The organism is Streptomyces sp. AC602_WCS936, from assembly GCF_019049125.1.
Classification (GTDB): Bacteria; Actinomycetota; Actinomycetes; order Streptomycetales; family Streptomycetaceae; genus Streptomyces.
This window is the reverse complement of record NZ_JAGMUF010000127.1, coordinates 1,725-58,892: the sequence shown is the minus strand read 5'-3', so window position 1 is coordinate 58,892 and position 57,168 is coordinate 1,725. Positions and strand designations below refer to the sequence as shown.

Here is a 57,168-nt window from a genome sequence, read left to right as displayed (position 1 = left end):
CGTCCACCGCGCGCCCCTGCACCGCCCGGACCGCGAGGAGCTGCTCGCCCGGCTCCGGGAGGTCGGCGCGGTCGTCGTCCTGGACGACGTCGAGTTCGGCGGCGCCGCCCTCGACGAGCTGCTGGACGCCACCCCCGAGTGCGCCTGGCTCATCGGCGCCACCCCGGACGTGGCCGCCCCCTCCGCCGACTCGGCCGTCGAGGAGGTCTTCCTCACCGGCCTGGACCGCTCGGACGGCGTGGAGCTGCTGGAGCGCGCCGCCGGCCGCACCCTCACCGACGAGGAGGCCAACTGGGCCGGCGATCTCTGGTTCGAGTCCGAGGGCCTGCCGCTGCGCTTCGTCCAGGCCGGTGCCCTGCTGCGCCGGCGCGACCGGCAGCGGGCCGGTGCCGACGCCGTCGACGAGTTCGGCGTCTTCGCCGACGCCCGCCCCGCCGACGCCGACCCCGCCGACGACACCCCCCGCGACGCCGCCGAGAGCGACGACGTACCCCTGCCGTCCCTCGGCGAGGCCGCCGCGCCCGCGCCGCTGCTCGCCTCCCGGCTCAGCGCCTCGGCCCGCACCACCCTGGAGTTCGCCGTCGCGCTCGGCGGCGAGGTGCCGCACCAGGCGCATCTGCCCGCACTGGTCGGCGACACCCACGCGGACGCCGCCCTCGGCGAGCTGGCCGACTGCGGACTGGTCTCGCCGGTCGGCTCCCGCTACCGGCTCGCCGCCGGGGTGCTCACCCAGCTGGACAGCGCCGGGTACGCCGACGGCGCACCGGAGCGCGCACTGGCCGCCGCCCAGCACTACGCCTGGTGGGCCGGACACCCCTCGGTGACCCCCGAGCGGGTGTGCGACGAGGCCGACGCCGTACTGGCCGCCCTCGCCGTGCTGGTGCCGGCGACGACCCGGCCCTCGGACGGCGAGGAGAGCCCCGCCGTCCAGCTGGCCCGCACCGCGGCGCCCGCGTTCGCCGCCGGGCTGCACTGGAGCGCCTGGCAGCGTTCGCTGCGCTCCGGCACCGAGGCCTCCCGGCTCGCCGGTGACGTCGCCGAGCAGGCCTACTTCCACCACGAACTCGGCGTCCTCGCGCTGTGCGAGGGGCAGCTCGACCGGGCCCGCGCCGAGCTGGAGGCCTCCATCGGGCTGCGCGGCGCCCTGTCCGACAAGCGCGGCGCCGTCGCCGGCCGCCGTGCCCTGGCCCTGGTCACCGACCGCTCCGGGGACACCCCCGGACCGGGTGTCGGCGCGGGGGCGTACGGCGGCTCCCAAGCCGCTGCCGGACTCGGCGTCGTCGGCGTGGGCCTCGGCCTCGGCCCGACCGCGGGGGAGGAGGTGCCCGACGCCCGCAACGAGGAGTCGGTGTCGCCGTCCGCGGGCGTCCCCGCGCCCTTCCCGCCACTCCAGCCGTCCCCGCAGTCCCCGACCCTGGTCACCAGCCGGGAGCCCGCCACGGAGCGGTCCCGGACGGTCGGCGGCGGCATCAAGGGCTTCGCGCGGCGCAACCTCGTGGCCGCCGGAGCCGGTGCGCTGCTGGTCGCCGTGCTCGGCACCGTGGTGACCCTCGGCGCCACCTCGGAGAACGACGCCGGCACTCCCTCCAACGAGGTCGGCGTCAACCCGTCGGCCAGCCAGGGCGTCGACGACGGCAGCCTGGGCGCGGACCGGCCCTCGGACGACGATGCGGGCCCGGGGGACGGCGGCCGGCCCACCGACCCGGGCCCGGACGGCACCGTCGGCACGTCGGACGACCCGACGCCGAGCGAGTCGGCCCGGCCGTCGGACGGCTCCAGTCCCTCGGACGAGCCCGACGACCCGAGCTCGTCGGACCCGGGCGACTCGGAGGAGCCGGGCGGCTCGTCCTCGTCCTCGTCGTCGTCCAAGCCGTCGACGTCCAGCGAGCCGCCGCCGGACCCGAGTACGCCGGCCCCCAGCGACTCCGAGACCGATCCCGGCACCGAAGAGCCCACGGACCCGGGTCCGTCCCCGAGCGAGTCGGGTTCGTCGTCGACCGATCCGTCCACCTCCACCAGCGCCAGCGGCCCGACCGAGACCACCACCACCGCCAGCTCACCCGCCGGCAGCCCCTCCACCGCCACGCAGAGCAGCACCGCGAGCACCGGCACGGGGACGCCGAGCGGCACGGGCTCGGTGGAGGGCCTGATCATCTGAGGGCACGCGGAAGGGCCGGGTCCGCTCCACGGACCCGGCCCTTCCGCACGTCGTAGGACGGTGGGTGACGCCGCTCAGAACAGCCGCAGCTTGTCGTCCTCGATGCCCCGCATGGCGTCGTAGTCCAGCACCTGGCAGCCGATCCCGCGGTCCGTGGCGAGCACTCGGGCCTGCGGCTTGATCTCCTGGGCGGCGAACACGCCGCGCACCGGGGCGAGATGCGGATCGCGGTTCAACAGCTCCAGGTAGCGCGTGAGTTGCTCCACACCGTCGATCTCGCCGCGCCGCTTGATCTCCACCGCCACGGTCCCGCCCTCGGCGTCCCGGCACAGGATGTCGACGGGACCGATGGCGGTCATGTACTCGCGGCGGATGAGGGTGTAGCCCTCGCCCAGCGTCTCGATGCGGTCGGCGAGCAGCTCCTGGAGGTGCGCTTCCACGCCGTCCTTGATCAGGCCCGGGTCGACGCCCAGCTCGTGCGAGGAGTCGTGGAGGATCTCCTCCATCGTGATGATGAGCTTCTCGCCCGCCTTGTTGACGACGGTCCAGACGCCCTCCTCGTCGCCCGTGCCCTCCTTGAGGGTGCAGGGCGGCGACATCCAGTTGAGGGGCTTGTAGGCCCGGTCGTCGGCGTGGATCGAGACGCTGCCGTCCGCCTTGACCAGGATCAGGCGGGGAGCCGAGGGGAGATGGGCGGTGAGCCGCCCGGCGTAGTCGACCGAGCAGCGGGCAATGACGAGACGCATGGTCGGCAACGCTACTCGACGCGCCCGGTCCGACGCGATTCGCCCGTGCCGGGGTGCCCGCGCGGCCCGTCCCACTTCTCCCATTGGCCCCGTCTTGCGCACTGGCCGATTGTGCGCCTACCGGTTGGTGCCCATCTAGGCATTCTCCTGGTGCGGTCACGATCGGTTGCTTACGGTATTGAACGGGAGGTCGCGATGTGTGTACGCAGCGTGTTCGAAATCGCGTACTCCCCTAACTGTCCGGCAACCCCTGCCAGTCGGGGGTGCGAGAGGAGAACCCATGTCGCTCGACGTCTCACCGGCCCTACTCGAACAGGCCGAGCGAGGCGAGGTCGACGAAGCAGCCTTCGTCGACTGCGTCCGGACTTCCCTGCCTTACGCATGGGAGATGGTCAGCTCCCTGGTGGCACAGCTGAAGGTCGACGGCGGTGCGTTCGCCGACAACCAGACGCCCCCGCCGGACGAGCAGGCGCGCGGCCAGCTGCTGCGTGCGCTGGCGAGTGACGCCATACGCGGTGCACTGCAGCGGCACTTCGGTGTGCGGCTGGCCTTCCAGAACTGCCACCGGGTGGCGGTGTTCCCGTTGGACTCCTCTGTCGACGAGAAGCTGACCCGCTTCACCTCGGTGCGCAGCCAGGTGTTGAACCAGTCGCCCGAATTCCGCGACTGCTGACGACGACCGTCCGCTTGCCGCTCCGTACGCGGGAGGTGCAGTTCGTACCGGAGCGGCAGGCTCGCCGCCGGCTCCCTCAGCCGAGCTGGGGGAGCACCTCGGCCCCGAGCCGCCGTACGTTCTCCTCGGTCGCCGCGAGGTCTCCGGATCCCTCGACGAGCAGGGCGAAGCGGTTGATCCCGGTCCGTTCACCGGTCGCGGCGAGCCGGTCGGCGCACAGGCGGGGCGTGCCCACCGGGTGCAGCCCGCAGAGCAGTTCGGTGTAGGCGTACGGGTCGCGCATGCGCCGGGCGCGGCCGTCGACCGTGACGTGGGCGCCCAGTCCCTGGCGCAGCCAGCCCGGCATGGCCTTGAGTAGGGTCTCGGCCGCGTCCGTGCGCCGGTCGGCGATCTGGCAGACGCCGGCCGACACGTGGGCCGCGCCGTGGATCTCCGCCGACGGCCGCCCGGCGGCGCGGGCGTGCCGCCGCCACAGGGCGACCATCTCGGCCTTCTCCTCGTCCCCGACGTGCATCCCGAGCAGCATCGGCAGTCCCCGCTCCGCCGCCAGGCGCACGCTCGCCGGGGAGGTGCAGGCGACGACGACCTCCGGGCCCGGCTCCTCCGACAGGGACTCCGAGGGCCGCGGGACGACGGGCACCTCGCGGAACCGGAAGCGGTCGCCCGAGGCGCCGACGGCCGGCTCGCGCAGCCAGCGCATCAGCAGATCGAGTGACTCCGGGAACCGCTTCTCGTACGCCTCCAGCCCCGCGCCGAACACCTCCAGGTCCACCCACGGTCCGCCCCGGCCCACGCCCAGTGAGAACCGGCCGCCGCTCGTGACGTGCAGCAGCGCGGCCTGCTCGCCGAGCGCCACGGGGTGGACGGTGGGCAGTACGCTGACCGCGGTGCCGACCCGGATGCGACGGGTGCGGCCCAGCAGCAGCGCGGCCAGGGTCACGGCCGACGGACACGTGCCGTACGGGACGAAGTGGTGTTCGGCCAGCCAGACGGCGTCGAGCCCGGCCTCCTCGGCGACCTCGGCCGAGCGGACCGCGCGGTGCAGCGCCTCCCCGTGACCCTGGCCCGGGAACTGGGCGCCCAACACGAAACTTCCAACGCGCATTGCTCTTCCTGCTTCCTCGGCTCCGACACGGAGCTCCCCCACAGGGCATAACCGTCTGACACGTGCCGAGGACACGGCCGGGCGGAGGGATTTGCGGATTGTCTGCAGAATCGGCCGCCGGGGAGGGGCGGAAAGCCCCGGTGGGGGTCCGTGCGGGGCGAGTTGTGGGGGGTTGGTGCCGTACGTGTACCCCGGCCCGTCCCGCGTAGGCTGGATGCGGCCCGTACTCCCTGTATAGCTCCGTGAGGTGTCCTGTGTCCCCGCGTCGCAACCGACCCAAGGGAGCCGGTTCGTCCGGCCGCAGCGCCGAGGACGACGGCTCCGGCCGTTACGGCGGCTGGCAGTCGTCGGAGAGCTGGCAGGGCGAGGACTGGAGCGTACGGCACGTGGCGGGCGCGAGCGCGCAGGGGAAGTCGTACCGCTGCCCGGGGTGCGACCAGCTGATCCCGGACGGCGTCCCGCACGTGGTGGCCTGGCCGGCGCACTCGGGCGTGGACGAGCGCCGGCACTGGCACAAGTCCTGTTGGAACGCGAAGGACCGCCGCACCACGCGGGTGCAGCGGTCCCGTAACGCGCCGAGGTTCTGAACCCCGGCTACACGTCCCGCTTCTGCAGCAGGGCGAAGGCGCCGGCGAACGCGACCGCCGTCACGCCGAGCATGATCCACAGCGGGTCCCAGCCGGACGGGCCGGAATCGCTGAGCGAGTTGGCGTAGAAGATGCTCATCTGGTTCGGGATCGAGTACTCGAACAGCGCCTGCTGCACGTCCTTGAGGGACTCCGAGAACATGAACAGCGCGATCACCAGCGGGGCGAGCAGAGCCCCGATCATGATGGTGATGGCGCCCGCCGAGTGGCGGATGATCGAGCCGATGGCCAGGGACAGCATGCCGAACAGCGCCACGTAGAGCGAGACGCCGACGGTGCCTTTCAGCCACTCGCCGCCGGTGGGGTCACCGGCCCCGTTGCCCTCCAGCATGGTCACGTGCAGCAGGCCGACGAGCGTGGCGGAGACCAGCGTCACCACGAACGCCACCAGGAAGAACACGATCGCCTTGGCCGCGAGGACCCGGCCGCGGCTCGGGCACGCCGTCATCGTGGTGCGCACCATGCCGGTGCCGTACTCCGAGGCCGTGGTCAGTACGCCGAGGGTGATCAGGCAGATGCTGCCGAGCAGCAGGCCGAAGAAGCCGAGGGCGAGCGGGCTCTCGCCGTCCACGTCGGTGTCCGAGGCGGCCACCACCAGGCCGGTGAGCAGGCCCAGGCCGACGACCAGCAGGACGAAGACGCCCAGCGTCCACATCGTCGAGCGCACCGACTTGATCTTCGTCCACTCGGAGGCGACCGCGTGCCCGAGGTGTGTGCGCACCACCGGGATCGGCGACGTGTACGTGGGGTAGGGCGAACCGGGCGCCGCCTGCCAGTCGGGTGCGGCCTGCGGCATCGGGGGCTGGGGCGTGCTCATCGGGCGTCCTCGGGCTTGGTCGGGTCGGTGACGGGCGCGGAGGCGGGCGCGGGGGCGGCAGCGGGCGGCGCGGTGGCCGGAGCGGGCGCCTGCGGGCCCTGGGCGGGCTGCTGTGCCTGCGGGGCCTGCTGCGCGTACGGATTGGCGGGCTGACCGCCGCCCGGCACCGCGCCCGGCGCGGCCGGGGCACCGTACGGTCCCGCCGGTGCCTGGCCCGGCGCGCCCTGTGGCGCCGCGAAGGGCTGACCGCCCTGCTGGGGCGGCGGCGGGGCGTACCAGCCGGGCTGACCCTGCCCGGGCACCGGCATCGGGGGCTGCGCGCCGGGCGGCAGCGGCTGCTGGAGCGCCGCCTTCTGGTCGGCGGTCGAGCGGTAGTCGACGGCGCCCTGCGTCATCCGCATGTACGCCTCCTCCAGCGAGGCCTGGTGCGGCGACAGCTCCCACAGCCGTACGTCGGTGTCGTGCGCGATGTCGCTGATCCGGGGGAGCGCCAGCCCGGTCACCCGCAGCGCCCCGTCCTGCTCGGGCAGCACGTGCCCGCCCGCCTCGGTCAGCGCCGACGTCAGCTTCTCGCGCAGCTGCGGCTCGCTGTCGGGCGTGCGCACGCGCGCGAAGTCGGCGGAGTTGGCCGAGATGAAGTCCGTCACGCTCATGTCGGCCATCAGCTGGCCGCGCCCGATGACGATCAGGTGGTCGGCGGTCAGCGCCATCTCGCTCATCAGGTGCGAGGAGACGAAGACCGTACGGCCCTCCGCCGCGAGCGCCTTCATCAGGTTGCGCACCCAGTGGATGCCCTCGGGGTCGAGACCGTTGACCGGCTCGTCGAAGAGCAGCACCTGGGGGTCGCCGAGCAGGGCCGCGGCGATGCCGAGCCGCTGGCCCATGCCGAGCGAGAAGCCCTTGGAGCGCCGCTTGGCCACGTCCTGGAGGCCCACCACGCCGAGCACCTCGTCCACCCGCCGGGCCGGGATGCCCGAGAGCTGGGCCAGGCTCAGCAGGTGGTTGCGGGCGGACCGGCCGCCGTGCACCGCCTTGGCGTCGAGCAGCGCGCCCACCTGGCGGGGGGCGTTCGGCAGCCTGCGGTACGGGTGACCGCCGATGGTGACGTGTCCCGCGGTGGGGTTGTCCAGGCCGAGGATCATGCGCATCGTCGTCGACTTCCCCGAGCCGTTCGGCCCGAGGAAGCCGGTGACGGCACCTGGCCGCACCTGGAAGGACAGATTGTGCACTGCGGTCTTGTCGCCGTAGCGCTTGGTCAGGCCGACAGCCTCGATCATGCTCCGCACCCATCGGAAGGTTCAGGACAGCAGGGCGCACGCCCCCGTAAGGGTTAGGAGGATATCGAGGCGCTGACGGTTCCGTTCAAGCCCGGGTAAAATCCGGTCCTTCGCGAAACCGTGCCGGACGGCGACTATGCGTCCCGTTTCTTCAGCACCACGTACCCGCCGACGAGGGCCGCGATCACCCACAATGCCATGATGCCGAGGCCGCCCCACGGTCCGTAGGGCACGTCGTCGTCGAGCGGCGCGACCACCTGCATGATCTTGCTGCCGGCCTGGTCGGGCAGGAACCGGCCGACCTTCTCCGTCGCGGGGACGTTGCCCAGGATGTTGGAGATCAGGAAGAAGAACGGCATCAGGATGCCCAGGGACAGCATCGGCGAGCGCAGCATCGCGGCGACGCCCATCGAGAACATCGCGATCAGCGTCATGTAGAGCCCGCCGCCGATGACCGCGCGCAGTACGCCCGGGTCACCGATCGACGCCTTCAGGTCACCGAGCATCGCCTGCCCCAGGAAGAACGTGGCGAAGCTGGTGATCATGCTGACGACCAGCGCGAGGGCGGTGGCCACCGCGATCTTGCTGAACAGGAAGGTGCCGCGCTTCGGCACGGCGGCCAGCGAGGTGCGGATCATGCCGGTGCTGTACTCGTTCGCCACCACCAGCACGCCGAACACGATCATCGCCAGCTGGCCGAGGCTCGTCCCGGCGAAGCTGATGAAGGTCGGGTCGAAGGTGAGCTGGTCCTCCCGGCCCATGTTGTCGAACTCGCTCTTCGACAGCGCCGAGATCAGCATGCCGAGGGCGATGGTGACGACCACGGCGAGGCCCAGCGTCCACACCGTGGACGCGACCGAACGGATCTTGGTCCACTCGGACCGGACGATTTGTGTCGCCGCCATGCTCATCCCTTCCTCCACTCGCTGCCCCACTGCTGCTGTTGCCGCTGCTGCTCCGGCGGCACCGGACCGGCCGGCTGTCCGTCGTGCGCGTGGTACTCCACCGACTCCGCCGTCAGCTGCATGAACGCCTCCTCCAGCGAGGCCCGCTGCGGGCTCAGCTCGTGCAGCACGATCTGGTGCCGCGCCGCCAGCTCGCCGACGGCCTCCGCCTTGTCGCCGTCCACCTCCAGCACGTCGCCGGTCTCGACGACCGTGACGCCCTCGCCGTGCAGCACGTCGAGCAGCCGCTCGCGCTGCGGGGTGCGGACGCGGACGTAGCTGCGCGAGTTCTCCGCGATGAAGTCGGCCATCGAGGTGTCCGCCAGCAGCCTGCCCTGCCCGATGACGACCAGGTGGTCCGCCGTCAGTGCCATCTCGCTCATCAGGTGGGAGGAGACGAAGACCGTACGGCCCTGGGAGGCCAATGTCTTCATCAGGTTGCGAATCCAGTGGATGCCCTCGGGGTCGAGCCCGTTGACCGGCTCGTCGAACATCAGGATCCGCGGGTCGCCCAGCAGCGCCGCGGCGATGCCCAGCCGCTGACCCATGCCGAGGGAGAACCCCTTGGTCTTCTTCTTGGCGACCGCCGTGAGCCCGACCGTGTCCAGCACCTCGCGGACCCGCCTGCTCGGGATGCCGTTGCTCTGGGCGAGACACAGCAGGTGGTTGTAGGCGCTGCGCCCGCCGTGCCAGGCCTTCGCCTCCAGGAGCGCGCCGATGTACGTCAGCGGGTCCTTGAGCTGGTCGTAGTGCTTGCCGTCGATCCGGACGTCCCCGGCCGTCGGCCGGTCCAGGCCCAGCACCATCCGCATGGTGGTCGACTTGCCCGCACCGTTGGGGCCGAGGAAGCCCGTGATGATGCCCGGTCTGACGGTGAAGGAGAGATTGTTGACCGCCACCTTCTCGCCGTACCGCTTGGTCAGCCCCTCGAGCTCGATCATGGCGACCACGCTAGAACGGGACGAAGCCCTCTGCCACCCCGGTGACAGAAGGCTCCGCCCTTGTTCCGCGCTTGTTCGTGTTCCGCGCTCGTTCGGCCGGTGTACGCCCCGCGTCAGCGGGACTGCTGGGCCGGCACCCCGCGGGAGACCGGCTCCTCGTCGGCCGGCGTGCCGGCGGCGGCCACCGCGGCGCCCGTGAGGGTCGCCAGCATCTCGCGCACGTTGGTCAGCTGCGCGTTGATGGAGTCGCGGCGGTTGGTGAGGGCGGCGAGCTCGCGCTCCGATTCCGAACGGATCCGGTCGGCCTTGGCGTTGGCGTCGGCCACGATGTCCTCGGCCTGGCGCTGCGCCGTCTCGACGGTCTGGCGGGCGCGGCGCTCGGCGTCCGTGCGCAGCTTCTCCGCCTCCAGGCGCAGCTGCTCCGCGCGGTGCTCGATCTCCGCGAGCCGCTTCTCGGCCTTGGCCTGACGGGAGGCCAGGTCCCGCTCGGACTGCTCGCGGCGCTTGGCGAGGTTCGTCTCGAAGTCGGCGGCGGCCTGCGCGGCCTTCGCGCGGGTCTCCTCGAAGAGCGCGTCGGCCTCCTCACGCTTGGACTGCGCGTCCTTCTGCGCCTCGGAACGCAGCTGCGCGGCGTCGCCCTTGGCCTGCTCGACGATGCGGACGCCCTCGTCCTCGGCCTTGGCCTTGCGCTCCGCGGCGTACGACTCCGCGTCGTTGCGCACCTGCTGGGCCGCCGACTCGGCGAGCTCGCGGTGCTGCTCGGCCGCGCGCCGGGCCTCCTCGCGCAGGTCCTTCGCCTCTTCCTCGGCGAGACGCAGGATCTTCTCGACCCGGGCACCGAGACCGGCGTACGACGGCTCGGCGTCGTTCACCTGTGCCTGGGCGTTCTGGGTCTCGAGGTGGAGCTCCTCGATGCGCTTTTCCAGAGCGGTGATGCGGGCGAGAGCGCTGTCACGGTCGGAGACGAGCTTGGAGATCCGTTCGTCCACCTGAGCGCGGTCGTACCCACGCCGCACAAGCTCGAAGCCGTAGGGGGAAGTGTCGCTCATGGGGTTCCTGTCGAAAGAGACCGGGTGAGGTGATAGAGGGAATCCTAGGCGCCGATGCGGTGTGTCATCGAGCGGATGCACGTTTGATACGGAGAATGACACCTCTTTCGGGTGGCTGACACGCGGACGGCTTGCCAAAGTCTTGGTCAAGGGTTTGTCCGGTCGTATGCCAAAGATGTCCAGCAGACACCGAAAACGCCCCCGACGCTAGCCGTCTGACGACTTGCCACCCGAACGTGGGGCACCCACCGTGGCCCCGGCCTTGACCCCGTTCTCCTTGCCGCCGCCCGTGGGCGCCTCGAAGGACTCCAGCGCCTCCAGCACGTCCTGCACCCGGGAGATCTCGGCGTTGATGTCCTCGCGCCGCCGCACCAGGATCTCCAGCTCGCGCTTGCCCTCCTCGACCGTCTCCCGCGCCTCGCGGACGGCCTCGGCCTTCAGTTCCTCGGCCTCCCGGACCAGCGTCGCCTTCTTCTGCTCGGCCTCCTTGAGCAGCCCCTCGGCCTTCTTGACGGCGGCGATGCGCACCTTGCCGGCCTCGGAGTTGGCCTCCGACACCAGCTCCTTGGCCTTCGCCTCCGCCTTGGCGAGCTGCTCCTCGGCGGCCTTGACGAGCGCGTCGCAGCGGTCGCCGGCCGACTTCATCGTCTCCGCGGCCTCGCGGCGGGCGCGCTCGTGCAGCTCCTCGATCTCGGAGGTGAGGCGCTCGCGCAGCTCCTCCGCGCGCTCCCTTATGGCGGTCGCGTCCCGGCGGGCGCCGACCAGCAGCTCGTCCGCGTCCGTACGGGCCTTCTCCACCCGGGTGTTGCCCTCGACCGTCGCCTCCTGGACGATCCGGTCGGCCTCCGCGCGGGCCGCGCCGACCATCGTGTCGGCCTGCGACTCGGCGTCCGCGGTGGCCTTCTGGGCCTGCTGCTGGGCCTCGGTGAGCAGCTTGTCGGCCTCGGCGGTGGTCTCGGTGATGAGCGTGTCGACCTGCTCGGCCGCCTCCGAACGCCGCTTGTTGGCGTCCTTGCGGGCCTCGTCGAGGGTGCGCTCGGCCTCCTCGCGGGCGGCCGCGGTCATCCGCTCGGCCTCCGCCGCGGCCTCCGCCTGCACCCGCTCCGCCTCGGTGCGGACGCGCTCGGCGTGCTGCCGCGCGGAGCCGACCGTCTCCGCGGCCTCGGCGCGCAGCCGCTCGGCCTCGCCGGTGGCGTCCGACAGCAGCTGCTCGGCCCGGGCACCGGCCTCGGTCCGGACCCGGTCGGCCTCGGCGACCGACTCGGTCCGCAGCCGCTCGGCCTCCTCGGCCGCCGCCGACTGAACGCGCTCGGCCTCGTTCGCCGCCTCGGTGCGGACGCGCTCCGCCTCCGCGACGGTCTCCGTCCGGAGCCGGTCGGTATCGGTCACCGTCTCCGTGGTCAGCCGCTCCGCCTCGGAACGCGCCTCGGTGATCAGGGTGTCCGCCTGCGTCGCCGCGTCGGACCGGATGCGGTTGGCATCCTCGCGGGCGTCCGCCCGGGTGCGGGACGCGGACTGCTCGGCCTCGGCGATGGCGTCGGAGGCCTCGGTGCGCACCCGCTGGGCGTGCTCGGCGACGTCCGAGCGGATGCGCTCGGCCTCCGTGATGGCCTCGGACACGGTCCGCTCGGCCAGCGCCTTGGCGGCCTCCGTCTCCTCCTGCGCCTCGTGCCTCAGGCGCCCGGCGTCCTCGCTCGCCCGCTCCCGCTCCGCGTAGGCGTCGGCGCGGACCCGGTCCGCCTCCTCCTCGGCCTCGCGCCGGGCGCGCTCCGCCGCGTGCTCGGCGGCGCTGCGCAGCCCGGTGATCTCCTCCTGGGCCTGCTCGTGCAGCCCGGCGACCGACTCCCGTACCTGCGTCGCGTGCTGCTCGGCCGCCGACACCATCTCGGTGGCACGCCGGTCGGCCTCCTCGACCAGCCGGGTCGCCTCGGCCTGCGCCTCGTCCACGCGCTTGCGCGCCGAGGCCAGCAGCTCCTCGCTCTGCTCGCGGGCCCGCTCGCGCTCCTGGTCGGCCTCCTGCCGGGCATCGCCCAGCAGCTCCTCCGCCTCGCGGCGGCGCCGCGCCGCCTCATCCTGGGCGGCGGCCAGCGTCTCGGACGCCTCGGCGGCGATCCGCTCGGCGGCGCTCTGCGCCTCCGCCCGCACCCGGTCCGCGCTCTCCTGCGCCTCCGACTTCAGCCGCTCCGCCTCGCTGGAGGCCTCCGACCGCAGCCGTACGGCGACGGCCTCGCCCTCCGCGCGGGAGGCGGAGGCGTCGGCGGCGGCCTCGGTGCGCAGCCGCTCGGCCTCCGTCTCGGCCTGCTGCTGGAGCGTACGGATGCGCTCCGCGGCCTCGTTCCGCAGCCGCTCGCTCTCCTCCGCGGCCTCGCGGCGGATCCGCTCGCCCTCCTCGCGGGCCTCGGTCAGCGCCTGCTCGGCGGCCGTGCGCCGCTCCTCGGCCTCCGTCTGGAGCCGCGTCAGCTCCTCGGCGGCCTCCTCGCGGCGGGCCTCGACGGCTCGCTCGGTCTCCTCGCGCAGCTCGCGGGCGGCCCGCTCGGCCTCCGCCTGGAGCTCCTCGGCCCGTTCCTCGGCCTCCGCGCGGTGCCGCTCGGCCTCCGCGCGGGTGCGCTCCAGGGTCTCCTCGGCCTGCCGGCGCAGGGTCGTCGCCCGCTCGATGGCCTCGGCGCGGACCTTCTCGCCGTCCGCCGTCGCGGTCTGCCGCAGCTCGTCGGCGTCCGCCTTGGCCTTGGCGAGCAGCTCCTCGGCGGTCTTCGCCGCCTCCTCGATCTGCGCCACGGCCTCCTTGCGGGCCTCGGCGCGGATCTTCTCGCCCTCTTCGACCGCGTCGGCGCGCAGCTGCTCGGCCTCGCCGCGCAGTCGGCGCGCCTCCTCCTGCAGCTCGACCGTCTTGGCGCGGTACTCCTTGGTGTCGTCCTTCGCCGCGCCCTTGAGCTGCTCGGCGATGTCGTGCGCCTCGCCGCGCAGCCGGTCCGCCTCGGCCTCGGCCTCGGAGCGGATCCGCTCGGCCTCCTCGGCGGCGGCCTTCGTGGTGCGCTTGGCGTCCTCCGACGCCTTGTTCAGCACGTCCTCGGCGGTCTTGGCCGCCTTGGACAGCTGGGTCGCCGACTCCTCGGCGGTGATCGTGCGGGCCTTCTCGGCGGCCTCGGCGACGATCTTCTCGGCCTCGGCGCGGGCGTCCGCGACCAGCTGCTCGGCCTCGGACTTCGTCGACTCGGCGTCCTTGGTGGCCTCGCCGACCAGCCGGGCGACCTGCTCCTTGGCGGTGCGGGTGCGCTGCTCGTTGGTCTGCTCGGCGCTCGCGAGGGCCTTGGCGGCGGCCTCCTTCGCCTCGGCGACCACCTTCTCGGCCTCGGTCTGCGCCTTGCGCAGCGCCTCCTCGGCCTCGGTCATCCGCTCCTCGGCGGTCCGGCTCAGCTCCTGCGCCCGGCGCCGCGCGTCCTCGGACTCGGTCGCCGTGGAGCTGCGCAGCTGCTCGGCGTGGTCGGTGGCCTCCTGGGCCTGCGTGGAGGCGGCGTTCAGCAGCCGCTCGGCGTCCGCGCGGGCCCGGCGCAGGATCTGCTCGGCCTCCGCGCGGGCGCTCTCGGCGTCGCCGCGCAGCCGCTCCCGGGCCTCGGAGGTCAGCCGCTCGGCCTCCGCGCGGGCCGCGGTCAGGGACTGCTCGGCCTCCGCGCGGGACTCGTCGAGCAGCCGGCGGGCCTGCTGCTCGGTGCGGGCGCGCAGCTGCTCCGCCCACGCCACGTTCTCGTTGACGTGCGACTCGACGGTCTGCCGGCGCTCGGCCAGCTCCTGGTCGAGCTGCTGGCGCCGGGTCACCGCCTCCTGGTGCAGCTCGGCCTGGAGCCGGGCGGCCTGCTCGGCGTGCTCCTGGAGGATGCGCTGCGTCTGCGCCCGGGCCTGGCTCAGCTCGCGCTCGGCGTCCGAGCGCAGCTGGTCGGCCTGCGTCTGCGCGTTGCGCAGCAACTGCTCGGCCTGGTACCCGATGTCGCCGCCGTCGAAGGCGGGCCGGGACATGATGGTGCGCCGCGCCTCGTGCAGCTTGGCGCGCAGCACCTCGACCTGGTAGCCGAGGTCCTCGGCGTGCTGGATCGCCTTTTCCCGCTCGGTCTTCAGCCGCTTCATCTCGGCCTCGAACCGAGAGAGGTGGTCGACGTCAGCCGCCGGCTCTCGCTCCTGGCTCTCGTAGCCCCGCACTGCGCGGTCCCATCCGTCCCCTGGTCGCAAAAACTTCCGAACGAGCTCCGTCCGTCCACCGGACGGGGCCCCCGGGGAATGGTGTCAGATCAACGGCGGAGCACGTGCTTCTGCCCCGGCGTTCGCCCCCCGAAACACGGACCCCGGCAGTCCCGCCAGCACAGACGGCAGGACCGGGTCACCCCGGACTGGGCGGCGACCGCACCCAACCCTACCGGCCCATATGTACGAGGGTCAGTGCTCAGGTGACTCAACGGCCGCCGAAGTGACGAGTTCTGTCAGTACGCCATGGCAGTCCTTGGGGTGCAGGAAGGTGATCCGCGACCCCATCGAACCGCGCCGGGGCTCGTCGTACAGGACGCGTACGCCCTTGTCCCGGATGTCGGCGGCGTCGGCGTCCACGTCCGCCGTACCGAAGGCGATGTGGTGGACGCCCTCGCCGTTCTTGGCGAGCCACTTGCCGACCGCCGAGTCCTCGCGGGTCGGCTCCAGGAGCTGGAGGTAGGAGGCACCGCCGTCCGACGTATCGTTGATCTTGAGCATGGCCTCGCGGACGCCCTGCTCCTCGTTGACCTCGGTGTGGAACACCTCGAAGCCGTAGGTGGCACGGTAGAACTCGACGGTCGTGTCGAGGTCGCGGCAGGCGATTCCGATGTGGTCGATTCGCGTCAGCATGGATTCAGTGCAGCGCTCCGGAGGTGGTTACGCAACGTGCGCGCGATCACACCGACCGCCGGGTGACGGGCGGCATACCGCTCAGTACATTCGAGTAAACCCTCGTTCACTCCTCGGCCTGTGCGGGCCGGAAAAGGGGATCGCAGCTTATGTCTTCTGGAAACTCCGAAAGCTCTGGAAAGAACGGCACGACCTCCGTCATCGTCGCGGGTGCCCGCACCCCGATGGGGCGGCTGCTCGGCTCGCTGAAGTCCTTCTCCGGCGCCGACCTCGGCGGCTTCGCCATCAAGGCCGCCCTCGACCGCGCCGGGATCGGCGGCGACCAGGTCCAGTACGTGATCATGGGGCAGGTGCTCCAGGCCGGCGCCGGGCAGATCCCGGCCCGCCAGGCAGCCGTCAAGGCCGGCATCCCCATGAACGTCCCGGCGCTCACGATCAACAAGGTCTGCCTGTCGGGCCTGGACGCGATCGCGCTCGCCGACCAGCTCATTCGCGCCGGCGAATTCGACGTGGTCGTCGCCGGCGGCCAGGAGTCCATGACCAACGCCCCGCACCTGCTGCCGAAGTCCCGCGAGGGCTACAAGTACGGCGCGGTCCAGATGCTCGACGCCATGGCGCACGACGGGCTGACCGACTCCTTCGAGAACATCGCCATGGGCGAGTCCACGGAGAAGCACAACACCCGCCTCGGCATCGAGCGCCCCGCCCAGGACGAGATCGCCGCTCTCTCCCACCAGCGCGCCGCCGCCGCCCAGAAGAACGGGATCTACGAGGCCGAGATCACCCCGGTCGAGATCCCGCAGCGCAAGGGCGACCCGGTGCTGTTCAGCAAGGACGAGGGCATCCGCGGCGACACCACCGCCGAGTCGCTGGGCAAGCTGCGCCCGGCGTTCTCCAAGGACGGCACGATCACCGCGGGCTCGTCCTCGCAGATCTCCGACGGCGCGGCGGCCGTGGTCGTGATGAGCAAGGCCAAGGCGCAGGAGCTGGGCCTTCAGTGGATCGCGGAGATCGGCGCCCACGGCAACGTGGCCGGCCCGGACAACTCTTTGCAGTCGCAGCCGTCGAACGCCATCCAGCACGCCCTGAAGAAGGAGGGGCTGGACGTCGCGGACCTCGACCTGATCGAGATCAACGAGGCCTTCGCGGCCGTCGCCATGCAGTCAATGAAGGACCTCGGCGTCTCCACCGAAAAGGTGAACGTCAACGGCGGCGCGATCGCCCTGGGCCACCCCATCGGCATGTCCGGCGCCCGCCTCGTGCTGCACCTGGCGCTGGAGCTGAAGCGGCGCGGCGGCGGGGTCGGCGCGGCGGCGCTGTGCGGCGGCGGCGGCCAGGGCGACGCGCTGATCGTGCGGGTGCCCAAGGCCTGACTTCGGGTCACCGGGTAAGGACCCGGGTGACGACTTCTCACTGAACGGAGCTGTGATGCAGGACGTCTCCTCACTGGTGGCCCAGGCCAGGGAAGGCCGGCCGCGGGCCGTGGCCCGGCTGATCTCGCTGGTGGAGGGGGCGTCTCCGCAGCTCAGGGAGGTCATGGAGGCGCTGGCGCCGCTCACGGGCAACGCGTACGTCGTCGGCCTCACCGGCTCGCCGGGCGTCGGCAAGTCGACCTCCACCTCGGCTCTGGTGACGGCCTACCGCAAGCAGGGCAGGCGGGTCGGCGTCCTCGCCGTCGACCCGTCCTCCCCCTTCTCCGGCGGCGCCCTGCTCGGCGACCGCGTCCGGATGTCGGAGCACGCCTCCGACCCCGGCGTCTACATCCGCTCGATGGCCACCCGCGGCCACCTCGGCGGCCTCGCCTGGGCGGCACCGCAGGCGATCCGCGTCCTCGACGCGGCGGGCTGCGACGTGATCCTGGTCGAGACGGTCGGCGTCGGCCAGTCGGAGGTGGAGATCGCCTCCCAGGCCGACACCTCCGTCGTCCTCCTCGCCCCGGGCATGGGCGACGGCATCCAGGCCGCCAAGGCCGGCATCCTCGAGATCGGCGACGTCTACGTCGTCAACAAGGCCGACCGCGACGGCGCCGACGCCACCGCCCGCGAGCTGAACCACATGCTGGGCCTCGGCGAGGCGCGCGCCGCCGGCGACTGGCGCCCGCCCATCGTCAAGACGGTCGCCGCGCGCGCGGAAGGCGTCGACGAGGTCGTCGAGGCGCTGGAGAAGCACCGCGCGTGGATGGAGGAGCGGGACGTCCTGGCCGAACGCCGCCGCGCCCGTGCCGCCCGCGAGGTCGAGACCATCGCCGTCACCACCCTGCGCGAACGCATCGGCGACCTCCACGGCGACCGCCGCCTCGGCGCCCTCGCGGAACGCATCGTCGCGGGCGAACTGGACCCGTACCGCGCGGCGGACGAACTGGTGGCGGGGCTGACGAACGGCTGACGCCGGCCGTCGCCGGAAAAGGCCGCGCAGTCGCGCGGCCACCCTGCTACGTTGACGCGCGTGTTCCTCCTCTTGGCCTAGGACCCGCCCCGCACGCGACCGCCGCATCCGGCCGTCGCGCGCTTCGGCGTCCCCTGTCGCCTCCCTCTGAGGAACCTCTCGCGTGTCCACGCCCCCTCCGCGGCCCTCGTATGCCGCCGTGCTCCGTGTCCCCCATGCCCGCCGCACCTTCGCGGCCGCCCTCGTCGGCCGGCTGTCGTACGGCACGGTCTCCCTCGCCCTGATGCTCTCCCTGACCCGGTCCACCGGGTCGTACGCCGTGGCCGGCACGGTCATGGCCGTCTTCGGCGCCACCGGCGTCTTCGTCTCCCCGTACCGCGCGGCACTCGTCGACCGGCACGGCCTGCGCCGGGCCCTGATCCCCATGGCCCTGCTGTACGGCGGCCTGCTCTGTGCGCTGGCGGAACTCTGCCGGCGCCCCGGGGTGCCCGCGGCCGTGCTCGCCGTGGCCGCCGCGCTCGCCGGGGCCTGCACGCCGCCGCTCGGTTCCACGATGCGCGCGGTGTGGGCCGAAATGCTCCCCGACCGGCAGCTGTTGCAGCGCGCCTACAGCCTGGACGGCGTCGCCGAGGAACTGCTCTTCGTCTCCGGCCCGCTCCTGGTCGGCGCTGTCGTGGCCGTCGCCCCGCCGGCCGTCGGCGTCGTGCTCAGCGCGTTCCTGGTGGTGACGGGCACCCTCGCCTTCGTCTCCTCACCGGCGGCGGCCCTCCTGCGGCCGGCGGGGCCGGAGAAGGACGACGGCCCCGTACCCGGACGGGACGGCACCGGGCAGGGCCGGGCCCTGCTGCAACCCGTCGTCGTCGCCGCGTGCGTCGGTGTCTCGGTGAGCGCCGTCGACCTCCTCGTCGTCGCCTACGCGGGGGAGCGCGGCCTCGGGGACGGCGCCGTCGCCTGGGTGCTCGCGGCGCTGTCGGTGGGCAGCGCGGTCGGCGGTCTGCTCAACGGCGCCGTCGCCTGGAACTCGCCCACCCGCGCCCGGCTCCCCCTCTTCGCGGCGGGTCTCGGCCTCTGCCTCGCCGCCGCGGGTCTCGCGCCCGGCCTCGGCACGCTGATCCCGGCCGTCACGTGCGCGGGCCTGTTCGTGGCCCCGGCGCTGACCACGGCCTATCTGGTCGCCGACGAGAGCGCGGCCCCCGGTTTCCGGGTCCGCGCGGGCACCTGGTGCAACACCGCCGTCAACGCGGGCATGTCCGCCGGCGCCGCCGCCGTGGGCCTGCTGGTGGAGCGGCTGCCGCTGCCGGTGTGCTTCGCGTTGTCCGGCGCGGTCGCCGCGGCGGCGGCGCTGGTGCCGGGGCGCCGCCGCCGAGGGGCCGCCGGACGGCCGGGGCCCGTCAGTCGTCGTCCGAGCCGGAGTCGTCGGAGTCGTCGGAGTCGTCGGAGTCCGAGTGGTGCGAACGGTCGGCCGTGACCTTGCCGGTCTTCAGGTCGACGCGCCAGTCCTGCTCGCCCTTGCCGGAGGACGCGGTCTCGGCCTCCCAGGCGGCCTCGCCGTCCCCGTAGTAGCCGTCCTCGTCCAGCTCCACGGAGGTCACGGTCCCGCGGCCGGCGGCGGCCTTCGCGGCCTCGGCGGCGTCCACGGAGGCGCCCTTCAGCGCGGCCCGCACCTCGTCGGTGTCGTCCTCGTCGTCCGTCTCGGAGCCGAGCACCTTGCCGGAGCCCGGGTCGATCCGGACGCTGTGCCAGGTGCCGTCGCCGCCGAGGACGTCGACCTCCCAGACCGCGCGCTCGCGGTCGTCGCCGTCGTCGTCGCCGTCGTCGTCGCCGTCGTCGTCGTCCAGCTCGGCGGAGACGGCGGTGCCCGGGGCCTCCTTCAGGGCGGCGGCAACGGCCTCGGCCGCCGTCACCTTCGCGGAGGACGCGCGGGCGGCGTCATCGCGGTCGTCGTCGCGGTCGTCGTCCCGGTCGTCGTCCCGGTCGTCCGTGTCGTCGGCGGCATCCTGCGCGTCGTCGTCCTGCGCGTCGTCGCCCCGGTCCCGGACGTCCGACTGGCGCGTCGTACCCGGGTCGTCGTCGCCCGAGGTCGCCAGCGCCGTCGCCGTACCGCCCCCGATCAGTGCGGCGGCGGTGACGACGGCGATCACGATGTTGCGCTTCATGCGGAATCCTCCCGAGTCGTACAAGGTCGTTCGGTGTCGCTGTGTTTTCGACACCCTCACTGTCGGGGACGGACGCTGAGGCGGAGCTGAAGCCACCTGAAGGCTTCTTCAGCTACGTTTTGCGACTCTTTACGCATGCGCCTGTTGATCGTGGAGGACGAGAAGCGCCTCGCCGTGTCGCTCGCCAAGGGCCTCACCGCCGAGGGCTACGCCGTGGACGTCGTCCACGACGGCCGGGAGGGCCTGCACCGGGCCGGTGAGGGCGTGTACGACCTGGTCATCCTCGACATCATGCTGCCCGGCCTCAACGGCTACCGGGTCTGCGCCGCCCTGCGCGCCGCCGGCCACGACGTGCCGATCCTGATGCTCACCGCCAAGGACGGCGAGTACGACGAGGCGGAGGGGCTGGACACGGGCGCCGACGACTACCTCACCAAGCCCTTCTCGTACGTCGTCCTCGTCGCCCGCGTGAAGGCCCTGCTGCGGCGGCGGGCGCAGGGAGCCGGTGCCTCGCCCGTGCACGTCCACGGGGACCTGAAGGTCGACACCGCCGCCCGCCGGGTCTTCCTGGGCGAGCGTGAAGTGACCCTCACGGCGAAGGAGTTCGCCGTCCTGGAGCAGCTCGTGGTGCGGGCCGGGCAGGTGGTGTCCAAGGCCGAGATCCTGGAGCACGTCTGGGACTTCGCCTACGACGGCGACCCCAACATCGTCGAGGTCTACGTCAGCGCCCTGCGGCGCAAGCTGCGCGCGGCCCTCATCCGGACCGTGCGCGGCGCCGGCTACCGGCTGGAGGTCGAGCGATGAGCCGCCTCTTCGGGTCGGTCCGGGCCCGGGCCACGCTCGGCGCGACCCTCGTGGTCGCCGTCGCCCTGGTCGCGGCCGGCACCGCCGTCCTGCTGTCCCTGCGGTCCAACCTGCTCGGCGAGGCGGGCACCCAGGCGGAACGCTCCGCGCGCGAGGTCGCCACCGAACTGGCCATCGGGACGCCGTACGGCGAGCTGTCCCTGGACGTCGACGACCGCCCGCTGCAGATCGTCGACGAGGACGGCAGGCTCGTCGCCGCCAGCGAGGACCTGGAACGGATCAGCGGCACCGGCGTCGACGCGGTGAAGCCGCAGCCGGCCCCCACCGGCGACGCCGACGACGGCGACTCGGACGACGATGACGACTCCGGCGAGTCCCTCGAAGTCGGTGAGATCGGCGAGCGGACCACCGTCAGCGACGGCTCGGCGACGATCGACGGCGACACGGAGGACTACCGCTTCGCCGCCGTGCCCGTCGAGACCGACGAGCAGGGAAGGCTCACCGTCTGGGCCGGGGCCCCGCTGTCCGCCGAGCACGGCGCCGTGAACACCGCGCTGACCGTCATGCTGATCGGCTTCCCGCTGCTGCTCGTGGTCGTCGGATGGGTGACCTGGCTGGTCACCCGGCGCGCGCTGCGGCCCGTGGAAGGCATCCGCCGGGAGATGGCCGCGATCACCGCCAGCGAGGACCTGGCGCGCCGCGTCCCGGTGCCGGGCACGCACGACGAGGTGGCCAGGCTCGCCTCGACCACCAACGAGACGCTGGCCGCCCTGGAGTCCTCGGTGGAGCGGCAGCGGCGCTTCGTCGCCGACGCCTCGCACGAGCTGCGCAGCCCGATCGCCTCGCTGCGCACCCAGCTGGAGGTGGCCGCCGCCCACCCGGAGCTGCTCGACCTGGACGGCGCCGTGGAGGACACCGTACGGCTCCAGCGGCTCGCCGCCGACCTGCTGCTGCTGGCCCGGCTGGACGCGGGGGAGCGGCCCGCCGAAGCGCGCGTCGACCTCGCCGGGCTCGCGCGGGAGGAGGCCGGGGGCAGGGCCGGGGTGCGGGTGCGGGCCGAGGACGACGTGACGGTCGCCGGGTCGCGCGGGCAGCTGGGCCGGGTGCTGGCCAACCTGCTGGACAACGCGCAGCGGCACGCCCGCTCGGCCGTGGAGGTGTCCGTGCGGCGGGACGGGGAGGCGGCCGTGGTCGCGGTGGCCGACGACGGGGAGGGCGTGCCGGCGGCCGACCGCGAGCGGGTCTTCGAGCGGTTCGTACGGCTCGACGCCGCCCGCAGCCGCGACGACGGCGGGGCCGGGCTGGGGCTGGCCATCGCCCGCGACGTCGCCGTACGGCACGGCGGCACGCTCACGGTCCACGACGCTCCGGCAGGCGGCGCCCTGTTCGAGCTCCGCCTGCCGGGTGCCCAGTAGTGCTTCGTTACGTCAGGGGCGCCCGCGCTGTCCGCGCAGGTGCTCCGCGATCGGCTTGAGAGCCTTGTCCAGCTCCGTCAGGGCCTCGGGGGCCAGCAGGTCGATGAAGTGCCGGCGGACGGACGCCACGTGGTGCGGGGCGACCTTCCGCATCGTCTCCAGGCCGTGCTCGGTGAGGACGGCGTAGAGCCCGCGGCGGTCGGACTCGCAGTTCTCCCGCCGGACCAGGTCCGCGTTCTCCATGCGGGTGATCTGGTGGGAGAGGCGGCTCTTGGACTGCATCGTGGCGGTGGCCAGGTCGCTCATCCGCATGCGGTCGCCCTCCGACTCGGAGAGGTTCACCAGGATCTCGTAGTCGTTCATCGTCAGACCGAAGGGCTGAAGGTCCTTTTCGAGCTGGTGCGTCAACAGCCTGTTGACCTCCAGGTGGGTGCGCCAAGCACACTGCTCCGTATCGGTCAGCCAGCGGGTGGCCGTCTCGGTCTCCATGTATGAAGTCTACCTAAAATGTTGAAAGGCGAACTAGTGAGGGGTGATCCGTGACGGTGACGGTGCGCACGCGTTCGACGTCACACTCCGCAGATTACCGCTCACAGCCCGAAGCGGCGCTGGAGGTCCCCCAGCTGTCCGGGAAGCCCCGGTACGCCGGACCGGCCTCCCGGACCCCCGGAAGCGCCCCCTCCGGGCACCCCCGCCTGCTGCGGAGCGACCCCCGTGGCCTGCTCCGGCATCAGCGTCTCGCTCGACTGCAGCAGCACCGTCCCCGCGCCGACGAACTCGAACTGGTGCTCCTCCCCGGAGGCCCCGCCGAGCCCCGTCATCGCACGTAGACCGCCCAGCAGGCCGGTCATGTACCCGTGGTCGTAGTGGTGGCACGGGGACGGGCAGTCCGCCCAGCCGACCAGGGCCTGCGGGTCGACCCGGATCGGCGGCTCCATGAACACCACCGGGCCGTTCGACGCGGCCACGAACTTTCCGGTTCCGATCAGGGTCAGAAAACCCGGCACGATCGACTGCTTGAGAGCAAGACTTGGCTGAAAAGCAAGCAAGTTGCCCGAGCGAATGGTCAGGTTGCCGTCTTCGAGGTCATACGAATTCACATCGAATGCCCGGTCGGCGAGGAGCATCTTGCCCGAGCCCTCGGCGACGACCCAGTCGCTCGCGTGCAGAGGCGAATGGAACGACGTACGCAGCAGACGGTCCATCCGTCCGTGCCCGATCCCGTTGAACTCGATCGTCCCGTAGTAGGCGATCATCTTCCCCTTCTGCAGGAACCACTGGCTCCCCTTGAGCTCCACGCAGAAGGTGTACGGATTGACGTTGTCGTCCGCCGGCAGGGTCGCCGGGTCGTGGTGGACCGCGCTCACAACTTCTCCTCCGACGCCTGGACGAACACCGTGCCACTGCCGCTCAGCTCCAGCTGGAACGCCTCGCCGGAGCCGCGTCCCACCATGTCCCGCCAGCCCAGCGCCGTCGACAGCTTGTTGCGCACGTCGCCGTGGTGGGCGACGTACGCCTGCGGGTCCACGCGCACCGGCCGCTGCGGGGTGATGGGGACCTCGAAGACGCCGCCGTGCGCCATCACCGCCACCGAGCCGTGCCCCCGCAGCGTCGTCGTGAAGAGCCCCTGCCCGCTCACCTGGCCGCGCACCATGCCCATGACCCCGCCCTGCGAGCCGAGGAACACGGTGTTCTGCTCCAGCGTGCCCTCGAAGGCGAGCAGCCGGTCCGCCTCCACGTACAGGGTGTCGCCGGAGAGTTCGATCACCTGCACGTGGTGGCCGCCGTGCCCGAAGAGCACCGTGCCGCTGCCCTCGACGGTCATCAGCGGCGTGTCCTCGTTCGCCACCCGGCGCCCGATCATCGACATCACACCGCCCTGACCGCCGCGCATGTTCGGGGTGAAGGACACGTCCCCCTGGTAGGCGAGCATCGCCCCGCGCTGACTGAACAGCCGCTGCCCGGGCGCCACGGTCGCCTGCACCATCTTCGAGTTGATCTCCCGGAAGGCCATCTCACACATCCCCCGCGATCGTGTTCCGCTCGCTCGGCTGCACGTACACCAGCCCGTCCCCCTCGAAGCGGATCTGGAAGGCCTCCCCGCCGCCCTCACCGAAAAGCGTGCGGAAGGTCACACCCGACTGGAAGGACTGCCGCAGGTTCCCCTGATGCGCGACGTACGCCCCGGGGTCGACGGTCAGCGGGTACTGCGCGCTGACCCGCAGCACCACCGCCGGCCCGTCCGACATGATCGCCACCTGCCCGTGCCCCTCCACGGTCGTGGTGAACAGCCCGTTGCCCTGCGAGGCGCCGCGCGTCCCCGTGAAGCTGGTGCCGGTCCGCAGCCCGGCGTCGGCCGCCAGGAAGTTGCTCGACTCGACGTACAGCTTGTCGCCCTGGAGGCCGACGAGGTTGATCTCCGAGGCCCGGTCCGCGAACCAGCAGGTCCCGTGCCCCTTCACCTCCATCACCGTCATCTGCTCGCCGGTGATCCGCCGGGTCACCATGCCCCGGATGCCCTCACCGCCGCCGCTCAGCTTCTTGAAGGCCATCTCCCCGTCGTACGCGACCATCGAGCCGTTCTTCGCCTTCACGGCGTCCCCGGTCATGTCGACGGCGAGTACCTTGCTTCCTTGAAGTCGGAACATCGCCACAAATGTGAAGGTAGCCCGCCGGGCGGCTCCGCCGACAGGTCTCCGACCCCCTCGCCCGGGCGCGTCGGGGGACGGATCTGCCGAATGATGACTGCGCATGAGTGTGCCCTGGGGTGCGTGAGCGAGTACGTGGGTGAGATCGGATCGCTTCGCGTCCGGGTGGGAACGAAGGTGCGTCTGTCGAATGCGTGACCTGTGCTGGGTGGTCGTCGTTGAGTGTGGTGGAGCGGTTGTCACGGCTGAGCGGGGGTGCGGGGTGGGTGGTCTGCGGCAGCTTGCGGCGCCGTTCGTCGTGCCAGGACCGTCGGGAGTAGCGGTGCGGACCCGGCTCAAGCAGCTAAGCGCCGGGGATGTGGAGGTGCTGCGGCAGGTCGGCGCGCATCTGGGCTCGCTGGCGTCCCGTGACCTGAAGGCGCGCTGCAATGACGGCCTGAAGCATGACGCTGCGGCGTGGGCGGTACGCAAGCGGACGCTGACACCCGAATCGTCGGCCCGGTGGGCGGGTGCGATCACCAAGGCCACGCATGATCAGTGGGCGCTGGCCCGCAGGGGTGCCCATGCTTACGTCCAGTCGTTGGAGGCGGGGGTGCGGACCCTGCGGCACCGGCTGTCGCTGCCGGTGGGTGAGAAGGGGTCGAAGCGTGCTCCGGGTGGGTACCGCAGTCGGCGGGAGTGGCATGCCAAGGCCCGGCGCCTGCACGTCCTGGAGGGCCGGCTGGCACGGGCACGCGCGGACTGGACGGCCGGGCGGGTGCACGTGGTGCGGGGCGGCAAGCGGCTCGCCCGTGCCCGGCACCACCTGGCGGCCGCCGGGCTCACCGAGACGGCATGGCGTGCGCGGTGGGAAGCCGAACGGTGGTTCCTGCAGGCGGACGGGGAGTCCGGGAAGCGCTTCGGGAACGAGACGGTCCGGATCAGCCCGGACGGTGAGGTCAGCATCCGCCTCCCCGCCCCGCTCGCCCACCTGGCCAACGCCCCGCATGGCCGGTATGCCCTCACCGGCCGGGTCCGGTTCGCGCACCGGGGGCAGGAGTGGGCCGACCGTGTCGCGGCCAACCGAGCCGTCGCCTACCGCATCCACCACGACACGAGCCGTGGCCGCTGGTACGTCACCGCGTCCTGGCAGAAACCTGCCACCCCTACCGTCCCCCTCGCTGCGGCGCTGGCGGAGGGGGTGGTCGGGGTCGACATGAACGCCGACCACCTCGCCGCCTGGCACCTCGACACCCACGGCAACCCCACCGGCAACCCGCACCGCTTCTTCTACGACCTCACCGGCCCCGCCGAGCACTGCGACGCACAGATCCGCCACGCCCTCACCCGGCTCCTGCACTGGACCCGGACCTGCGGCGTGAAGGCGATCGCGGTCGAGAACCTGGACTTCGCCGCCGAGAAGTCCCGCGAGAAACACGGCGGCCGGAAACGGTTCCGGCAGCTGATCTCCGGCATGCCCACCGGACGGCTCCGCGCCCGCCTGACCTCCATGGCCGACGCCACCGGCGTCACCGTCATCGCCGTCGACCCCGCCTACACCAGCAAGTGGGGCGCCCAGCACTGGCAGAAACCACTCACCAGCACCACCCGTAAGACCACCCGGCACGATGCGGCGAGCATCGCGATCGGGCGACGCGCCCAGGGCTTTCCGGTCCGGCGTCGGACGGCACCGCCCCGCACCCACCAGAGGGATGGATGCGGGCATCGGACCGTCCAGGCCGACCGGCGTGCGCCCGGGCGTGAGGGACCCCCGTATCCCCGGACCACGGACACAATCCGTGCCCCCGGACACGGCGCGAACGCGGGCGACCAGGACACCCAACACCGTTCGGGGTGCCCGCAGTGCACAGGCATGGGCCCAAGACCCACTCCTGCACACTGCATAGGAACGGTTTGCCACAATGGACGCGCGCTAGCGCGTTCGTTCACAAACCGCCTGCTCGTCGGGCGTGCCCGAGTACCGCCCCCTCTCCCACCCGAAGGTGACCCGTGGACCTCAAGACCGCCTCCGCCCTCCGCCGCCTCCGCCTGGTCTCCAGCCCCGAGGCGATCTCGTTCCTGCTGCTGCTGGTCTGCTCCGTGCTGAAGCGGACCACCGACTTCAACGCGGTGCCCGTGATGGGCGCGGTCCACGGCTTCCTCTTCGTCCTGTACGTGATCTTCTGGGCGGACGCCTGGAACCGCGCCAAGTGGTCCTTCGGCACCGCCGCCTTCTACTTCGTCATGTCGGTCCTGCCGACCGGCGGCTTCTTCGCCGAGCGCAGGCTCAAGCGCGAGGCCGAGAGCGCGGTCATCGCCTCCCGCGCCCGCCAGGAAGGGGTCGTGGGCGCATGATCGTCGCCTTCTCCGTCACGCCGCTCGGCGTCGGCGAGGACGTGGGGGAGTACGTCGCCGACGCCGTCCGGGTGGTCCGCGAGTCGGGCCTGCCGAACCGCACCGACGCGATGTTCACGTCCGTCGAGGGCGAGTGGGACGAGGTCATGGACGTCGTCCGGCGCGCCGTCGCCGCCATCGAGGCCCGGGCGCCGCGCGTCTCCCTCGTCCTCAAGGCGGACATCCGGCCCGGCGTGACGGACGGCCTCACCTCCAAGGTGGAGACCGTGGAACGGCACCTCGCCGAGTAGCCGCGTGTCATACGTGGGGGTATCGAAGGGCGAGACGGGGCTGACCGGGATATGACCGGCCGGTAGGGTCTGATGCCGTGCCGAAGCCCCTCAGTCTCTCCTTCGACCCCATCGCCCGCGCCGACGAACTGTGGAAGCAGCGCTGGGGCGGCGTGCCGTCCATGGCCGCGATCACCTCGATCATGCGGGCGCACCAGATCCTGCTGGCCGAGGTGGACGCGGTGGTCAAGCCGTACGGGCTGACCTTCGCGCGCTACGAGGCGCTGGTGCTGCTCACCTTCTCCAAGTCGGGCGAGCTGCCGATGTCCAAGATCGGCGAGCGCCTGATGGTGCACCCGACCTCCGTGACGAACACCGTCGACCGGCTGGTGAGGTCCGGCCTGGTCGACAAGCGCCCCAACCCCAACGACGGCCGCGGCACCCTCGCCACCATCACCGACAAGGGCCGCGAGGTGGTCGAGTCGGCCACCCGCGACCTCATGGCGATGGACTTCGGCCTGGGCGCGTACGACGCGGAGGAGTGCGGCGAGATCTTCGCGATGCTGAGGCCGCTGCGGGTCGCCGCCGGCGACTTCGAGGACGTCTGAGCGAGTCGCCGGGCCCGCCCGAAGATCGCGCGAAACGGACGGTTAGGCTCGTTCCCATGAAAAAGAGCGTGCTGACCCGCTACCGGGTCATGGCGTACGTCACCGGTGTGCTGCTGATCCTGCTCTGCCTCGGCATGATCGCCAAGTACCTGCTGGACATGGACGGCGCGGCCGACTTCACCCGCGTCGTCAGCATCGCGCACGGCTGGCTGTACGTGGTCTACCTCGTCTTCGCCTTCGACCTGGGCGCAAAGGCGAAGTGGAAGGTCAGCAAGCAGCTGTGGGTGCTGCTGGCCGGCACCGTCCCGACCGCCGCGTTCTTCGTGGAACGCAGGATCAGCCGGGAGCTGGACGCCAAGGTCGCCACGGCCGAGGCACCCGCCGCCGCCAAGGCGTAGCGGTTCCTGTCAAGCCTTCTGACCGCCGTACGGGCACCCGTACGGCGGTACCCCATCGACATTTACTTGGACGCCCTAGTAAATTCGAGGGTATGGATGCTGACGCCATAGAGGAGGGCCGCCTTCGCTGGCAGGCCCGGTACGACGCGGCGCGCAAGCGCGACGCCGACTTCACCACGCTCTCCGGCGATCCCGTGGAGCCGGTGTACGGGCCCCGGCCCGGGGACGCCTACGAGGGCTTCGAGCGGATCGGCTGGCCGGGGGAGTACCCCTTCACCCGTGGGCTGCATCCGACCGGCTACCGGGGGCGTACGTGGACCATCCGGCAGTTCGCCGGGTTCGGCAACGCCGAGCAGACCAACGAGCGCTACAAGATGATCCTCCGTAACGGCGGCGGCGGGCTCTCGGTCGCCTTCGACATGCCGACCCTGATGGGCCGCGACTCCGACGACCCGCGCTCCCTCGGCGAGGTCGGGCACTGCGGCGTGGCCATCGACTCGGCCGCCGACATGGAGGTGCTGTTCCAGGACATCCCGCTCGGCGACGTGACGACCTCCATGACGATCAGCGGGCCCGCCGTGCCCGTGTTCTGCATGTACCTGGTCGCCGCCGAACGCCAGGGCGTGGACGCGTCCGTACTCAACGGCACGCTCCAGACCGACATTTTCAAGGAGTACATCGCGCAGAAGGAGTGGCTCTTCCAGCCCGAGCCGCACCTACGCCTGATCGGCGACCTGATGGAGTACTGCGCGGCCGGCATCCCCGCCTACAAGCCGCTCTCCGTCTCCGGCTACCACATCCGCGAGGCCGGGGCGACGGCCGCGCAGGAGCTGGCCTACACGCTGGCGGACGGCTTCGGGTACGTGGAGCTGGGGCTCAGCCGCGGACTGGACGTGGACGTCTTCGCGCCGGGGCTGTCCTTCTTCTTCGACGCGCACCTCGACTTCTTCGAGGAGATCGCCAAGTTCCGCGCGGCCCGCAGGATCTGGGCACGGTGGATGCGGGACGTGTACGGCGCGAAGTCCGACAAGGCGCAGTGGCTGCGCTTCCACACCCAGACCGCCGGTGTCTCGCTGACCGCGCAGCAGCCGTACAACAACGTGGTGCGTACGGCGGTGGAGGCGCTGGCGGCGGTGCTCGGCGGGACGAACTCCCTGCACACCAACGCGCTGGACGAGACCCTCGCGCTGCCCAGCGAGCAGGCCGCGGAGATCGCCCTGCGCACCCAGCAGGTGCTCATGGAGGAGACCGGCGTCGCCAACGTCGCCGACCCGCTGGGCGGCTCCTGGTTCATCGAGCAGCTGACGGACCGGATCGAGGCCGACGCGGAGAAGATCTTCGAGCAGATCAAAGAGCGGGGGCTGCGGGCCCATCCCGACGGGCAGCACCCCGTCGGGCCGATCACCTCCGGCCTCCTGCGCGGCATCGAGGACGGCTGGTTCACCGGCGAGATCGCCGAGTCCGCCTTCCGGTACCAGCAGTCCCTGGAGAAGGACGACAAGAAGGTCGTCGGCGTCAACGTCCACACCGGTTCCGTCACCGGTGACCTGGAGATCCTGCGGGTAAGCCACGAGGTGGAGCGCGAGCAGGTGCGGGTGCTGGGCGAGCGGAAGGCCGCCCGCGACGACGCGGCCGTGCGGGGTGCGCTGGACGCGATGCTGGCCGCCGCCCGCTCCGGCGGGAACATGATCGAGCCGATGCTGGACGCGGTGCGCGCGGAGGCGACGCTGGGTGAGATCTGTGGCGTGCTGCGGGAGGAGTGGGGGGTGTACACGGAGCCGGCGGGGTTCTAGGCGCCGGACTCGGTGGGCCGAGAGGCCAGACCCCACAGCAGCACCTGCGTGAAGCTCCGCACCCACTCGCCGTCCGCCGCCTCCGCGCTGACCAGGGTGCGGTGCACCACCGCGCCCGCCACCACGTCGAAGATGAGGTCCGCCGTGCGGGCGGCCTCCGCAGGGTCCGGCTCGGCGGGGAGTTCCCCCCTGGCATGGGCCCGCGCCCGGCCCTCCAGCACCAGGCGCTTCTGCCGCTCCACGATCGACGTACGGATGCGCTCGCGCAGGGCCTCGTCGCGCGTGGACTCGGCGACCACCGCCATCAGGCCGCTCTTGGCCTCCGGACGGGCCAGGATCGCCGCGAACTGGAGCACCACGCCCTCGATGTCGGCGGCCAGGGAGCCCCGGTCGGGCAGCCGCAGCTCGTCGAAGAGCTCGGCGACCGCGTCGACGACCAGTTCGTTCTTGCCCGCCCAGCGACGGTACAGCGTCGTCTTGGCAACCCCGGCCCGCGTCGCCACGTCCTGCAGGGTGAGCTTCGACCAGCCCAGTTCCACCAGGGCCGCCCGCGTCGCGGCCAGGATCGCGGTGTCCGCCGCGGCGCTGCGCGGGCGCCCGGCACGGCCGGCGTGGGTGCTGCTCTGCATTCCCCGACCTTAACCGGCGGGTAACGAACGGGCGTCCGTGAGGCAGATCACGAGGGAGGGCTGTTCCGGCGGCCCGCCCTGGTATTACGCTACGGGTCGTAGCGAAAGCACGGGCCTGCCCGTGCCCCAGCGACGACCACGGGCGTGGGGTGGGGACCCGGCGCCGGCACGACTGTCAGCAGCACACTTCCAGGCGGGCTTTGACCCCGCTTTTCACGCACACGCGCGGTACGGGGGAGGATAGACCCATGCAGCCACGGAACATGTCCATGAGCGGGGTCGTCGACCTCGCCGCGGTGAAGCAGGCCCAGGAGGCCAAGGCGAAGGCGGAGCAGGCGCGCGCCGAGGCGGCCCGGAACGGCGGGACGGGCGCCGTCTCCCCGGCCGACCTCGTCATCGACGTCGACGAGGCCCGCTTCGAGAGCGACGTCCTGCAGCGGTCCACCGAGGTCCCGGTCGTCATCGACTTCTGGGCCGAGTGGTGCGAGCCCTGCAAGCAGCTGAGCCCGGTCCTGGAGCGGCTCGCCGTCGAGTACAACGGGCGCTTCCTCCTCGCCAAGATCGACGTCGACGCCAACCAGATGCTGATGCAGCAGTTCGGCGTCCAGGGCATCCCGGCCGTCTTCGCGGTCGTGGCGGGGCAGGCGCTGCCGCTCTTCCAGGGTGCCGCGAGCGAGACGCAGATCCGCGAGACCCTCGACCAGCTGGTGCAGGTCGCCGAGCAGCGCTTCGGCCTGACCGGTCTCGCCGTCGACCCCGAGGCGGAGCCCGGCGCGGCACCGGCCGCCGCCCCCGAGCGCCCCGCCGGCCCGCACGACGCGGCGCTGGAGGCCGCCGTGCAGGCGCTGGACGCCGGTGACCTGGGCGGTGCCGTCCAGGCGTACAAGAACGTACTCAACGACGACCCGGGCAACACGGAGGCCAAACTGGGCCTCGCCCAGGCCGAGTTGCTCCAGCGCGTGCAGAACGCCGACCCGCAGCGGGTCCGTCAGGACGCGGCCGACAAGCCGGCTGACGCCCAGGCGCAGATCGCCGCCGCCGACCTGGATCTGGTGGGCGGTCACGTGGAGGACGCCTTCGGGCGCCTCATCGACGCGGTCCGCGTCACGGCCGGCGACGACCGGGACGCCGTACGGCTGCGGCTGCTGGAGCTGTTCGAGGTGGTCGGCGCCGACGACCCGCGGGTGGCGGTGGCCCGCAGGGCGCTGGCCCGCGCCCTGTTCTAGCGGGCGGTTCGACCGCCCTGCACCGCCCGGTCGCCCGCCGTTCGTCCGGGTGGTGCCCGTGTGAAAGAGCTGTCGCCGGTACGTCACTGCGGCCGCGCTTTGCCAAATCTTGGTAATCGCGGCCGCTGTTACTGCCAGTAAGTCGACGGCGCCGATCTGTCGGATTCTGTCCAGCGATCAATAGTTTTGTTCCGCCCGTATGACACACCCAGCGTCGCCGTCCGGGGCCGGTGCGTCGTGCCCCGGTTGTCCGGCCGTTACCAGCGAGTAACGAACCCCCTTGTGCCGACGGCGAGAATGCACCACGATCGGCGACGCTCGGTCCATTCCCGTACCCCGAAAGCCAGTCGGGTCGCGGGGGTTCCTGGGTCCCCACCGAGCAGAGTCGGCGGCAGTGGCGCCGGCTCTTGGGCAGGGGGGTCTTCGTCCACCCGGCGAAGCCTGTCCAGCAGGGTTGTGCGTGATGCGTGTCAGGCGCGACCAGTGGTTGTCGCTCGGGGGTGATCGCCGGTGATTCGGGCTCGTTCCATACGTGCCGCCGAGCGCGGGCGCTCTCCTTCCCGAGGACGTAGCACTTCTCCCATCCCTGCCGGGCCGAGTCGCCGACTGGCGACGGGGTCGAGGCCAGGAGATGTACGTCCGAGAAGGAGGAAATATGGAGTCCCAGGTGCGTGGCGGGACCAGATGGAAGCGGTTCGCCTTGGTGATGGTGCCAAGCGTGGCCGCCACGGCGGCCGTGGGTGTCGGACTGGCGCAGGGCGCCCTCGCGGCGTCGTTCAGCGTGTCCGGCCAGCAGTTCAAGGTGAGTGCCCAGCATCTCGAGGGATGGGGCTTCGCTCAGTACGGTGGCTTGGACACCACCTACACCTCGACAGAGGGTGGCAAGAAGGTCCAGCGTCCGGTCGCGATCTCGTCGTTCGACCGTGCCGAGATCACCAAGATGTGCCAGTCGGTCAAGACGGAGATCCCTCTCATAGGGAAGTCGGTCTACCTCCGTCTCGAGGCCGGCCCCAGCGAGGATCGGAAGGTGGAGGCCAAGAACCTCTACATCGACGTTGCTCAGCTTGAGGCCGACGCCACCTTCGAGGACATCGACATCGGTGTCGCGGCCGGGGACCTGACCCGCGGTCCGGAGGTGAAGGACCGGAGCGTCAAGGACGGCGCCTTCGCCCAGCAGGCCAGGAAGGCCGACCTCACCAAGGTCGAGCAGACGGCGTGGGCGACCTCGGCCGGCACCTTCAAGCTCAGCGGCCTGAACATGCGCCTCGGCACGGACCCCAAGATGGAGTGCTTCTGACGGTCTCCGTCACCGAGGTGACCTCGGTCGGCTGAGCGGCCGAGGAGGGGCGGGGAGGTTCGCCTCCCCGCCCCCCACGCCAGGACTCAGCCCATCCCGGCTTCTCCACGCCTGAGCCGAGCCGATACGTACGTTCAACGGACCAGGGAGCTGTTTTTTCATGAGTGCCGAGACTCCGGTCCAGAGCGCCGGTACCTTCACCCGGCTGCGTCTGCGATTCCGGGCATGGCGGGGCAGTCGGCCGTTCTGGGCAGGTCTGTTCACCGCGTTGGGCGGAGTGCCCATCGCCTACTTCCCCTATGCCACGCTCAAACTGGGCAACATGTCGATCGCCATGTCGACCACCGCCGGCGCGGGCTCGCTGATCATCGGAGTACTGCTGGTCACCCTCGGGATGACCCTCTGGTTCCAGAAGGCCACGCGCATCTTCGCCGGCGTCGCGGCGCTCCTGCTCGCCCTCGTGTCCCTGGTGGTCTCCAACATCGGCGGCTTCCTGGTGGGCTTTCTGCTCGCCATGATCGGTGGCGCGCTCGCCCTGTCCTGGGTGCCCGGCAAGGAGGCACCCGAGGAACCCGCGGAGGGCGGCGGTTCCGAAGCGCCCGCGGGAGAAGGCGCCACGCGCGACGAGCACGACACGCACGACGCGCCCGAAGGCCCCGCCGCCGGTCCCCACGAGCACGGCGACGACGGGGAGGCGGACGGTGTCCGGGCTGCAGCCCCGAACGGGGGGTACCGTGTCGGCTGACGAGGTGCGCGGGCCGCGTCATGCGGCTCCCAAAAAGCTGCTGTTCACCAGATTCCACGTACCGGGCGGCAAAGCGATAGCCCTGGCGGCCATGCCGACAGCCGTTCTCATGGGCCTGGGCTTCACACCGACCCTCGCCCTCGCGGACGGCAACGACAAGGGCGCGCCGCCGGCCAACAGCCTGACGGCCGAGGAGTACAAGGCCTGTGTGGAGGCCATGACGGGCGCCGACAAGGGATCGTCCGCGTCTCCCACACCCTCACCGTCGGCGACCGTCGAGGCGGACGACGGCAAGAGCGGCGAGGACAAGAGCGGCGAGGACAAGGGCGGTGACGGCGCGTCGGGCGGGAAGCAGCCCGCTCCTTCCGCCACGGCCGGGGAGCCCCAGGACGAGAAGGACACCGGCTCCACCTCTTCGTCGGATTCAGGTTCCGACGACAAGGCCGAGCCCGTCCCGGGCGCCTCCGCCTCGCAGGGGAAGGAGCCTCGGAGCGAGGAGGCGTCCCCTTCGGCGTCCGAGAGCGGCGGCGGCCTGCTCGATGGCATTGGCGACGCCATCGAGGGCATCTTCACCGGCGGCAAGAAGGCCGAGGAGAGCTCGGGCCCGACGCCGTCCCCCTCCGCGTCGGCGTCCGAGAGCGCCTCCGAAGACGCCTCCGACACTGCGAAGGACGCGACCGGCAAGGTCACCGACACGGCCGAGGGCACCGCGCAGGACACGACCGACGCGGCGTCCGAGGCAGCCGAGGACGCCAGGGAAACCGCGGGCGCCGCGGAAATGGACGCGGCGGAGAAGGACGCGGCGGAGGAGACCAGTGAGTCCACCGCCTCGGCGAGTCCCAGCCCCAGCCCGTCCCAGAGCGCTTCCGCGGAGCCGGAGGACTGCCCCGTCGCCACGGACGCGGTGGCCGGCGTCGACAACTCCATCCCGTTGCCGGAGGAACCCTGGCATCTCGAGGCCAGTTCGCTGCTGCTCAAGGGAGCCTCGTACGAGGGCATCGTCGAGGTGAAGACGGCGAGCGGCAACACCAAGAAGGTGCTGAAGTACGTCATATCGAACGGCACCGACATCGGCGACCTGCACCAGATCGTCAAGGACGAGCAGATCGGCAAGACCTATCACGTGCAGGCGGCCGAGGGATCGACGTCCACGATCCGCGACGGCGACACGGTGATGTACACGGAGAGCATCTCGGGCAACCTGCTCGGGCTGATCCCGATCACCTTCGACCCGGAGCACCCGCCGCCGCTGGACATTCCGCTGATCTACTTCACCGACGTGAAGGTGGTGCAGGCCGGTCAGTTCGGCGGGACCCTGCACATTCCCGGGATGCAGCAGTACATCACTGACTGAGACGGGCCGAGTACGTGCTGAGGGCGCCCCCTGCCACAGGGGGCGCCCTCAGCACATACGTGGGACGCGGGCCGTCAGCCGCGTCGCGTCTCGCCCAGGTGCAGGACCCGGACCATGTTGGTGGTGCCGGGCACGCCAGGGGGCGAACCGGCGGTGATCACGACGATGTCGCCGTCGCTGAACCGGCCGAGGCGGGCCGTCTCCTGGTCCACCAGGTCGACCATCTCGTCGGTGCTGTTGACGAACGGCACCACGTGCGGCTCCACGCCCCAGCTGAGCGCCAACTGGTTGCGGGTGGACTCGTCGGTGGTGAAGGCCAGGATCGGCTGGGCCGCGCGGTAGCGGGAGAGGCGGCGGGCGGTGTCGCCGGACTGGGTGAAGGCCACCAGGCCCTTGCCGCCCAAAAAGTCGGCGATCTCGGCGGCGGCGCGGGCCACCGAACCGCCCTGCGTGCGGGGCTTCTTGCCCGGCACCAGCGGCTGCAGGCCCTTGGACAGCAGCTCCTGCTCGGCGGCGGCGACGATCTTCGACATCGTCTTGACGGTCTCGATCGGGTACGCGCCCACCGACGACTCGGCGGACAGCATCACCGCGTCGGCACCGTCCAGGATCGCGTTGGCCACGTCGGAGGCCTCGGCGCGGGTCGGGCGGGAGTTGGTGATCATCGACTCCATCATCTGGGTCGCCACGATCACCGGCTTGGCGTTGCGGCGGCACAGCTCGATCAGCCGCTTCTGCACCATGGGGACCTTCTCGAGCGGGTACTCGACGGCCAGGTCGCCACGGGCGACCATGACGGCGTCGAAGGCCGCGACGACGTCCTCCATGTTCTCGACCGCCTGCGGCTTCTCCACCTTGGCGATGACGGGGACCCGGCGGCCCTCCTCGTCCATCACGCGGTGCACGTCGTCGACGTCCTTGGCGTCCCGGACGAAGGAGAGGGCGACCAGGTCGCAGCCCATGCGGAGGGCGAAACGGAGGTCCTCGACGTCCTTCTCGCTCAGCGCGGGGACGTTCACGGCCGCACCGGGCAGGTTGATGCCCTTGTGGTCGGAGATGACGCCGCCCTCGATGACGATCGTCTTCACCCGGGGGCCCTCGACCTCGGTGACCTTCAGCTCGACGTTGCCGTCGTTGATGAGCACCTGGTCGCCCTTGGTGACGTCACCGGGCAGGCCCTTGTAGGTCGTGCCGCAGATCGTCCGGTCGCCCGGCACGTCCTCGGTGGTGATGGTGAACTCGTCACCGCGCACCAGCTCGACGGGACCCTCGGCGAAGGTCTCCAGGCGGATCTTCGGGCCCTGGAGGTCGGCGAGGACACCGATGGCCCTGCCGGTCTCCTTGGCGGCGGCCCGGACACGGTCGTAACGGCCCTGGTGCTCGGCGTGCGTGCCGTGGCTGAAGTTGAAGCGGGCCACGTTCATGCCGGCCTCGATCAGCGCTACGAGCTGCTCGTGGGAGTCGACCGCGGGGCCGAGAGTACAGACGATTTTCGAACGGCGCATGGGTGCCATCCTATCGGTTTGTTTCGGCGCGGAATATTCCGTCTGGCGGAAAATACAAAAGGGCGGGATGCCGCTCAGGTGAGATTCCCCGAAGCAACTGAACCATCGGACTCATTTACCAGCGCGTAGGTTTGTGTCGCGATCTCCATTTCCTCGTCGGTCGGCACCACGGCCACCGCCACTCGCGCGTCCGCGGGCGAGATCAGCCGCGCCTCGTCGCCGCGTACGGCGTTCAGCTCGCCGTCCACCGCCAGGCCGAGCCCCTCCAGGCCCGCCACCGCAGCCTCCCGCACCGGCGCCGCGTTCTCGCCGACCCCGGCCGTGAAGGCCACCGCGTCCACCCGTCCGAGAACGGCGTAATAGGCACCGATGTACTTCTTCAGCCGGTGAATGTAGATGTCGAACGCCAGCCGCGCCCGCTCGTCGCCCTCGTCCACCCGGCGGCGGATCTCCCGCATGTCGTTGTCACCGCACAGACCGAACAGACCGCTCCTCTTGTTGAGGAAAGTGTCGATCTCGTCCGTGGACATTCCGCCAACGCGCTCCAAATGGAAGATGACCGCCGGGTCCAGGTCTCCCGACCGCGTACCCATCACCAGGCCCTCCAAGGGCGTCAGTCCCATGGACGTGTCCACGCACCGGCCGCCCTGGACCGCCGAGGCCGAGGCGCCGTTGCCGAGGTGGAGCACGATGACGTTGGCCTCCGACGGGTCCTTGCCCAGCAGCCGCGCGGTCTCGCGGGAGACGTACGCGTGCGAGGTGCCGTGGAAGCCGTAGCGGCGGATGCGGTACCGGTCGGCGATCTTCGGGTCGATCGCGTAGCGCGCCGCGGACTCCGGCATCGTGGTGTGGAACGCGGTGTCGAAGACCGCCACCTGCGGCAGGTCGGGGCGGAGCGCCTGCGCGGTGCGGATGCCGGTGAGGTTGGCCGGGTTGTGCAGCGGCGCGACCGGGACCAGCCGCTCGATCTCCGTGAGCACGTTCTCGTCGATGAGCGTGGGCTCGGTGAAGAACATGCCGCCGTGCACCACCCGGTGCCCGATCGCGGCCAGTTCCGGGGAGTCCAGGCCCAGGCCGTCCCGGCCCAGTTCCGCGGCGACCGCCTTCAGGGCGGCCTCGTGGTCGGCGATCGGACCGTTCTGCTCCCGGGTGTCGCCGTCGGCCACACGGGTGTGCTTCAGCCGCGAGGTCTGCTCCCCGATGCGCTCGACCAGCCCGACCGCCAGGCGCTCACCGCCGCGCATGTCGATGAGCTGGTACTTCACCGACGAGGAGCCGGAGTTGAGGACGAGGACACGCGTGGAACTCACTGGGCGGAGACCTTCTCGCTCGGGGACTGCTGGGCCTGGATCGCCGTGATGGCGACGGTGTTGACGATGTCCTGGACGAGCGCGCCCCGGGACAGGTCGTTGACCGGCTTGCGCAGCCCCTGGAGGACCGGGCCGACGGCGATCGCGCCGGCCGAGCGCTGCACGGCCTTGTAGGTGTTGTTGCCGGTGTTCAGGTCGGGGAAGATCAGCACGCTGGCCTGCCCGGCGACCTCCGAGCCCGGCAGCTTGGTCGCGGCGACCGACGGCTCCACGGCCGCGTCGTACTGGATCGGCCCCTCGATGCGCAGGTCGGGCCGGCCGGCGCGGACCAGCCCGGTCGCCTCGCGCACCTTGTCGACGTCGGCGCCGGAGCCGGACGTGCCCGTCGAGTACGACAGCATCGCGATCCGCGGGTCCACCCCGAACCGCGCCGCCGTGGCCGCCGACTGCGTGGCGATGTCGGCGAGCTGCTCGGCGTCCGGGTCCGGGTTGACCGCGCAGTCGCCGTAGACCAGCACCTTGTCGGCCAGGCACATGAAGAAGACCGACGACACGATCGAGGCTTCCGGCTTGGTCTTGATGATCTCGAACGCCGGACGGATCGTCGCCGCCGTCGAGTGCACCGAGCCCGACACCATCCCGTCGGCGAATCCTTCCTGCACCATCAGCGTGCCGAAGTAGTTGACGTCGGAGACCACGTCGTACGCCAGCTCCACGGTCACGCCCTTGTGGGCGCGCAGGGCCGCGTACTTCTCGGCGAAGGAGTCCCGCAGCTCGGAGACGGCCGGGTCGATCAGCTCGGCGCCCTCCAGGTCGATGCCCAGGTCGGCGGCCTTCTTGCGGATCTGCTCGACGGGACCGAGCAGCGTCAGCTCGCACACGCCCCGGCGCAGCAGCACCTCCGCCGCGTGCAGCACCCGCTCCTCGGTGCCCTCGGGGAGGACGACCCGGCGCAGGTCGGAGCGGGCCTGTTGCAGCAGCTTGTGCTCGAACATCATCGGCGTGACGCGGTCGCTGCTCGGCGCGGAGACCCGGTCGCTGAGGTCGGCGGTGTCGACGTACCGCTCGAAGAGGCCGAGGGCGGTCTCCGCCTTGCGCGGGGTGGCCGCGTTGAGCTTGCCCTCCAGGGAGAAGAGCTGCTCGGCGGTGGGGAAGCTGTTGCCGGTCACCGAGAGCACCGGGGTGCCGGGGGCCAGGCGGGCGGCGAGGGTGAGGATGCCGTCGCCCGGCACCTCGTTCAGCGTGAGCAGCACCCCGGCTATCGGCGGGGTGCCGGCGCTGTGCGCGGCCAGGGTGCCGACCACCAGGTCGGCGCGGTCGCCGGGGGTGATCACCAGGCAGCCCGGGGTCAGGGCGGCGAGCAGGTTCGGCAGCATGGCGCCGCCGAAGACGAAGTCCAGCGCGTCCCGGGCGAGCCCCGAGTCGTCGCCCAGGACCACCTTGGCGCCGAGGGTGTGCGCGATCTGCGAGACGGTCGGCGCGGACAGCGCGGGTTCGTCCGGCACCACCCAGCACGGCACCGGCAGCCGGCCGCCGAGCAGCCCGGCGATCTCGTCCCGGTCCTCGCGGGCGACCCGGTTGGTCACCATGGCCAGCACGTCGCAGCCCAGCCCGTCGTAGGCGCGGAAGGCGTTGACGGTCTCGGCGAGCACCGACTCGGCGGCCTGCCCCCGTCCGCCCACGACCGGGAGGACCGAGGCGCCGAACTCGTTGGCGAGCCGCGCGTTCAGCGACAGCTCGTCCGGGAGCTGGGTGGCGGCGAAGTCGGTGCCGAGGACGAGGACGACGTCGTAGTCCCGGGCGACCAGGTGGAAGCGGTCGACCAGCGCGGAGACCAGCTCGTCCGTGCCCTGCTCGGCCTGGAGGGCGGACGCCTCCTGGTAGTCCATGCCGTACACGGACGCGGGGTCCTGCGAGAGCCGGTAGCGGGACCGCAGCAGCTCGAAGAGCCGGTCGGGTCCGTCGTGGACCAGGGGACGGAAGACGCCGACCCGGTCGACCTGCCGGGTCAGGAGCTCCATGACCCCCAGTTCGACGACCTGGCGGCCGTCGCCGCGGTCGATACCGGTCACGTACACGCTGCGCGTCACGCGTGCTCTCCGTTTCGTCTGGTGGCGGCTGTCCCGTGCACAAAAATCGCCCACCGGGGTGAGCGGAACCCTCTTGACAATACCTCCGGCGATGGATAAGGCGCCCGTCAGCAATCGTCAGTGCCCGCCCGTGCCCGGACCGTGAAACAATTGGATCGGCTCACCGGTGTCAACAGCGAGCAGGAGACACAGCACGATGCGTATCGGCGTACTCACCGCAGGCGGCGACTGCCCCGGCCTGAACGCAGTGATCCGGTCGGTCGTGCACCGAGCGGTCGACAACTACGGCGACGAGGTCATCGGCTTCGAGGACGGCTACGCGGGCCTGCTCGACGGCCGCTACCGCGCCCTCGACCTCAACGCGGTCAGCGGCATCCTGGCCCGCGGCGGCACCATCCTCGGCTCCTCCCGCCTGGAGCGCGACCGGCTCCGCGAGGCCTGCGAGAACGCCGGCGACATGATCCAGAGCTTCGGCATCGACGCGCTCATCCCGATCGGCGGCGAGGGCACCCTCACGGCCGCCCGGATGCTGTCCGACGCCGGTCTCCCGGTGGTCGGCGTGCCGAAGACCATCGACAACGACATCTCCTCCACCGACCGCACCTTCGGCTTCGACACGGCGGTCGGCGTCGCCACCGAGGCGATGGACCGCCTCAAGACCACCGCCGAGTCCCACCAGCGCGTGATGGTCGTCGAGGTCATGGGCCGCCACGCGGGCTGGATCGCCCTGGAGTCCGGCATGGCCGCCGGCGCCCACGGCATCTGCCTGCCCGAGCGCCCCTTCGACCCGGCCGACCTGGTCAAGATGGTCGAGGAGCGGTTCTCCCGCGGCAAGAAGTTCGCCGTGGTCTGCGTCGCCGAGGGAGCCCACCCCGTCGAGGGCTCCATGGACTACGGCAAGGGCGCCATCGACAAGTTCGGCCACGAGCGCTTCCAGGGCATCGGCACCGCGCTCGCCTACGAGCTGGAGCGCCGGCTCGGCAAGGAGGCCAAGCCGGTCATCCTCGGCCACGTCCAGCGCGGCGGTGTGCCCACCGCGTACGACCGGGTCCTCGCCACCCGCTTCGGCTGGCACGCGGTGGAGGCCGCGCACCAGGGCGAGTTCGGCCGCATGACCGCGCTGCGCGGCACGGACGTCGTCATGGTGCCGCTGGCGGAGGCGGTCACCGAGCTGAAGACGGTGCCGAAGGACCGGATGGACGAGGCCGAGTCGGTCTTCTAGACACTCCGGGCCGCGGGTCACGGGTGCTTCTCGACCGCCGCCCAGAAGTGCTCCACGATCCGGTCCAGGAAGTCCCGGCCCGCCGCGCTGGAGTCGGGACCGCCGCCGCCCCAGCTGAGGGTGGCGGTCATGTGCCCCTGGTAGTCCTGGTGCAGCACCTGGAGGACGTTCTCCAGGACCCGCCGGTCCAGCGGCGCGATCTTGCCGACCGGCCGCACGTACCCCTGCCAGCGGGTGGTGACGGCACTGCTCAGCAGCTCGGCGAGCTTCTCCTCGCGCCCCGTGACGGTCACGAAGTCGGGCAGCGCGAGGTCCAGCACGTGGGCGAGCGCGGCCGACTGGCGGTCGGTGCCGCGCCAGGCGTCCGTCTCCTCCATCCGCAGGTAGGCCGCGAGCGCGACCCCGGCGGCACGGGCCACGTCCTCCGGCGCCAGACCGCGCGCGACGCGGTGTTCGCGCAGCGTCTGCGGTCGGCCTATCAGGTCGCCGGGCGAGCACCACAGCACCCCGGCGAGCGCGGTGAGCTCGGAAGCCGCGGGGGAGGCGACTCCGCGCTCCCAGGCGATGACGTGGTCGGGGGTGACGTACGGCAGTCCGTACGACACCCGCATGCCGTGGGCGACGTGCTCGGGCCCCATGTTGAGGGCGGCACGCAGCCGGCGGGCGGCGAGGGCGTTGAAGGGGGGACCCGACTGGTTCGGGTGAGGTGAGGGTCGGCGCACGCGCCACACCGTAGGGGTCCCGGCGGACCTTGACTACGGGCTGTTCAGCCAGCGATACGGATTGTAGGAAGGTACGGGCGCACGCGGGGCCCCCGCGCCCTCACCCCTTGACCGCCCCGCCCAGTGCGAACCCCCCGCCCAGCCGCCGCGAGATCAGCACGTACAGCAGGATCACCGGCGTCGAGTACACGATCGAGAACGCCGCGAGCTGCCCGTACGCCACCATGCCCCGGTTGCCGAAGAAGTCGTTGATGCTCACCGAGGCCGGCATCTGGTCCGGGGTGAGCAGCAGCATGAACGGGACGAAGAAGTTCCCCCACATCATCACGAACGAGAAGACGGTCACCACCGCCACGCCCGGCCCCATCAGTGGCAGCACGATCCGCAGCAGCGACTGGAACGACGACGCCCCGTCGGTCCACGCCGCCTCCTCCAGTTCCTTGGGCACGCCGTCCATGAAGTTCTTCATCAGCCAGATGGCGAACGGGAGCTGGGAGGCGGCGAAGAAGAAGATCGTCCCCTGCATGGTGTCGATCAGGTTCACCCGCACGAACAGGGCGTAGACCGGCACCATGATCGCTGTGATCGGCAGGCTGGTCGCGAACAGGATCGTCAGCAGGAACGGCCGGTTCAGCCGGGACCGGAAACGGGAGAGCGGATACGCCGCCAGCGCCGCGCACGCCACCGTCAGCGCCGTCGCGCCGCCGCACAGGACCAGACTGTTCAGCAGCGGCGTGAAGGTGATCTCCGGGGTGAGGATCGCGTCGAAGTTGTCCAGCGTCACCCCGTCGGGGACCTTCACCCTGAGGCTCGCGTGCGGGTCCAGGGCGGACAGCACCACCCAGGCCAGCGGCAGCACGAAGGCGGCGGCGGCCGCCAGCAGACCGGCGTCGGCGGCCAGCCGGCGCCTGCCCCGCCGGGCGGCCGAAGCGGGAGTGCGGCGGGGCGCGACCGTGGACGCCATCTCAGACCTCCGTCCGCAGCAGGCGCAGGTACACGACCGAGAACAGCGAGCCGATCAGCAACAGCAGCAGCGCCACCGCCGTGCCGTACCCGATCAGACTGTTCTGGAAGGCCTGCTCGTACATGAACAGCGGCAGCGTCTGGCTCCTGCCGCTCGGGCCGCCGCGCGTCATCACCCAGATCAGCCCGAAGACCGACAGGGTCTGCAGCGTGTTCAGCATGAGGTTGGTGCCGATGGAACGCCGGATCATCGGCAGCGTGATGTGCCACATCCGGCGCCAGCCGCTCGCCCCGTCCACCTCGGCGGCCTCGGTGACCTCCTTGGGGATCTCGTTCAGGGCGGCCGAGTACACCAGCATGGAGAAGGCGGTGCCCCGCCACACGTTGGCGAAGGACACCGCCAGGATCGGCAGCGTGAACAGCCAGTTCTGGGACGGCAGATGCAGCCAGTCCAGGATGGCGTTGAGGGTGCCCTCGCGGCGGAAGAAGGCGTACAGCAGGAAGCCCGCCACCACCTCCGGCAGCACCCACGCCGTGACGACGATGCCGCCGGTGAGCGTACGGACCGGCTTGGAGGCCCGCTGCATCAGCGAGGCCAGTGCCAGGCCCAGGGTGTTCTGCCCGATCAGCGACGACAGCACCGTGAACACCAGGGTCAGCCACACGGCGTTGAGGAACGCCTCGTCCTGGAAGGCGCGGGTGAAGTTCTCGAAGCCGACGAAGGACGACTCGGCCTGCCCGGTGAGCTGGAGGTCGGTGAAGGCGATGACCACGCAGTAGCCGATGGGGCCGGCGAGGAAGAGCAGCAGCAGGACGACGGCGGGGGAGACGGGCAGGACCCGGAACAGGGACCGGCGCACGGTGCCGGTCCGCCCCCCGGAGGCGGCCGGGGACGCCGGTTCCTTCCGCACCCCCGGCCCCGCGTGCTGCGGCGCGGTCGCCGTCACTTGCTCACCACCTGGTTGTCGGTCGCCTCCCTGAGCGCCTCGTCGTATCCGCGCGCCGCCTCCTCGACCGACATGTCACCGGTCGTCACGCCCTCCATCGCCTCCTGGATGGCGACGGACACCTTCGGGTACGCCGGGTAGGCGGGCCGGTAGTGGGTGACCTCGACGAGGTCGGTGAAGAACTTGATGCCGGGCTGCGCCTCGACGTACGCGGGATCGTTCGCCACGTCCTCGCGGACCGCGATGCCGGAGTTGGCGACGTACCACTTCTGGGCGTTGGCCTTGGTCTGCATCGTCTTGATGAACTCGAAGGCCAGGTCCGGGTTGCTCGCCTTGGCCGGGATCGACCAGGCCCACCCGCCGGACATGCTCACCTTGCCCGGCGCCTGCCCGTGCTGCGTGGGCATGGCGGCGAGCCCCAGCTCCTTCGACCACTCGGGCCACTCGTGTCCGCTGCCCTCCAGCCAGTCCTGCGGCAGCCAGGAGCCGTCCAGCGCGATCCCGAGCTTGCCCTGCGGGAGCAGCTCACCGCGCACCCTGGTCCCGAAGTTGGGGTCGAGCGCGTCGGAGACCTCCGGGCCGAGCTTCTCCTTGTACACCGTCTCGACGAACGCGAGGGAGTCCTCGAACCCCTGCCCCGCCGTGATCCACTTCTTGCTGTCCTTGTCGTACAGCGGGTCCGTGGTTCCGTCGTTCGTGCCGTACAGCAGCATCTGGAAGCCCTGCATGGTGGCGGCCTCACCGGCGGGCTTGCCGGTGTAGACGTTGATCGGTGTGACGCCGGGGACCTTCTCCTTGATGGTGCGGGCGGCGTCGAGGACCTCGTCCCAGGTCTTCGGCTGCCAGTCGGCGGGCAGCCCGGCCTCGGCGAACACGTCCTTGCTGAACCACAGGCCCCGGGTGTCCGTCCCGTCCGGGACGCCGTACGTCTTGCCGTCCTCGCCCCTGGCCGCCGCCTTCGCGGTGTCGACGAACTGGTCCCAGTCCTTCCACTTCGCCAGGTAGTCGTCGAGGGGCTTCAGATACCCGCTGGTGATGTCGGAGTTGATGAGGAAGGTGTCCTCGTAGACCAGGTCCGGCGCGGTCTTGGGGGAGCGGAGCATCTGCTGGAGCTTGGTGTAGTACTCCGAGTCCGGCGCCTTGATGGGGACGAGGTCGACCTTCTTCCCCGGGTTGGCCTTCTCGAACTGCTCCTTGATGTCGGCGAGATAGGTGTCCATCACCTTGATGGAGTTGTCCGTCGACTGCTTGAAGGAGACCTTCACCGTGTCCGGGTCGTCGCCGGAGCCGCTGCCGCAGGCGGCGAGTGCGGTGGAGGCGAGCGCGGTGAGGGTGAACAGGGCGGTGAACCGGACGGACCGGACGGTAGGACGCACGGGCAAGACCTCCTACGGGCACGACGCTGTGGCCGGGACGGCTGCTCGGCGAACGTAAGAGGAGTGGTCTAGTCAGGTCAATGCGTGTGCGGTGGACAAGTCGTGTTCAACGGCCCCGTTCGCTCTCCCGCACCCACCGGTACACCAACTCCGGCCGCCCCACCTGCCCGTACTGCGGTGCCCGCCCCGCCCGTCCCGAGTCCACCAGGTGCTCCAGGTAGCGGCGGGCCGTGATCCGCGAGATGCCCACCGTCTCCGCGACCCCGGCCGCCGTGAGGCCCTCGTCCGAGCCGCGCAGTGCGCCCGTCACCCGTTCCAGCGTCGGTCCGCTCAGCCCCTTCGGCAGCGCGGCCGGGCCGGGAGCCCGCAGTCTGGCCAGCGCCCGGTCCACCTCGTCCTGGCCACTCGCCTCCCCGGCGGCACCCCGGAACTCCGCGTACCGCACCAGCCGGTCGCGCAGGGTGGCGAAGGTGAACGGCTTCAGCACGTACTGCACGACGCCCAGCGACACCCCTTCCCGTACGACCGTCAGGTCCCGCGCCGACGTCACCGCTATCACGTCGGTGTGGTGCCCGGCCGCCCGCAGCGAACGGGCCAGCTGCAGCCCGTGCACGTCCGGCAGGTGCAGGTCGAGCAGGAGTAGGTCCACCGGCGTGCGGTCCAGCATGCGCCGGGCCTCGGCCCCGGTGTGCGCCTTGCCGACGGCCGTGAACCCCGGCACCCGGCCCACGTACATCACGTGCGCGTCGGCGGCGACGGGGTCGTCCTCGACGACCAGGACCCGGATGGGCTGCTCGGCGGTACTGCTCATACGGCACCCCCGGGCTCGTGTCTGCCCGCCAGGGCGTCCGGCGCCGGCGCGCGGCCCCCGGGGTCGCCCAGCGGCAGCCGCGCCTCGAAACGGGCGCCGCCGCCGTCCGCCTCCGTCACCGTCAGGGTGCCGCCGTGCCGCTGCACCGCCTGACTGACCAGCGCCAGCCCGAGGCCCCGGCCGCCCTCACCGGCCGGCTTCGTCGAGAAACCCCGCTGGAAGACCAGGTCGGCATGGGCGGGATCGACCCCGGCGCCGGTGTCCGACACGCGCAACACCAGCTCGGAACCGCCGCCGCCCCCGGCCGCCTCCGTGTACGCCGCCACCGTCACCCGCGACGGAACCCGGCCCTGCGCCGCGTCCACCGCGTTGTCGACCAGGTTGCCCAGGATCGTCACCAGGTCCCGGGCGGGCAGGGACGGCGGCAGCAGTCCGTCGTCCAGTCGGCTGTCGTGCGACACCACCAGCTCCACTCCCCGCTCGTTGGCCTGCGCCGTCTTGCCCAGCAGCAGCGCGGCCAGCACCGGCTCGCTCACCGCCGCCACCACCTGGTCGGTCAGTGCCTGCGCCAGTTCCAGTTCGGCCGTCGCGAAGTCCACGGCCTCCTCCGCCCGCCCCAGCTCGATCAGCGAGACGACCGTGTGCAGCCGGTTCGCCGCTTCGTGCGCCTGCGAGCGCAGTGCCTGCGTGAAGCCGCGCTCCGAGTTCAGCTCGCCCATCAGCGACTGCAGCTCGGTCACGTCCCGCAGTGTCACCACCGTGCCCCGGTGCTCGCCACCGGAGACCGGGGAGGTGTTCACCACCAGCACCCGCCGGTCGGTCAGGTGCACCTCGTCCACCCGAGGCTCGGAGGCCAGCAGCGCCCCCGTCAGCTGCGCCGGCAGCCCCAGGTCCGCGACGGAGGCGCCCACCACGTCACCGGTCACGCCCAGCAGCTCCCGTCCGCCGTCGTTGATCAACGCGACACGGTACTGCCCGTCCAGCATCAGCAGACCCTCCCGCACCGCGTGCAGCGCCGCCTGATGGTAGTCGTGCATCCGGCTCAGCTCGTCCGCGTTCATCCCGTGCGTGTGCCGGCGCAGCCGCGCGTTGATCACGTACGTGCCGACCGCGCCGAGCAGCAGCGCGCCGGCCGCCACCCCGAGCAGCGCCGTGAGCTGCTCCTGTGCCCGCTTGCTGATCTCCTCGACCTTGATCCCGGCGCTGACCAGTCCGACCACCCGCCCGTCGTCGTCCAGCACCGGCGTCACCGCCCGCACCGACGGCCCGAGCGTGCCCGTATAGGTCTCGGTGAAGGTCTGGCCCCGCTGCGCGCGCTCGATGTGCCCGCGGAAGGGATGGCCGATTTGCTTCGGGTCCGGGTGGGTCCAGCGGATGCCCTCCGGGTTCATGATCGTCACGAAGTCCACGTCGGTGTCCCGCATGACCCGCACCGCGTACGGCTGGAGCCGCGCCGTCGGATCGGGGGAGCGGATGGCCTCCAGCACGGACGGCGAGTCGGCTATCGCCAGGGTCACCGCCCTGGCCTGCCGCCCGGCCGCGTCCTGCGCCTGCCCCCGGTCGCTGATGTAGGTGAACAGCGCGTACCCGGCCACGACGACCGCTATCAGCACGGCCTGCATGGCGAACAGCTGACCGGCCAGGCTACGGGGTCTCGGGACGCGGAGGTGCATGCCGCAAGTCTCCCTCCTGGCTGGATTGTGAACTAAATGAACGCAAGGGTGACCGCGCTCACAGCGCGGGAGATAGTCGCCGCATCCCCGAAACAACCGCCCGGACGTGAGCCGCACGCCGGTGATGCCGACGACGTCGTCAAGGAGGGCCGCCGTGACCAGCAACGCCGCTACGGCACCAGCCGCACCCAAAGCCAAGCGGGACCGCACCCACTACCTCTACATCGCGGTGATCATCGCGGTCGCCCTCGGTATCGCCGTCGGTCTGATCGCGCCCGACTTCGCGACGGAGCTGAAGCCGCTCGGCACCGGCTTCGTGAACCTGATCAAGATGATGATCTCGCCGATCATCTTCTGCACGATCGTGCTGGGCATCGGCTCCGTCCGCAAGGCCGCCAAGGTCGGCGCGGTCGGCGGTATCGCGCTGGGCTACTTCCTGGTGATGTCGCTGGTGGCGCTCGCCATCGGCCTGGTCGTCGGCAACATCCTCGACCCGGGCACCGGCCTCGCGGTGACCGACGCCGTCAAGGAGACCGGTCAGGCGCAGGTCGACGCGGAGGCCAAGGGCACCGTCGACTTCCTGATGGGCATCATCCCGACCACGATCGTGTCGGCGTTCACCTCGGGCGAAGTCCTGCAGACCCTGCTGATCGCCCTGCTGTGCGGCTTCGCCCTGCAGGCCATGGGCAACGCCGGGCAGCCGGTGCTGCGCGGCATCGAGCACATCCAGCGGCTGGTCTTCCGCGTCCTGGCGATGATCATGTGGGCCGCTCCGGTCGGCGCCTTCGGTGCCATCGCCGCCGTCACCGGCTCGGCCGGCGTCGACGCCCTCAAGAGCCTGGCCGTCCTGATGCTCGGCTTCTACGTGACCTGCGTCCTCTTCCTCTTCGTGGTGCTGGGCACGCTGCTGCGCGTCATCGCCGGCGTCAACGTCTTCTCGCTCTTCAAGTACCTGGGCCGCGAGTTCCTGCTGATCCTGTCCACCTCCTCATCGGAGTCGGCGCTGCCGCGCCTCATCGCGAAGATGGAGCACCTGGGCATCAGCAAGCCGGTGGTCGGCATCACCGTCCCGACCGGCTACTCCTTCAACCTCGACGGCACCATGATCTACATGACCATGGCCTCGCTGTTCATCGCCGACGCCATGGGCACGCCGATGTCGATCGGCGAGCAGATCCCGCTGCTGCTCTTCCTGCTGGTCGCCTCGAAGGGCGCGGCCGGTGTCTCCGGCGCCGGTCTGGCCACGCTGGCCGGTGGTCTGTCCTCGCACAAGCCCGCCCTGGTGGACGGCATCGGCCTGATCGTCGGCATCGACCGCTTCATGAGCGAGGCCCGCGCCCTGACCAACTTCGGCGGCAACGCCGTCGCCACCGTCCTGATCGGCACCTGGACCAAGGAGATCGACAAGGTCCGGGTGAACGAGGTGCTCGCCGGCCGGATTCCGTTCGACGAGAAGACCCTGCTGGACGACGACCACGGCGCCGACGACGACGCCGGTGACGCGCCCGACCTGCCCGAACAGGGCGGCGAGAAGGAGCTGGCGCGGGCCTGACCGCGCCGCACACCCCGGGCGGCTGAGGTGCTCCCCCCGTTGCTCAGCCGCCCGGTCCCCCGAAGAAGCCCCGCGCCCCCGGCGCGGGGCTTCTTGCCTTGACGCCCGCGTCAAGGCTTACGTTCGTCCGCATGCGAATCGGCGAGCTGGCCGCACGCGCCGGGACCACGACGCGGACGCTGCGGTACTACGAGTCGCGGGGCCTGCTGCCCGCGCGGCGGGGCGAGAACGGCTACCGGACCTACGACGAGGACGACCTGAAGCTGCTGCGGCAGATCAGGACGCTCCAGGACTTCGGGTTCGACCTGGAGGAGACCCGCCCGTTCGTGGAGTGCCTGCGCGCCGGGCACCCCGAGGGCGACTCCTGCCCGGCGTCCCTCGTGGTCTACCGGCGCAAGCTGGCTGAGCTGGACACGCTGATCGAGCAGCTGACGTCGGTGCGGGCGCAGGTGGGCGCGCAGCTCGCGCGGGCCGAGGCGGCGGTTCCGGGGGGTCCGGAGCCCAAGTGCGAACTGGGAGGACACGCATGACGACAGTCACCGGGGTGCCGGAGGTGACGGACGCGGAGTTCGGCGAGGAGGTGCTGGGAAGCGAGCTGCCGGTGCTGGTGGAGTTCACGGCGGACTGGTGCCCGCCGTGCCGGCAGATGGCCCCGGTGCTCGCCGCCGTGGCCGCCGAGCAGGCCGGCCGGCTGAAAGTGGTGCAGCTGAACGTCGACCGGAACCCGGCGACCACCAACGCCTACAAGGTGCTGTCGATGCCGACGTTCATGGTCTTCCGCGGGGCTGAGCCGGTGAAGTCGATGGTGGGCGCGCGCCCCAAGCGGCGGCTGCTGGAGGAGCTGGCCGACGTGATCTGATCTGACTGACCGGATCACCACACAAGAAATCCCCCGGGCAATTGCGCTCGGGGGATTTCTCTGCGTATATTCGATGATTCGTGACTTCAAGAGAAAGAGGTCACGAAGAAGTTCAGTAGGCACAGTATATGCGGCCGGGAGTGGAATTGTCAAACACCGAATTTCCGGACGATGAATTGCGGCACGAGCAGGAATTCATCGACGGGCTGTACGCGCGTGTGGACGCGCTGCGCGGCGACGCCGAGGTATCGGTCACCGAGGCGCTCGCGCAGGGCAACACCCCCCAGCAGGCCAGGCTGGAGCGGGACATCCTGGTCGCCGAGCGCTCCGGGCTGCTCGCCGCGCTCAACGCGGTGGACGGCTCCCTCTGCTTCGGCCGGATCGACCTCACCTCCGGCACCGGCCACCACATCGGCCGCATCGGCCTGCGCGCCGACGACGCCGAACGCACCCCGGTCCTCATCGACTGGCGGGCCGACGTCGCCCGCCCCTTCTACCTGGCCACCGGCCACACCCCGATGGGTCTGCGCCGCCGCCGGCACATCGCGAGCGAGGGCCGCCGGGTCACCGCCCTGCACGACGAGTTCCTCGACGTCGGCGACGAGACCCGCACCGGCCACGAGGACCCGTCGGGCGACGCCGTGCTGCTGGCCGCGCTGAACTCGGCGCGCACCGGCCGCATGGGCGACATCGTGCAGACCATCCAGGCCGACCAGGACCGCATCATCCGCGCCCCGCACCGCGGCGTCCTGGTCGCCGAGGGCGGCCCCGGCACCGGCAAGACCGCCGTCGCCCTGCACCGCGCCGCCTACCTCCTCTACGAACACCGCGAACTGCTCGCCAAGCGCGCCGTCCTCATCGTCGGCCCCAACCCGGCCTTCCTCGGCTACATCGGCGAGGTGCTGCCCTCCCTGGGCGAGACCGGCGTGCTCCTCGCCACCGTCGGCGAACTGTTCCCCGGCGTGAAGGCCACCGCGACGGACACCCCCGAGGCGGCGGCGGTGAAGGGCCGCGCCGGCATGGCCGACGTACTCGCCGAGGTGGTCCGCGACCGGCAGGCGCTGCCCGACCCGGTGATCACGATCGAGCACGACCGCGAGGTCCTGATGCTGGACGACGGCCTCGTCGGCGTTGCCCGCGAACGCACCCGCGCCGCGAAGCTGCCGCACAACGCCGCCCGCGAGCACTTCGAGGGGCACATCCTCAACACGCTGACCGAGCTGTACGCCGAGCGCATCGGCACCGACCCCTTCGACGGCTCCAGCCTCCTCGACGCGAGCGACATCACCCAGATCCGCGACGAACTCGCCGAGAACCCCGAGGTCTGGTCCGCCGTCGACCAGCTCTGGCCCCGCCTCACCCCCCAGCGCCTGGTCGCCGACTTCCTCGCCGCCCCCGAGCCCTTCCTCCCCGCCGAGGACGCCGCCGCCGTCCGCCGTCCGGTCACCCGGCACTGGACCGTCGCCGACGTGCCCCTGCTGGACGAGGCCGCCGAACTCCTCGGCGTGGACGACCGGGTCGCCCGCACCCGCGCCGAACGCGAGCGGGAGGCGCAGATCGCCTACGCGCAGGGCGTGCTGGACGTGTCGTACGCCTCCCGGACCTACGAGTTCGAGGACAAGGACGAGGAGGACGCCGAGGTCCTGCTCGCCCACGACATCATCGACGCCGAGCGGTTCGCCGAACGCCAGGAGGCGGAGGACCACCGCAGCGCCGCCGAACGCGCCGCGGCCGACCGCACCTGGGCCTTCGGGCACATCATCGTGGACGAGGCGCAGGAGCTGTCCCCGATGGCCTGGCGGCTGCTGATGCGCCGCTGCCCCACCCGCTCGATGACCCTGGTCGGCGACCCGGCGCAGACCGCCGAGGCGGCCGGCGTCGGCTCCTGGTCGAAGATCCTCGCCCCCTACGTCGAGGACCGCTGGGAACACACCCGCCTGGGCGTCAACTACCGCACCCCGGCCGAGATCATGGACGTGGCGGCGGCGGTCGTCCGGGCCGAGGACCCGGCCTTCGCACCGCCGAGTTCGGTCCGGTCCACGGGCGTACGCCCCTGGATCCGCGCCACCGACGACCTGCCGGCCGCCGTCGCCGACGCCGCCCGCGAACTGACCCCCGAGGAGGGCCGCCTCGCCGTCATCGCCCCGCGCGACCTGCACCGGGCCCTCGCCGCCCGGCTGGACGGCGTCACGGCGGGCGCCGAGCCCGACCTGACCCACACGGTCGTCCTGCTCGACCCGCGCCAGGCCAAGGGCCTGGAGTTCGACTCCGTCCTGGTCGTCGAGCCCGGCCGCTACGGCACCAGCGACCTGTACGTGGCCCTCACCCGGGCCACCCAGCGACTCGGCGTCCTGCACACCGAGCCGCTGCCGAAGGGGCTGGTGGACGCTTAGGCCCGAGGACCCTCAGGCCGGACGCAGCCACACCGTCGCGAGGGGCGGCAGGGTCAGGCGGACGCTCGCCGCCCGGCCGTGCCACCCCCGCGCCTCCGGCTTGACCGGATCGGGACTGCCCACGCCACCGCCGCCGTACCGCACGGCGTCCGTGTTGAGCACCTCGTGCCAGGCGGGCACGTCGTCCGGGACGCCGAGGCGGTAGTCGTGCCGCACGACCGGGGCGAGGTTCGACACCGCGAGCAGCGGGGTGCCGTCGGCGTCCAGGCGCAGGAACGCGAGGACGTTGTCCTCGGCGGCGTCCCCGACCACCCACGCGAACCCGTCGGGGCGGGTGTCGAGCCGCCACAGGGCGGGCGTGGCCCGGTAGGCGGCGTTCAGGTCGCGGACCAGGTCCCGTACGCCCCGGTGGTCCGCCGCCGCCCCGTACTCCGGGTCGAGCAGCCACCAGTCGGGCCCGCGCGCCTCGGACCACTCCGCGCCCTGCGCGAACTCCTGCCCCATGAAGAGCAACTGCTTGCCGGGGTGGGCCCACATGAAGCCCAGGTACGCCCGCACATCGGCCCGCTGCTGCCACCAGTCGCCCGGCATCTTCGACACCAGCGACCTCTTCCCGTGCACCACCTCGTCGTGCGATATCGGCAGCACGTAGTTCTCGCTGTACGCGTACACCATGGAGAAGGTCATCTCCCCGTGGTGGTACTTGCGGTGCACCGGCTCGTGGCTCAGGTACTGGAGCGAGTCGTGCATCCAGCCCATGTTCCACTTCAGCCCGAACCCGAGCCCGCCGAACCCGCTCGGCCCCTTGTGGTGGGTGGCCCGCGTGACCCCGTCCCAGGCCGTCGACTCCTCCGCGACCGTCACCACGCCCGGCACCCGCCGGTACACCGTCGCGTTCATCTCCTGGAGGAACGCCACCGCGTCCAGGTTCTCCCGGCCGCCGTGCTCGTTCGGCGTCCACCGGCCCGGCTCGCGCGAGTAGTCCAGGTAGAGCATCGAGGCGACCGCGTCGACCCGCAGCCCGTCGAGGTGGAACTCCTCGCACCAGTACACGGCGTTGGCGACCAGGAAGTTGCGCACCTCCCGGCGCCCGAAGTCGAACTCCAGCGTCCCCCAGTCCGGGTGCGCCGCCCGCAGCGGATCGGCGTGCTCGTACAGCGGCCGCCCGTCGAACTCGGCCAGCGCCCAGTCGTCGCGCGGGAAGTGCGCCGGCACCCAGTCCATCAGGACGCCGATGCCGGCCTGGTGGAGCCGGTCGACCAGGTACTTGAAGTCGTCCGGGTCGCCTAGCCGGGCCGTCGGCGCATAGAAGCCGGTGACCTGGTAGCCCCAGGAGCCGCCGAAGGGGTGCTCGGCGACGGGCATCAGCTCGACGTGCGTGAAGCCCAGGTCGCCGACGTACGCGGGGAGTTGTTCGGCCAGCTCCCGGTACGTCAGTCCGGGCCGCCAGGACGGCAGGTGGACCTCGTACACCGACATCGGCGCCTCGTGCGCGGGCGCCTCCGCCCGCCGGGCCAGCCACTCCTCGTCGCCCCAGGTGTAGTCCGAGGCGTGCACGACCGAGGAGGTGGCCGGCGGCACCTCGGTACGGCGGGCCAGCGGGTCGGCGCGGAAGGTGCGCGAGCCGTCCGGCCGGGTGATCTCGAACTTGTACAGCTCGCCCGCGCCGATGCCGGGCAGGAACAGCTCCCACACCCCGGTGCCGCCCAGTGAGCGCATCGGGTGACCGGTGCCGTCCCAGAAGTTGAAGCCGCCGGCCACCCGCACCCCGCGCGCGTTCGGCGCCCACACCGTGAAGCGGGTGCCCGCCACGCCCTCGTGGACCGCCGGGTGCGCGCCGAGCGCCTGCCACAGCTGCTCGTGCCGGCCCTCGCCGATCAGATGCAGGTCCAGGTCGCCCAGCGTGGGCAGGAAGCGGTACGGGTCCTCCGCCTCCTGGGCCGTGTCCTCGTACGTCACCAGCAGCCGGTGGGCCGAGACCTCGCCCAGCGGCAGCAGGCCCGAGAAGAACCCGTCCCCGTCGTCGTGCAGTTCGGCCCGCAGCTCCCCGCAGAGGACGCTCACCGCGAGGGCGTACGGCCGGAAGGCCCGCAGGGCGATCCCGCCGGGCACCGGGTGGGCGCCCAGCACGGAGTGCGGGTCGTGGTGCGTGCCGGCGAGCAGCCGCTCCCGGTCGGCGGCGTCCAGGGCGGGGGAGACGGGGGCCTCGGAGGGACGGACGGCGGCGGGTACGGCCTTCTTGCTGGATGCCTTCTTGGCGACGGCCTTCTTCGCCGCGGTCTTCTTGGCTGCCGTCTTCTTGGCTGCGGTCTTCTTGGCCGCGGCCTTCTTCGTCGTCGCCTTCTTGCCGGTCGTCTCCTTCGCGGTCGCCTTCTTGGCGGCCGTCTTCTCCGGGTCGGGACCGCTGGACGCGGGGCGGGGGGTCACGGGCGGGGCCTCCTGGGCGCAGTGGGATCAAGAGGGGGGATCAAGAGGGGGATCAAGGGGTGGCCGTCATGCCGGTTCGGGCGTGGACAGGCGGCGCACCGCGGACAGGGGCACCGTCAGCCAGTCGGGACGGTGCCGCGCCTCGTACAGGACCTCGTAGACCGCCTTGTCCGTCTCGCAGGCGCGCAGCATCACCGGGTCGGTGCGCGGATCGTGTCCGCCGGCCTCCGCGTACCCGGTGCAGTACGCGGCCCGGCAGGACTCGGCCCAGCCGGGCGCCGGGGCGCCGGCCGAGTGCGCGGCGTAGTCGAAGGAGCGCAGCATCCCGGCGACGTCCCGCACCGGCGGCTGCGGCATCCGGCGCTCGGCCAGGGGCTTCGCCGGCTCCCCCTCGAAGTCGATCAGCGACCACTGCCCGGACGGCGAGCGCAGGCACTGGCCGAGGTGCAGGTCGCCGTGGACGCGCTGGGCGGTCCAGGTGCGGCCGTCGGCGGCCAGGTCGCCCAGCGCGGTGAACGCCGTACGCAGGGCGGGCGCGTACGGCCGCAGCAGCGGCACCGCCCGCGCCGCCTCCTCAAGCCGGCCGATCATGCCGTCGGCGAGCTGCCGGATCTGACCGAGGCCGAGGGTGACGGTCGGCAGCGCGCGGGCCAGCGCGGTGTGCACCTCGGCGGTGGCCCGCCCCAGCGCCCGCGCCTCGGCCACGAAGTCCTCGCCCTTCGCCAGTTCCCGCAGTGCCAGCTCCCAGCCGTCCGTCGCGCCCTGCACGTACGGCTGGAGCACACCCAGCACCCAGGTCCGGCCGGCCAGGTCGGCGACCATCCACCCGGCCGGCGCGGGCACCCGGGGGCAGTCCTCGCGGGCCAGCGCCAGGGGCAGCTCCAGATCGGGGTTGACGCCCGGCACGATCCGGCGCAGCAGCTTCAGAATGAACGTATCTCCATACACCACCGACGAGTTCGACTGCTCGGCGGTCATCAGCCGGGGCACCAGCCCCGTGCGTATCTCCGCCTCCCCCTCCCGCTCGAAGCGGAGCCCGCCGATGCGGGCCCTGGTGCGCAGCGCCTCCAGGAGCACCTCGGCGGGCCGGGTGTCGTACAGGGCGTCGTAGGCGGTGCGGCCGGCCAGCGGTCCCTCCGTCACGTGCCCGATCAGCGCGGGCGCCAGCCGGGGCGGCAGCGCCTCGCGCGTGCCTATGAGGAGCTGGTAGCAGTCGCCGGGCTCCTCGGGCCCGCCCGGGTCCGCGACGGGCTGCTGGTGGGCGCGGACCAGCACGTGGTGGAGGCCGAGGCGGGCCTCGGACGGGAGCAGGTCGGTGGCGGCGACCAGTGAGAACCCGGTGACCGGACGCCCCTTGCCCGCGAACCAGCGCCGGCGTGGCAGCCAGTCCCGCAGGAGTGGATCGAGTGACGCAAGGAGGCCCGGTGGGCTCGTGCTCGTGACGGTGCTCGTGACGGCTTCCGACATGGCGTCGCGTCCCTTCCCCGGGTCGTCGGGGTGTTACTGATGCGTGCCCCGGGCGGGGCGGCGGAAACCGCCCCGCGCCGGGGATCGGGCCCTGTGGCCTAGACGGCGTCCTTGCGGAGCCGGAACCAGTAGAAGCCGTGCCCGCCGAGGGTCAGCAGGTACGGCAGCTCGCCGACGGCCGGGAAGCGGACCCCGCCGGACAGCTCGACCGGATGGCGCCCCTCGAAGGCGCTCAGGTCCAGCTCGGTGGGCTGCGCGAACCGGGAGAAGTTGTGCACGCACAGCACCAGGTCGTCCTCGTACTCCCGCAGGAACGCGAGGACCGCCGGGTTGGAGGAGGGCAGTTCGGTGTAGGTGCCGAGGCCGAAGGCGGGGTTCTGCTTGCGGATCTCGATCACGCGGCGGGTCCAGTGCAGCAGGGAGGACGGCGAGGCCATGGACGCCTCGACGTTCGTCACCTGGTAGCCGTGGACCGGGTCCATGATCGTCGGCAGGAACAGGCGGCCGGGGTCGCACGACGAGAAGCCGGCGTTGCGGTCGGGCGTCCACTGCATCGGGGTCCGCACC

Annotated in this window: 49 protein-coding genes and 1 pseudogene (1 of these 50 cut by a window edge); 23 read left to right on the top strand and 27 right to left on the bottom strand. The window is 71.6% G+C overall.

Annotated elements, in window-relative coordinates; genetic code table 11:
* Positions 1 to 2,158, top strand: the 3' portion of a protein-coding gene (locus KUM03_RS34570) for an ATP-binding protein (protein WP_217254525.1). 515 nt of this gene lie to the left of the window's left edge; the window shows 2,158 of its 2,673 coding nt (coding positions 516-2,673); its start codon lies beyond the left edge, outside the window; the stop codon is at positions 2,156 to 2,158.
* Between the two features lie 74 nt (positions 2,159 to 2,232).
* On the opposite strand, the gene nucS is transcribed toward KUM03_RS34570, so the two are convergent.
* Positions 2,233 to 2,904, bottom strand: a complete 672-nt coding sequence (gene nucS / locus KUM03_RS34565; RefSeq protein ID WP_217254524.1) for an endonuclease NucS — start codon at positions 2,902 to 2,904, stop codon at positions 2,233 to 2,235.
* Between the two features lie 280 nt (positions 2,905 to 3,184).
* On the opposite strand from nucS, the gene KUM03_RS34560 reads away from it, so the two are divergent.
* A complete protein-coding gene (locus KUM03_RS34560) occupies positions 3,185 to 3,577 on the top strand; it encodes an SCO5389 family protein (protein ID WP_055421911.1) in 393 nt (130 codons plus the stop codon).
* A gap of 76 nt (positions 3,578 to 3,653) precedes the next feature.
* Here the strand turns inward: KUM03_RS34560 and KUM03_RS34555 are convergent, their stop codons facing one another.
* Complete coding sequence (locus KUM03_RS34555; protein ID WP_217254523.1) at positions 3,654 to 4,682, bottom strand: LLM class flavin-dependent oxidoreductase; 1,029 nt, start codon at positions 4,680 to 4,682, stop codon at positions 3,654 to 3,656.
* Between the two features lie 254 nt (positions 4,683 to 4,936).
* On the opposite strand from KUM03_RS34555, the gene KUM03_RS34550 reads away from it, so the two are divergent.
* Positions 4,937 to 5,269: an ATP/GTP-binding protein gene (locus tag KUM03_RS34550; RefSeq protein ID WP_217254522.1), complete on the top strand. Its 333-nt coding sequence runs from the start codon at positions 4,937 to 4,939 to the stop codon at positions 5,267 to 5,269.
* Positions 5,270 to 5,276: 7 nt separating this feature from the next.
* On the opposite strand, the gene KUM03_RS34545 is transcribed toward KUM03_RS34550, so the two are convergent.
* The 7 genes from KUM03_RS34545 to mce form a co-directional block, all read right to left on the bottom strand.
* The gene (locus KUM03_RS34545; RefSeq protein WP_217254521.1) at positions 5,277 to 6,146 is read right to left on the bottom strand and encodes an ABC transporter permease subunit; all 870 of its coding nucleotides are present in this window, start codon (positions 6,144 to 6,146) and stop codon (positions 5,277 to 5,279) included.
* Positions 6,143 to 7,423 carry an ABC transporter ATP-binding protein gene (locus KUM03_RS34540; protein ID WP_217254520.1) on the bottom strand — a complete coding sequence of 427 codons (1,281 nt, stop codon included), beginning with the start codon at positions 7,421 to 7,423 and terminating at the stop codon, positions 6,143 to 6,145. The genes KUM03_RS34545 and KUM03_RS34540 overlap by 4 nt, the downstream gene beginning before the upstream one ends.
* 134 nt (positions 7,424 to 7,557) lie before the next feature.
* A complete protein-coding gene (locus KUM03_RS34535; protein WP_217254519.1) occupies positions 7,558 to 8,334 on the bottom strand; it encodes an ABC transporter permease in 777 nt (258 codons plus the stop codon).
* Positions 8,331 to 9,308 (bottom strand): ABC transporter ATP-binding protein, encoded by a 978-nt coding sequence (locus KUM03_RS34530; protein ID WP_217254518.1) that lies wholly within the window; start codon positions 9,306 to 9,308, stop codon positions 8,331 to 8,333. The genes KUM03_RS34535 and KUM03_RS34530 overlap by 4 nt, the downstream gene beginning before the upstream one ends.
* A 113-nt stretch (positions 9,309 to 9,421) precedes the next feature.
* The gene (locus KUM03_RS34525; protein ID WP_100048262.1) at positions 9,422 to 10,357 is read right to left on the bottom strand and encodes a cellulose-binding protein; all 936 of its coding nucleotides are present in this window, start codon (positions 10,355 to 10,357) and stop codon (positions 9,422 to 9,424) included.
* 207 nt (positions 10,358 to 10,564) lie between these two features.
* Positions 10,565 to 14,548: a polarized growth protein Scy gene (scy, locus tag KUM03_RS34520; protein WP_217254517.1), complete on the bottom strand. Its 3,984-nt coding sequence runs from the start codon at positions 14,546 to 14,548 to the stop codon at positions 10,565 to 10,567.
* 234 nt (positions 14,549 to 14,782) lie between these two features.
* Positions 14,783 to 15,223 carry a methylmalonyl-CoA epimerase gene (mce, locus tag KUM03_RS34515; protein WP_121749240.1) on the bottom strand — a complete coding sequence of 147 codons (441 nt, stop codon included), beginning with the start codon at positions 15,221 to 15,223 and terminating at the stop codon, positions 14,783 to 14,785.
* Positions 15,224 to 15,372: 149 nt separating this feature from the next.
* On the opposite strand from mce, the gene KUM03_RS34510 reads away from it, so the two are divergent.
* From KUM03_RS34510 to KUM03_RS34500, 3 genes are all read left to right on the top strand, one after another.
* Positions 15,373 to 16,596: an acetyl-CoA C-acetyltransferase gene (locus tag KUM03_RS34510; RefSeq protein ID WP_217254516.1), complete on the top strand. Its 1,224-nt coding sequence runs from the start codon at positions 15,373 to 15,375 to the stop codon at positions 16,594 to 16,596.
* 55 nt (positions 16,597 to 16,651) lie between these two features.
* Positions 16,652 to 17,608: a methylmalonyl Co-A mutase-associated GTPase MeaB gene (gene meaB, locus KUM03_RS34505; protein ID WP_217254515.1), complete on the top strand. Its 957-nt coding sequence runs from the start codon at positions 16,652 to 16,654 to the stop codon at positions 17,606 to 17,608.
* A gap of 163 nt (positions 17,609 to 17,771) precedes the next feature.
* Entirely contained in the window at positions 17,772 to 19,076 is a 1,305-nt protein-coding gene (locus KUM03_RS34500; RefSeq protein WP_217254514.1) for an MFS transporter, read from the top strand.
* Here KUM03_RS34500 and KUM03_RS34495 read toward each other — a convergent pair.
* Positions 19,000 to 19,764: a PepSY domain-containing protein gene (locus KUM03_RS34495; protein ID WP_217254513.1), complete on the bottom strand. Its 765-nt coding sequence runs from the start codon at positions 19,762 to 19,764 to the stop codon at positions 19,000 to 19,002. The genes KUM03_RS34500 and KUM03_RS34495 overlap by 77 nt on opposite strands.
* Positions 19,765 to 19,899: 135 nt before the next feature.
* Here KUM03_RS34495 and KUM03_RS34490 point away from each other — a divergent pair, with 135 nt between their 5' ends.
* Positions 19,900 to 20,568 (top strand): response regulator transcription factor, encoded by a 669-nt coding sequence (locus KUM03_RS34490; RefSeq protein WP_100048256.1) that lies wholly within the window; start codon positions 19,900 to 19,902, stop codon positions 20,566 to 20,568.
* Positions 20,565 to 21,983, top strand: coding sequence for a cell wall metabolism sensor histidine kinase WalK (locus KUM03_RS34485; RefSeq protein WP_217254512.1), 1,419 nt, complete (start codon positions 20,565 to 20,567; stop codon positions 21,981 to 21,983). Before KUM03_RS34490 ends, KUM03_RS34485 begins: the two co-directional genes overlap by 4 nt.
* A gap of 12 nt (positions 21,984 to 21,995) precedes the next feature.
* Here KUM03_RS34485 and KUM03_RS34480 read toward each other — a convergent pair whose 3' ends face one another.
* The 4 genes from KUM03_RS34480 to KUM03_RS34465 all read right to left on the bottom strand — a co-directional run bounded on the left by KUM03_RS34480 (position 21,996) and on the right by KUM03_RS34465 (position 24,631).
* Positions 21,996 to 22,472 (bottom strand): MarR family winged helix-turn-helix transcriptional regulator, encoded by a 477-nt coding sequence (locus KUM03_RS34480; protein ID WP_217254511.1) that lies wholly within the window; start codon positions 22,470 to 22,472, stop codon positions 21,996 to 21,998.
* Between the two features lie 101 nt (positions 22,473 to 22,573).
* On the bottom strand, positions 22,574 to 23,350 hold the full coding sequence (locus tag KUM03_RS34475) for an AIM24 family protein (protein WP_217254510.1): 777 nt from the start codon (positions 23,348 to 23,350) through the stop codon (positions 22,574 to 22,576).
* Positions 23,347 to 23,997: an AIM24 family protein gene (locus KUM03_RS34470; protein WP_217254563.1), complete on the bottom strand. Its 651-nt coding sequence runs from the start codon at positions 23,995 to 23,997 to the stop codon at positions 23,347 to 23,349. Before KUM03_RS34470 ends, KUM03_RS34475 begins: the two co-directional genes overlap by 4 nt.
* A gap of 1 nt (position 23,998) precedes the next feature.
* On the bottom strand, positions 23,999 to 24,631 hold the full coding sequence (locus KUM03_RS34465; protein ID WP_217254509.1) for an AIM24 family protein: 633 nt from the start codon (positions 24,629 to 24,631) through the stop codon (positions 23,999 to 24,001).
* 262 nt (positions 24,632 to 24,893) lie between these two features.
* On the opposite strand from KUM03_RS34465, the pseudogene KUM03_RS34460 reads away from it, so the two are divergent.
* From KUM03_RS34460 to KUM03_RS34435, 6 genes and pseudogenes are all read left to right on the top strand, one after another.
* Positions 24,894 to 26,517 (top strand): annotated as a pseudogene (locus tag KUM03_RS34460) (IS200/IS605 family accessory protein TnpB-related protein).
* 103 nt (positions 26,518 to 26,620) lie between these two features.
* On the top strand, positions 26,621 to 26,965 hold the full coding sequence (locus tag KUM03_RS34455) for a DUF3817 domain-containing protein (protein ID WP_073724094.1): 345 nt from the start codon (positions 26,621 to 26,623) through the stop codon (positions 26,963 to 26,965).
* Positions 26,962 to 27,255, top strand: coding sequence for an MTH1187 family thiamine-binding protein (locus KUM03_RS34450; protein ID WP_217254508.1), 294 nt, complete (start codon positions 26,962 to 26,964; stop codon positions 27,253 to 27,255). The genes KUM03_RS34455 and KUM03_RS34450 overlap by 4 nt, the downstream gene beginning before the upstream one ends.
* 77 nt (positions 27,256 to 27,332) lie before the next feature.
* The gene (locus KUM03_RS34445) at positions 27,333 to 27,842 is read left to right on the top strand and encodes a MarR family winged helix-turn-helix transcriptional regulator (protein WP_217254507.1); all 510 of its coding nucleotides are present in this window, start codon (positions 27,333 to 27,335) and stop codon (positions 27,840 to 27,842) included.
* 56 nt (positions 27,843 to 27,898) lie between these two features.
* Positions 27,899 to 28,240 carry a DUF3817 domain-containing protein gene (locus KUM03_RS34440; RefSeq protein WP_217254506.1) on the top strand — a complete coding sequence of 114 codons (342 nt, stop codon included), beginning with the start codon at positions 27,899 to 27,901 and terminating at the stop codon, positions 28,238 to 28,240.
* A 92-nt stretch (positions 28,241 to 28,332) separates the two neighbouring features.
* The gene (locus tag KUM03_RS34435) at positions 28,333 to 30,033 is read left to right on the top strand and encodes a methylmalonyl-CoA mutase (RefSeq protein WP_217254505.1); all 1,701 of its coding nucleotides are present in this window, start codon (positions 28,333 to 28,335) and stop codon (positions 30,031 to 30,033) included.
* Here the strand turns inward: KUM03_RS34435 and KUM03_RS34430 are convergent.
* Positions 30,030 to 30,662 (bottom strand): TetR/AcrR family transcriptional regulator, encoded by a 633-nt coding sequence (locus KUM03_RS34430; protein ID WP_217254504.1) that lies wholly within the window; start codon positions 30,660 to 30,662, stop codon positions 30,030 to 30,032. The genes KUM03_RS34435 and KUM03_RS34430 overlap by 4 nt on opposite strands.
* 248 nt (positions 30,663 to 30,910) lie before the next feature.
* Between KUM03_RS34430 and KUM03_RS34425 the strand changes: the two genes are divergently transcribed.
* From KUM03_RS34425 to KUM03_RS34410, 4 genes are all read left to right on the top strand, one after another.
* Positions 30,911 to 31,888 (top strand): tetratricopeptide repeat protein, encoded by a 978-nt coding sequence (locus tag KUM03_RS34425; protein WP_217254503.1) that lies wholly within the window; start codon positions 30,911 to 30,913, stop codon positions 31,886 to 31,888.
* Positions 31,889 to 32,543: 655 nt separating this feature from the next.
* The gene (locus KUM03_RS34420) at positions 32,544 to 33,185 is read left to right on the top strand and encodes a DUF6230 family protein (RefSeq protein ID WP_217254502.1); all 642 of its coding nucleotides are present in this window, start codon (positions 32,544 to 32,546) and stop codon (positions 33,183 to 33,185) included.
* Positions 33,186 to 33,345: 160 nt separating this feature from the next.
* Complete coding sequence (locus tag KUM03_RS34415) at positions 33,346 to 33,930, top strand: DUF6114 domain-containing protein (protein WP_217254501.1); 585 nt, start codon at positions 33,346 to 33,348, stop codon at positions 33,928 to 33,930.
* The gene (locus KUM03_RS34410; RefSeq protein WP_217254500.1) at positions 33,920 to 35,284 is read left to right on the top strand and encodes a hypothetical protein; all 1,365 of its coding nucleotides are present in this window, start codon (positions 33,920 to 33,922) and stop codon (positions 35,282 to 35,284) included. Before KUM03_RS34415 ends, KUM03_RS34410 begins: the two co-directional genes overlap by 11 nt.
* A gap of 74 nt (positions 35,285 to 35,358) precedes the next feature.
* Here KUM03_RS34410 and pyk read toward each other — a convergent pair whose 3' ends face one another.
* From pyk to pta, 3 genes are all read right to left on the bottom strand, one after another.
* Positions 35,359 to 36,789 (bottom strand): pyruvate kinase, encoded by a 1,431-nt coding sequence (gene pyk, locus KUM03_RS34405; RefSeq protein WP_217254499.1) that lies wholly within the window; start codon positions 36,787 to 36,789, stop codon positions 35,359 to 35,361.
* 74 nt (positions 36,790 to 36,863) lie between these two features.
* A complete protein-coding gene (locus KUM03_RS34400) occupies positions 36,864 to 38,099 on the bottom strand; it encodes an acetate kinase (protein WP_217254498.1) in 1,236 nt (411 codons plus the stop codon).
* Positions 38,096 to 40,189, bottom strand: a complete 2,094-nt coding sequence (pta, locus tag KUM03_RS34395; protein WP_217254497.1) for a phosphate acetyltransferase — start codon at positions 40,187 to 40,189, stop codon at positions 38,096 to 38,098. The genes KUM03_RS34400 and pta overlap by 4 nt, the downstream gene beginning before the upstream one ends.
* A gap of 196 nt (positions 40,190 to 40,385) precedes the next feature.
* Here pta and KUM03_RS34390 point away from each other — a divergent pair, with 196 nt between their 5' ends.
* Positions 40,386 to 41,411, top strand: a complete 1,026-nt coding sequence (locus KUM03_RS34390) for an ATP-dependent 6-phosphofructokinase (RefSeq protein WP_073724068.1) — start codon at positions 40,386 to 40,388, stop codon at positions 41,409 to 41,411.
* A gap of 17 nt (positions 41,412 to 41,428) precedes the next feature.
* On the opposite strand, the gene KUM03_RS34385 is transcribed toward KUM03_RS34390, so the two are convergent.
* The 6 genes from KUM03_RS34385 to KUM03_RS34360 form a co-directional block, all read right to left on the bottom strand.
* Complete coding sequence (locus KUM03_RS34385) at positions 41,429 to 42,142, bottom strand: helix-turn-helix transcriptional regulator (protein WP_217254496.1); 714 nt, start codon at positions 42,140 to 42,142, stop codon at positions 41,429 to 41,431.
* Between the two features lie 91 nt (positions 42,143 to 42,233).
* Positions 42,234 to 43,097: a carbohydrate ABC transporter permease gene (locus KUM03_RS34380; protein ID WP_217254495.1), complete on the bottom strand. Its 864-nt coding sequence runs from the start codon at positions 43,095 to 43,097 to the stop codon at positions 42,234 to 42,236.
* A gap of 1 nt (position 43,098) precedes the next feature.
* Positions 43,099 to 44,043, bottom strand: a complete 945-nt coding sequence (locus KUM03_RS34375; protein WP_217254494.1) for a carbohydrate ABC transporter permease — start codon at positions 44,041 to 44,043, stop codon at positions 43,099 to 43,101.
* A complete protein-coding gene (locus KUM03_RS34370) occupies positions 44,040 to 45,419 on the bottom strand; it encodes an extracellular solute-binding protein (protein ID WP_217254493.1) in 1,380 nt (459 codons plus the stop codon). The genes KUM03_RS34375 and KUM03_RS34370 overlap by 4 nt, the downstream gene beginning before the upstream one ends.
* A gap of 106 nt (positions 45,420 to 45,525) precedes the next feature.
* Positions 45,526 to 46,230 (bottom strand): response regulator, encoded by a 705-nt coding sequence (locus tag KUM03_RS34365; RefSeq protein ID WP_217254492.1) that lies wholly within the window; start codon positions 46,228 to 46,230, stop codon positions 45,526 to 45,528.
* Complete coding sequence (locus tag KUM03_RS34360) at positions 46,227 to 47,903, bottom strand: sensor histidine kinase (protein WP_217254491.1); 1,677 nt, start codon at positions 47,901 to 47,903, stop codon at positions 46,227 to 46,229. The genes KUM03_RS34365 and KUM03_RS34360 overlap by 4 nt, the downstream gene beginning before the upstream one ends.
* A gap of 154 nt (positions 47,904 to 48,057) precedes the next feature.
* Here KUM03_RS34360 and KUM03_RS34355 point away from each other — a divergent pair, with 154 nt between their 5' ends.
* The 4 genes from KUM03_RS34355 (at position 48,058) to KUM03_RS34340 (ending at position 52,707) form a co-directional block, all read left to right on the top strand.
* On the top strand, positions 48,058 to 49,455 hold the full coding sequence (locus tag KUM03_RS34355) for a cation:dicarboxylate symporter family transporter (RefSeq protein WP_217254490.1): 1,398 nt from the start codon (positions 48,058 to 48,060) through the stop codon (positions 49,453 to 49,455).
* Positions 49,456 to 49,586: 131 nt separating this feature from the next.
* Complete coding sequence (locus KUM03_RS34350) at positions 49,587 to 49,985, top strand: MerR family transcriptional regulator (protein WP_073724024.1); 399 nt, start codon at positions 49,587 to 49,589, stop codon at positions 49,983 to 49,985.
* 14 nt (positions 49,986 to 49,999) lie between these two features.
* Positions 50,000 to 50,314, top strand: coding sequence for a co-chaperone YbbN (locus KUM03_RS34345; protein ID WP_217254562.1), 315 nt, complete (start codon positions 50,000 to 50,002; stop codon positions 50,312 to 50,314).
* 128 nt (positions 50,315 to 50,442) lie between these two features.
* A complete protein-coding gene (locus tag KUM03_RS34340) occupies positions 50,443 to 52,707 on the top strand; it encodes an AAA family ATPase (RefSeq protein ID WP_217254489.1) in 2,265 nt (754 codons plus the stop codon).
* Positions 52,708 to 52,719: 12 nt separating this feature from the next.
* On the opposite strand, the gene glgB is transcribed toward KUM03_RS34340, so the two are convergent.
* The 3 genes from glgB to KUM03_RS38755 form a co-directional block, all read right to left on the bottom strand.
* The gene (glgB, locus tag KUM03_RS34335; RefSeq protein WP_217254488.1) at positions 52,720 to 55,134 is read right to left on the bottom strand and encodes a 1,4-alpha-glucan branching enzyme; all 2,415 of its coding nucleotides are present in this window, start codon (positions 55,132 to 55,134) and stop codon (positions 52,720 to 52,722) included.
* Between the two features lie 66 nt (positions 55,135 to 55,200).
* Entirely contained in the window at positions 55,201 to 56,601 is a 1,401-nt protein-coding gene (locus KUM03_RS34330; protein WP_217254487.1) for a phosphotransferase, read from the bottom strand.
* Positions 56,602 to 56,699: 98 nt separating this feature from the next.
* On the bottom strand, positions 56,700 to 57,168 hold a 469-nt coding region (locus KUM03_RS38755), incomplete at its 5' end, for an alpha-glucosidase C-terminal domain-containing protein (protein WP_254400320.1).

Bases quoted from the DNA above. Each gene is read 5' to 3' on its own strand.
- nucS (WP_217254524.1), bottom strand. From the start codon at position 2,904: ATGCGTCTCGTCATTGCCCGCTGCTCGGTCGACTACGCCGGGCGGCTC.
- KUM03_RS34560 (WP_055421911.1), top strand. From the start codon at position 3,185: ATGTCGCTCGACGTCTCACCGGCCCTACTCGAACAGGCCGAGCGAGGC.
- KUM03_RS34555 (WP_217254523.1), bottom strand. From the start codon at position 4,682: ATGCGCGTTGGAAGTTTCGTGTTGGGCGCCCAGTTCCCGGGCCAGGGT.
- KUM03_RS34545 (WP_217254521.1), bottom strand. From the start codon at position 6,146: ATGAGCACGCCCCAGCCCCCGATGCCGCAGGCCGCACCCGACTGGCAG.
- KUM03_RS34540 (WP_217254520.1), bottom strand. From the start codon at position 7,423: ATGATCGAGGCTGTCGGCCTGACCAAGCGCTACGGCGACAAGACCGCA.
- KUM03_RS34535 (WP_217254519.1), bottom strand. From the start codon at position 8,334: ATGAGCATGGCGGCGACACAAATCGTCCGGTCCGAGTGGACCAAGATC.
- KUM03_RS34530 (WP_217254518.1), bottom strand. From the start codon at position 9,308: ATGATCGAGCTCGAGGGGCTGACCAAGCGGTACGGCGAGAAGGTGGCG.
- KUM03_RS34525 (WP_100048262.1), bottom strand. From the start codon at position 10,357: ATGAGCGACACTTCCCCCTACGGCTTCGAGCTTGTGCGGCGTGGGTAC.
- mce (WP_121749240.1), bottom strand. From the start codon at position 15,223: ATGCTGACGCGAATCGACCACATCGGAATCGCCTGCCGCGACCTCGAC.
- KUM03_RS34510 (WP_217254516.1), top strand. From the start codon at position 15,373: ATGTCTTCTGGAAACTCCGAAAGCTCTGGAAAGAACGGCACGACCTCC.
- meaB (WP_217254515.1), top strand. From the start codon at position 16,652: ATGCAGGACGTCTCCTCACTGGTGGCCCAGGCCAGGGAAGGCCGGCCG.
- KUM03_RS34495 (WP_217254513.1), bottom strand. From the start codon at position 19,764: ATGAAGCGCAACATCGTGATCGCCGTCGTCACCGCCGCCGCACTGATC.
- KUM03_RS34490 (WP_100048256.1), top strand. From the start codon at position 19,900: ATGCGCCTGTTGATCGTGGAGGACGAGAAGCGCCTCGCCGTGTCGCTC.
- KUM03_RS34485 (WP_217254512.1), top strand. From the start codon at position 20,565: ATGAGCCGCCTCTTCGGGTCGGTCCGGGCCCGGGCCACGCTCGGCGCG.
- KUM03_RS34480 (WP_217254511.1), bottom strand. From the start codon at position 22,472: ATGGAGACCGAGACGGCCACCCGCTGGCTGACCGATACGGAGCAGTGT.
- KUM03_RS34470 (WP_217254563.1), bottom strand. From the start codon at position 23,997: ATGGCCTTCCGGGAGATCAACTCGAAGATGGTGCAGGCGACCGTGGCG.
- KUM03_RS34465 (WP_217254509.1), bottom strand. From the start codon at position 24,631: ATGTTCCGACTTCAAGGAAGCAAGGTACTCGCCGTCGACATGACCGGG.
- KUM03_RS34450 (WP_217254508.1), top strand. From the start codon at position 26,962: ATGATCGTCGCCTTCTCCGTCACGCCGCTCGGCGTCGGCGAGGACGTG.
- KUM03_RS34440 (WP_217254506.1), top strand. From the start codon at position 27,899: ATGAAAAAGAGCGTGCTGACCCGCTACCGGGTCATGGCGTACGTCACC.
- KUM03_RS34435 (WP_217254505.1), top strand. From the start codon at position 28,333: ATGGATGCTGACGCCATAGAGGAGGGCCGCCTTCGCTGGCAGGCCCGG.
- KUM03_RS34430 (WP_217254504.1), bottom strand. From the start codon at position 30,662: ATGCAGAGCAGCACCCACGCCGGCCGTGCCGGGCGCCCGCGCAGCGCC.
- KUM03_RS34425 (WP_217254503.1), top strand. From the start codon at position 30,911: ATGCAGCCACGGAACATGTCCATGAGCGGGGTCGTCGACCTCGCCGCG.
- KUM03_RS34420 (WP_217254502.1), top strand. From the start codon at position 32,544: ATGGAGTCCCAGGTGCGTGGCGGGACCAGATGGAAGCGGTTCGCCTTG.
- KUM03_RS34415 (WP_217254501.1), top strand. From the start codon at position 33,346: ATGAGTGCCGAGACTCCGGTCCAGAGCGCCGGTACCTTCACCCGGCTG.
- pyk (WP_217254499.1), bottom strand. From the start codon at position 36,789: ATGCGCCGTTCGAAAATCGTCTGTACTCTCGGCCCCGCGGTCGACTCC.
- KUM03_RS34390 (WP_073724068.1), top strand. From the start codon at position 40,386: ATGCGTATCGGCGTACTCACCGCAGGCGGCGACTGCCCCGGCCTGAAC.
- KUM03_RS34380 (WP_217254495.1), bottom strand. From the start codon at position 43,097: ATGGCGTCCACGGTCGCGCCCCGCCGCACTCCCGCTTCGGCCGCCCGG.
- KUM03_RS34365 (WP_217254492.1), bottom strand. From the start codon at position 46,230: ATGAGCAGTACCGCCGAGCAGCCCATCCGGGTCCTGGTCGTCGAGGAC.
- KUM03_RS34360 (WP_217254491.1), bottom strand. From the start codon at position 47,903: ATGCACCTCCGCGTCCCGAGACCCCGTAGCCTGGCCGGTCAGCTGTTC.
- KUM03_RS34350 (WP_073724024.1), top strand. From the start codon at position 49,587: ATGCGAATCGGCGAGCTGGCCGCACGCGCCGGGACCACGACGCGGACG.
- KUM03_RS34340 (WP_217254489.1), top strand. From the start codon at position 50,443: ATGCGGCCGGGAGTGGAATTGTCAAACACCGAATTTCCGGACGATGAA.
- KUM03_RS34330 (WP_217254487.1), bottom strand. From the start codon at position 56,601: ATGTCGGAAGCCGTCACGAGCACCGTCACGAGCACGAGCCCACCGGGC.